We start from the raw sequence: 56013 nt of genomic DNA on the forward strand, positions 1-56013 counted from the left end.
AGCCACGAACTGCGTACCCCGCTGACCACGATTCGTGGTTTCGCGGAGCTGTACCGTCAAGGCGCGGCCCGCGACGTCGAGCTGCTGATGTCGCGTATCGAAAGTGAAGCCCGCCGGATGGGCCTGCTCGTCGAGGACCTGTTGCTGCTGGCCCGGACGGACGCGCAGCGCCCACTGGATCGGCAGTGGGTCGACCTGCTGGTGCTGGCCACCGACGCCGTGCACGACGCCCGCGCGATCGCACCGAATCGCGCCATCGAATTGGAGGTCTTCGACGGCCCCGGCACGCCGGAGGTGCTCGGTGACGAAGCCCGGCTGCGGCAGGTGCTGAGCAACCTGGTGTCCAATGCGATGCAGCACACCCCCGACGGGACCGGGATCACCGTGCGCGTCGGCACCGAGGGGGCCGACGCCATCCTGGAGGTGGTGGACCAGGGGTCCGGGATGAGCGAGCAGGACGTTCAGCGGGCCTTCGAGCGCTTCTTCCGCACCGACTCGTCGCGGGCGCGGGCCAGCGGTGGCACCGGGCTGGGACTGTCGATCGTCGACTCACTGACCCGCGCGCACGAGGGCACCGTCAGCGCCACGTCTCCGCCGGGCCAGGGCTGCACATTCCGGGTCGCAATACCGCGTCTTGCCGACACGTCGGCCCGGTCCGTCGAACTGCCCCGCCGAGATGGGCTGAGCTTCAGCGAAGTTCGGCCAGCGCGGCCTTGATCTTGGCTTGCGCCTCGTCCAACGATGCCGCCGAGGGATTGCGGTCCACGCCGGCGAATCCGAAGTCGGAGAGGCTGCGGGTCGGGAAGACGTGGACGTGTAGGTGCGGGACCTCCAGGCCGGCGATGATCATCCCGGCGCGCTCGGTGTCGAAGGCCCGGCACACCGCCTTGCCGATCCGCTGTGCCACGCCCATCACCTGGGCGAAGACGGCGCCGTCGACGTCCTGCCACTGGTCGATCTCGGCACGGGGCACCACCAGCGTGTGTCCCTGCGTCATCGGCTCGATGGTCAGGAAGCCGACCACGTCGTCGTCCTCGTAGACGAACCGGCCCGGCAGCTCCCGGTTGATGATCTTGGTGAACACGGTGGTCATGAGCTTCAGCATATGCGCCGACTCCCGGATTAAACGGGCGCCGCTGCGTATTATCGAGATCGAGCTGATACCCGCAGCACGGGCTCGCCACGCCAGAGCTAGAGGAGATGGGATGTCATCTGTCGCAACATTTCTCAGCAATCCCAAGGCGGTAGGTAGCTGGAGCCTGGATCCCGGGCAGTCGAGCATCCGGTTCGAGAACGGCACGATGTGGGGCGCGCTGAAAGTACGTGGCGCCTTCACCGATTTCGCCGGCAGCGGCGAGATCAAGGACGCCAAGACGGTGTCCGGCCGGGTCGACATCAAGGCTGCCTCGATCAACACCGGTTTGGGCACCCGCGACCACGACCTGCGGCGATCGAACTTCTTCGACACCGACCACTATCCCGACATCACCGTTGTGGTCACCGGCGGGGAGCCGGCAGGCGCTGATAGCGTCCGGCTGGACGCCGAGTTGACTGTCAAGGGCATCACCGGACCGTTGCCGCTCGATGTCGAAGTGACCCCGCTCGAGGACGGCGGCGTCCGGCTGACGACCGAGACCACCGTCACCCGCAAGCAGTTCGCCGTGGAGGGAAATTTCCTGGGCATGGTCGGCAATAGGACCAAGCTCAAGGCCAGCCTGGTGTTCCGGCAGGACTAGTCCTTCGTTGACTCTGCGCCTACCAGGCAGAAGTGCGAGTAGGTTGCCTGGTCAGCGCAGAGTCAGCGGGTGACTACCTATCGGCGTCGGTGTAGCGGATGATGCCGCGGATGTTCTTGCCGTCCAGCATGTCCTGGTAGCCCTCGTTGATCTGCTCCAGCTTGTACTGGCGGGTGACCATGTCGTCCAGGTTCAGCTTGCCGACGGAGTACATCGACAGCAGCTGCGGAATGTCGTATTGGGGATTTCCGCCACCGAAGATGGTGCCCTGCAGGTTCTTCTGCAGCAGAGTCAGCATCGACAGGTTGAGCGTGACCTGATTGTCCAGCATGGAGCCCATCGCGGTGAGCACGCAGGTGCCGCCCTTGGCGGTCAGGATCATGTAGTTGTCGACGTCGGCGCCGTGCACCTCTCCGACGGTGACGATCACCTTGCGGGCCATCAGGCCGGCGGTGACCTCCATCATGCCGCCCATCGCGGCGAAGATGTCCGGATATACATGGGTGGCACCGAACTTCAGCGCCTGGTCGCGTTTCCAGTCCACCGGGTCGATGACGAAGATGTTGCGGGCACCGGCGGCCACCGCACCCTGCAACGCCGACATGCCCACCCCGCCGACGCCGACGATCGCGACGTCCTCACCCGGGCGGATGTCGGCGCTGCGGACTGCCGACCCGTAGCCGGTGGTGACGCCGCAGCCGACGAGGCAGGCCACCTCGAACGGAACCGACGGGTCGATCTTCACCACCGAGGATTTGTGCACCACCATCCACGGCGAGAACGTGCCCAGCAACGTCATCGGGTAGACACCCTGGCCGCGGGCGGTGACCCGGAAAGTGCCGTCACTGACCGCCACGCCGTTGAGCAGTCCGGCGCCCAGGTCGCACAGGTTGCGCAGTCCGGACTGACAGGTCGGACAGCTGCCACAGGACGGAATGAAGGACAGCACCACGTGGTCGCCGGGCGCGATGTCCTCCACCCCGGGCCCGACCTCGGTGACGATGCCGGCGCCCTCGTGTCCGCCGAGGACTGGGAAGCCGGCCATGGGGATGCTGCCCGTCATCAGATGGTGGTCGGAGTGGCACATACCGGCCGCCTCCATCTGAATCTTGACCTCGTCTTTCTGGGGGTCACCGATCTCGATCTCCTCGACCGACCACGGCTTGTTGAACTCCCAGAGCAACGCACCCTTTGTCTTCACCGCGAACCTGCTTTCATGTTGAATTTCCGGGACGTCCGGCAGTCCACTGACCGAGCCTATAACCCGACACCAGGCGGCGGGAAGGTTCAGCCGTGGTAGGTGACTTGCAGATCCTTGACCCCGTTGATCCAGCCGGAACGCAGCCGTTGCGGCTCGGCCAGCTTGGCGATATCCGGCAGCTGGCTGGCGATTTCGTCGAAGATCAACCGGATCTCCATCCGGGCCAGGTTCGCGCCGATGCAGTAGTGGGTGCCCTGTCCGCCGAAGGCCAGGTGTGGGTTGGGGTCGCGCAGAATGTCGAAGTCGAACGGCCGGTCGAAGACCTCTTCGTCGAAGTTGGCCGAACTGTAGAACAGGCCGACCCGCTGGCCCTCGCCGATGGCCACCCCACCGACCTCGGTGTCAACCTTGGCGGTGCGCTGGAAGCAGTGCACCGGGGTCGCCCAGCGGACGATCTCGTCGACGGCGGTCTCGGGCCGCTGTCGCTTGTAGAGCTCCCACTGGTCCGGGTGCTCGGCGAATGCGTTGATGCCGTGCGTCATGGCATTGCGGGTGGTCTCGTTGCCCGCCACCGCCAGCAGGATCACGAAGAACGCGAACTCGGTCTCGCCGAGTGATTCGCCGTCGATGTCGGCCTGGACCAGGCGGGTGACGATGTCATCGGCCGGACAGCGCCGGCGCTCCTCGGCCATGGTGTAGGCGTAGCCCATCAACTCGGCGTTGGCCATCGCCGGATCGGAATCGAAATCCGGGTCGTCGGTGTTCATGATCGAGTTGGTCCAGTGAAACAACTTCTCCCGATCGGCCTCGGGAACCCCGATCAGATCGGCGATCGCCAGCAGCGGCAGCCGCATCGCGATGTCGTCGACGAAGTTGCCGCTGTTCTTCTCGGCCGCCGCCGCGACGATCTCCCGGGCCGAGTGGGCGAGCTTCTCCTCCAGCGCACCGACGGATCGCGGGGTGAACAGTCGCGACACCAGTTTGCGCAGCCGGGTGTGCTCGGGCGGGTCGTGATTGATCAGCAGCGCCTTGGTCAGTTCCAGCTGGTCGGCGGTGATGCCGTCGGGAAGGCGCATGACTGCCCCCTTGGCATTGGTCGACCAGACGTCGTTGTCACGCGAAATCTCTTTGATGTGTTGGTGTTTGCTGATGACCCAATAGCCGTTGTCGCCGAAGATGTTGCCCTCGGCGGGCTGTTCGTTCCACCAGACCGGCGCGGTCTTGCGGAGTTCGGCGAACTCGGTGATCGGCATGCCGTGCAGCAGGACGTCCGGATCGGTGAAGTCGAAACCCGGGCCGAACGGACAGGCTGATTGCGTTGATGTCAAAACGAACACCTCTGATTGTCAACGGGCCGAACGGGCCGCCCCACGTCCGGGCATACACATCATGGCCAGGTGTATGACCGGGTGTCAACCGGTCTTGTGCGGAACGTCGGTGACCAGACCGCCGTCCATCACGAACTCCGAGCCGGTGGCGTAGGAGGATTCGTCGCTGGCCAGGAACACCACGAAGGTGGAGACCTCCTCGGATTCGCCGGGCCGGCCGAGCGGGATCGTCACCATGTCTTCGGGCAGATGTTCGGTCATCGGGGTGCGGATGAAACCGGGATGCAGTGAATTGACCCGAATGTTGTGGCGCGCCAGCTCCAGGGCGGCGGACTTGGACAGTCCGCGCACGGCCCACTTCGAGGCCACATAGGGGTGCACCATCGGTGCCCCGCGCAGGCCCTCGATCGAGGACACGTTGATGATGGATCCGCCGCCGGCGGCGATCATCGAGTCGATGACCGCGCGCATGCCCAGAAACGTGCCGTTGAGGTTCACGTCGATCACCTTGTGCCACTGGTCCAGATCGAACTTGCGCAGCGATCCCAGCGCGACGGTGCCGGCATTGTTGACCAACACGTTCAGCTTCCCGAACTGATCGACCGCGGCCTTCACCGCGGCGGCCCACTGCTCCGGGTCGGTGACGTCGAGGTGGACGTAGAGCGCGGCGTCACCCAGTTCGGCGGCGAGCGCTGCACCCTCGTCGTCGAGTACGTCGCCGATGATCACCTTGGCGCCCTCGCCGACCAGCATCCGTGCGTGGGACGCGCCCATACCGCGCGCGCCTCCGCTGATCAGAACTACCTTGCCTGCTACGCGTCCCATGGTTGTGGCCTTCCTTATTCGGTGGTTGTTGGCGCCGCGATGACGGCGGGCCCGGCGACCAGCGGCAGGTCGAGGGTGGTCACGATGCCGGCCGGTGCCGCGACGACGGCGGGAATCGCGTTGACGACCCGCCCGACGCCGACGGCGATCGCCGCATAGTTGTGGTCGCCGTGCCGGCTGGTCGGGCAGATATCGACGGCGTAGGACGGCTCGCCGGTGATCTCCACCCGGTAGGACCCGCCCGGCTGTGCCGGCTGTGCCCAGTCCGGCCGCAGGTCGCTGCGCAGCCGGGTGACGTGCTCGATCACGATCAGCGGCTTTCCGTCGACGATGCCGCTGATCTCGAACTTGAGTGCGGCGACACCGCCTTTTGCGATATGCCCGGCCGCGATGTCGAAGGCTTCCGGCGCCGGCTCGCGCTCGCAGGTGTCGGTAATGGCATCCAGGGTCACCCCCAGCCCCTTGGCGAGTTCCCGGATGGTCGCACCCCACGCCACACTGAGGATGCCGGGTTGCAGCAGCATCGGTACCTCGTCGAGCGAATTGCCGAAGCCCATCACGTCGAACATGACCTCGGCGCCGTCGTAGGTCGCGTAGTCGGCGATCTCCAGGCAGCGGATCTGCTCGATGTGCTGGCAGGTGCCGGCGAAGGCCAGCGGCACCAGGTCGGTGATGAAACCGGGATCGACCCCGTTGACGTAGACACTCGAATTGCCTTGCTGGGCGGCATTCTGGACGCGCTCGATGAACTTGTCCGGGATGATGCCCCACGGGTACTGCAATACGCCGGGCGCTGTCCCGATGACGTTGATGCCGGCCGCGAGCAGTCGGCAGACGTCCTTGAGCGCGTCGGGCAGCCGGGTGTCGCCCATGGCGCAGTAGACCGCGGCATCAGGCTTGGCGTCGATGATCGCATCGAAGTCATCGGTGGCGGCGATTCCGGTCTGGGTGTCGAGGCCGGCGAGCTCGCCGGCGTCCCGACCCACTTTGGCGGCTGTCGACACCCAGACCGCGGTGAGCTCGTAGGCGGGATTGGTGATCAGCCCGCGCAGGGCGATGCGCCCGGCGTTGCCGGTGCCGAACAGGGCGACGCGTATGGCCACGAGTTCTCCTGGAGGTGAGTTGTGTTCTACCAGAGTGGAATCGGCGCCTGGCCCAGCGGGTAGTAGCCGGGGAGCTTCTCGCCGGCCAGGCTGCGCTCGATGCGCTTCTGCATGCCCTTCGAGAGTTTGCCGGCGGTCATCAGGTCCAGGTAGAGCTTCTGGACGTGACCGAAGTCGAAGAAGTCACGCTGCCACTCGATGAGCGGCCGCCCGTCTCTTTCGGTGAGCCGAAACCAGCTGCCGCCGATACCGTAGATCTCCGACTGCGTGCCGTCGGAATCGGTCGCGACCTGCTTCCAGAATCCGACGACCTCGCCCTGCTTGTCGTCGATGAGCACCTTTTGGTAGGGGTACTGCCAGTTGTCCAACCCCTCCATCTCCAAACCCAGTGCGATGTCGCGGATCTCGTCGATGCCGACGCACATGACGTCCTCTTTGGGGCCGATATTCCAGCCGTAGGTGGCGTCATCGGCGTAGAAGTCGGCCAGCGGCCGCCAGTCGCCGGCCGCTTCGGCGTCGCGATTGGCCTGCAACCAGCGTTCGACCCATTCGTCCAGTTGTTCGCGGGGAAAAGACGCCATGTTCAATCCTGATTCTCTTCGATGGACAAAGCTCGGGTGGGACAGGCCCGTACGGCCGCCTGGATCTGGCGGCGGTCTTCGTCGGGCGGTTCGGAGTCGAGGATCTCGACCTTGCCGTGCTTGGGCACCTGGAAGTAGTCGGGTGCCTCCAGCTCGCACATGGCGTGGCCCTGGCACAGGTCAAGGTCTACTTTGACTGTGTAGCTGCCCATTTCGGCATTCCTTACTTGCTGCGCCGCCGGTAGCGCACCTTGGCCGGGCGGGCCAGCTGCACCACCATCTTGGAATGGTCGTTGCGGTAGGACTCCGGTGGCTGCGACATCTCGAACTCGTACTCGCGCAGCAGCACCGAGAAGATCGCCTTGATCTGCATGGTCGCGAACGCCGCCCCCACGCAGCGGTGCCGGCCGGCGCCGAACGGAATCCAGGTCCAGCGGTGGATGACGTCTTCTTCCCGCGGCTCGTTGTAGCGTTCCGGCACGAACTCGTTCGGCTCGGGGAAGGACTCGGGTATCCGGTTGGAGACCGCGGGCGAAGCCGCCACCATGTCGCCCTCGTGGATCGGGTAGCCGCAGACCTCGAACTCGCCCTTGGCCACCCGCATCAGGATGATCAGCGGCGGGTGCAGCCGCAGGGTCTCCTTGAGGACGTTCTCCAGATTCGGAATCTGGCGCAGCGCATGGAAACTCACCTCACCACCGTCGGCGTATAGTTGATCGAGCTCGTTGATAACGGAGCTCAGCGCGTCCTTATTGCGCAGCAGCTCGATCAGCGTCCACGCGGAGGTGCCCGAACTGGTGTGATGCCCGGCGAACATCATCGAGATGATGATCCCGGTGATCTCGTCGGCGGAAAAGCGCGGGTTGCCGTTCTCGTCCGGGATCGACACCATGACGTCGATCATGTCCCGGCGCTTCTTGTCGGTCTCCGGGTTGGCGAGTCGGCCGTTCATGATGCCCTGCACCAGTTCGACCAGCTTGACGCGGGCTTCGTCGCGGCGCCGGAAGCTCTCGATCGGCAGGTAGGGGTCGACGTAGCACAGCGGGTCGGTGCCGTTCTCCAGTTCGTAGTAGAGCTGGGCGAACCGGTTGTCGAGTTCTTCGCGGAACTTCCGGCCGATCAGGCAGGCCGTCGAGGTGTAGATGGTGAGCTCGGCGAAGAACTCCAGTAGATCGATTTCACCGCTCTCGCCCCACCCCTCGATCATCTGGCGCACTTCATGCTCGATGGTGCTGGCGTGCCGCTTCATGTGCTCGCCGCGCAGTGCGGTGTTGTGCAGCATCTCCGCGCGCCGTTCCGGCGGCGCATCGAACACCACGCCGTTGCCGAAGATCGGGGTCATGAACGGGTAGGCCGCAGCCTGGTCGAGTTCGTCGTCGGTGGACCGGAAGAAGAATTCGTTGGCTTCGGCGCCGGTCAGCAGCACCACCTTGCGGCCGGCCAGGTCGAACCAGCCGACATCGCCGCATTCGTCGCGCAGCCGTTGCATCAAGGCGATCGGGTCGGTGCGGAACTCTTCGAGGTGGCCGTGCTCGGCCTCGCCACCGGAGACCCGGGGAACCTCAGTACGGACGGTCATTTCGGCATTCCTTCCTCACCCAGTTGCAGGTGCTGACGGTCGGAGTCGGTGTCGCGCAGCGGAGCCTCGGGCTGCACTTCCATGTCGACGATGTGGGCACCGCGCGGGGTCTCCGCGACGAACGCGATGGCGCGGGCCAGGTCTTGCGGGCGAAGGAAGTAGCTGTGCCGGGCCTGACCCCATTTCGCCCAGTCCTCCAGCATCGGGCCGACCTGCTCGGCGGACAGCTTCCAGCCCATCTCGGTCAGCGTCGGACCGGGATGCACGATCGAGGCGCGAACTCCGGTGCCCTCCAACTCCATCCGCAGGTTGTGCACCATCGCGACCAGTGCGGCCTTGGCCGCGCCGTAGGCACCCATGTGGGGGCGCTGCTGCAACGCCACGTCGGAGCCGACGAAGATCACGTCGCCGCGCCGGCGGGCGACCATATCCGGCAGTACAGCGGTGGCGAGTCGGTTGGCGCCGATCAGGTGCACCTGGATCTGGTCGTTGAACGCCTCGGTGCTCAGCTCGTGGATGCGGCCGGGGTTCATGTCACCGGCGCCGGAGACCAGCAACTCGATCTCGCCGAGCGCGTCGATACTCTGCGCCACAAAGGATTTCACCGAGTCGGCGTCGGTGACATCCAGGTTGAACGCGACCGCCTCGCCGCCGTTGCCACGGATCTTGTCGACCAGATCGGTCAACCTGTCGGTGCGCCGGGCGCCGAGTGCCACCGGGAAGCCGCGGCTCGCCAACTCTTCTGCGGTGGCGGCGCCGATGCCCGAGGATGCGCCCGTGACGATGGCGGGCCGGCGGGCCGGGGGTGGGTCGAAACGCGGCATTTATGCCTCCTTGACGGTGATCGGGAGGTCGGCGAAGCCGCGCACGTTGGATGAATGCACCCGCACGGCGTTGGCCTCGTCGACCTGGTAGTCGCTGATCCGGTTGAACAGTTCGTCGAGCGCCACCCGGGCCTCCATCCGGGCCAGGTGTGCGCCGAGGCAGAAGTGGGCGCCACTGCCGAAACTCAGCAGCTTGGAGCCGATGTCGCGACCGATCCGGAAGGCATCCGGGTCGTCGAAGACCCGCTCGTCGCGGTTTCCGGAGCCGGGCAGCAGCAGCACCACCGCGCCCTCGGGGATGGTGGTGCCGTGCAGCGTGTAGTCCTGCGCGGCGGTACGCGCCAGGATCTGACTCGGCGTGTCATAGCGCAGCGTCTCCTCCACCCACAGCGGGATCCGGGAGTGGTCGGCGTAAACCGATGTCAGCTGGTCGCGGTTACGGTGGCCCCAGTAGATGGAGCTGCCAAGCAGTTTGGTGGTGGTCTCGTTGCCGGCGATCACCATCAGGAACAGGAAGGCCAGGATCTCCTGGTCGCCGAGCCGATCCCCGTCGACCTCGGTCTCCAGCAGCGCCGAGGTCAGGTTGTCCGCCGGGTTCTTCTTGAAGTCGGCGATCATCTCGTTGTAGTAGGTCATCAGATCCATCGATGCCTGGATCGCCGACTGCGGGACATCGGTCACCCCGTCTTCGCGGTGCAGCACCCCGTCGGCAAGCTCCCGGATCCGCGCCCGGTCGGCCTCCGGCACGCCCATCAGCTCGGAGATGACATCCATCGGCAGTTTGCCGGCGAAGTCGTTGATGAAATCGAACGAGCAGGTGCCGCGCGCATCGGGCTGAATCGCGCTGTCCAGATGCTGGCGTGCCAGCCGAACCACCTGCGGTTCGAGCTCGCGGATCCGGCGCGGGGTGAAACCCTTGGACACCAGAGTGCGAAGTCGCAGATGCTGCGGGTCGTCCATCGCCAGGAACGACATCACCAGTTGGGCATGCGGACCGCGCGAGACCGGGTCCAGGGAAACGCCGTCGCGGTTGGACAGCGCGTCACTGTTGCGGAACCCGTGCAGGACATCCTGGTGGCGCGAGATCGCCCAGAAGTTCAGCTCTTCGTTGTGATACACCGGGGCCTCGTCGCGCAGCCGCCGGTAGTACGGGAACGGGTCCTCGTGGAAGTCGTAGTCGTACGGGTTGAGGACAGGGGAGTCCGAAGTCTCGGAAATCTTGGAAGTCTCGGAATTCACTGCCTGCGAGGCCATCATCGTGCTCCTGATTCCAGGATCAGGCTGACCACATAGGCCAACCGATCGGTGATCTGGTGGTAGGTGAAGGCGCCGCTGCCGGCGTTGACCAGCGCGCCGAAGAACGTCATCTCCAGGGCCGACACCTTCTGCGGGTCCGCGCCGGGACCGAACGCCGAGGTGATGCGGCGGTGGATCTCCGCACCGATCCGGTCGCGCACCGCGCGGACCGCGGGGTCACTGTTGCCGCTGAGCAGCGCCGCCGTGCAGGCGGCCGCGACTTCGGGTTCGTCGGCGACCACCAGTGCCAGGTGCCGCAGCGCCTGGTTGACCCGGCTCGGCATCGGCTCGTTGACGTCGGTGAAGTACGGGACCTGGCGAACCAGGTCCAGATACACCTCGGCGATCAGATGGTTCTTCGAGGAGAAGTAGGTGTAGGCGGTCGCCGGGGCGACCTTGGCGCGCGCGGCGACCGCGCGCACGGTCAGGTCTGCGTAGGACTTCTCCCGCAACATCTCCACGCCGGCGGCCAGCACCTTGCGGAAGGTCTCTTCCTGGCGCCGGTTGCGTGGGGCCGCATCGGTCGATGTGACCGCCGCCACGGATTCGCTGGACACCTGTCCAGCATAGTTGAAAGTGGCCTCGCGAGGCAAGTCAGCTGGAAATAATGGTTTCAACCCACGCGGGTTGCGGGACTGCCGATTCCGGGGCTAGGGTGCGATCGGACGATAACGGACAAGTGTCCATCTTGTAATTGGGCACCGGGACCAAGCTGTGGGAGTGACTGATGGCGCTACTGGCTGACGGCGTGAGCCGGCTGCTCATCGACGGAAAACTGGCCCCCGGCGGGGCCGGCGGCTTTGCCACCGTCAACCCGGCCACCGAAGAGGTGCTCGGTGAGGCGGCCAATGCCGACGCCGCCGACATGGACCGCGCCATCGGCGCGGCGCGGCGGGCCTTCGACGAGACCGACTGGTCCACCAACACCGAACTGCGGGTGCGTTGTATCCGTCAGCTGCGCGACGCGATGCGCGAACACGTCGAAGAACTTCGGGACCTGACGATGGCCGAAGTCGGTGCACCCCGCATGCTCACCGCCGGTGCCCAGCTGGAAGGGCCGGTCGAAGACCTCGGATTCGCCGCCGACACCGCCGAAAGTTACGAGTGGACAAAGGATCTCGGGCAGGCCGCCCCGCTGGGCATCCCCACCCGACGCTCGGTGGTGCGGGAGGCGGTCGGCGTCGTCGGCGCCATCACCCCGTGGAACTTCCCGCACCAGATCAACCTGGCCAAGCTGGGCCCGGCGCTGGCCGCCGGCAACACGATCGTGCTCAAGCCCGCCCCCGACACCCCGTGGGTTGCTGCGGTGCTCGGTGAGCTGATCGCCGAGCACACCCACATTCCGCCGGGCGTGGTCAACATCATCACCTCCACCGACCACGCGTTGGGCGCCATGCTGGCCAAAGACCCTCGGGTGGACATGATTTCGTTCACCGGCTCGACGGCCACCGGACGCAGCGTGATGGCCGACGCGGCCGCCACCATCAAGAAGGTGTTCCTGGAGCTGGGCGGCAAGTCCGCCTTCCTGGTGCTCGACGACGCCGATCTGGCAGCCGCCTGCTCGGTGGCGGGGTTCTCGGTCTGCCTGCACGCCGGGCAGGGCTGTGCGATCACCACCCGGCTGGTGGTGCCCCGGGCCCGCTACGACGAGGCCGTCGCCATCGCCGCCGGCACCATGGGCTCGATCAAACCGGGCGACCCGACCAAACCCGGCACCATCTGCGGTCCGGTGATCTCGGGGCGCCAGCGCGACCGGGTGCAGAGCTACCTGGACCTGGCGATCACCGAGGGCGGCCGGTTCGCCTGCGGTGGCGGCCGGCCGGCCGACCAGCCCGCCGGCTTCTTCATCGAACCCACGGTGATCGCCGGGCTGACCAACGAGGCGCGGGTGGCCCGGGAGGAGATCTTCGGTCCGGTGCTCACCGTGATCCCGCACGACGGCGACGACGACGCGGTTCGCATCGCCAACGACTCGCCCTACGGGCTGTCCGGCACCGTCTACGGCGCCGATGCCGAGCGGGCGGCCGGGGTGGCGGCCCGACTGCGGGCCGGAACCGTCAACGTCAACGGCGGGGTGTGGTACTCCGCGGACGTGCCGTTCGGCGGATACAAGCAGTCCGGCAACGGCCGGGAGATGGGTGTCGCCGGGTTCGAGGAGTACCTGGAAATCAAAGCCATTGCGACAGCAGCGAACTGAAAACAATCACGGGATTCAAGGGACTTAGAGGGAGAAGAAGCAGATGGGGCAATTTGACGACAAGGTAGCCATCGTCACCGGTTCCGGTGGCGGCATCGGGCAGGCGTACGCCCAGGCCCTGGCCGCCGACGGCGCCGCGGTAGTCGTCGCCGACATCAACGTCGACGGCGCGAAAACGGTGGCCGACCAGATCGTCGCCGACGGCGGCAAGGCGATCGCGGTGGGAGTCGACGTCTCGGACATCGAATCGGCGCAGGCCATGGCGGATGCCGCCGTGGCGGAGTTCGGCGGGATCGACTACCTGGTCAACAACGCCGCGATCTTCGGCGGCATGAAGCTCGACGGCTTGCTGACCGTGCCGTGGGACTACTACGAGAAGTTCATGCGGGTGAACCTGGACGGCGCCCTGATCTGCACCCGTGCGGTCTACGAGCACATGGCCAAGCGTGGCGGCGGTGCCATCGTCAACCAGTCGTCCACGGCGGCATGGGTTTACTCGAACTTCTACGGTCTGGCCAAGGTCGGTGTCAACGGTCTGACCCAGCAGCTCTCCCGCGAGCTGGGCTGGCGCAACATCCGGATCAACGCGATCGCGCCCGGCCCGATCGACACCGAGGCCAACCGGAACACCACTCCGCAGGCCATCGTGAAGCAGATGGTGCAGCAGCTGCCGCTGGCTCGCATGGGCACCCCGGAGGATCTGGTGCCGATGTGTCTGTTCCTGCTGTCGGATCAGGCGTCGTGGATCACCGGACAGATCTTCAACGTCGACGGCGGACAGATCATCCGGTCATGAGCACGACCGAGGAAACTCCCCGCCTCGGCTACATCGGGCTCGGGAACATGGGTGCGCCGATGGCCAAGCGTCTGGTCGACTGGCCGGGCGGCGTCACGGTATTCGATGTGCGGGCCGAGGCGATCACGCCGCTGGCCGAGGCCGGGGCAGGTGTCGCCGACAGTGTCGCCGACGTCGGTGCGAGCGCCGGCATCATCAGTGTCACGGTGCTCGACGACGCCCAGGTCCGCGAGGTGGTCGCCGACCTGGCGACCACCGCGAAGCCCGGCACCGTCATCGCGATCCACTCGACGATCGCCGACACCACGGCCGCCGAGCTGGCCGAGGAGCTGAAGCCGCAGGGCATTCACGTCGTCGACGCACCGGTCAGCGGCGGCGCCGGTGCCGCTGACAAGGGCCAGCTGGCGACCATGGTCGGCGCCGACCGCGCGGTCTACGAACAGATCAAGCCGGCGTTCAAGCAGTGGGCGTCGTTGGTCATCCACGCCGGGGAGCCCGGCGCCGGCACCCGAATGAAGCTGGCGCGCAACATGTTGACGTTCACCGCCTACGCCGCGGCCGGCGAAGCCATGAAACTGGCCGAGGCGGCCGGGCTCGATCTGCAGGCGCTGGGCCGGGTGGTGCGTCACACCGATGCGCTCACCGGCGGGCCCGGGGCGGTCATGTTCCGCGACACCACCGCCCCCCTGCAGCCGGAGGATTTCCTGTATCAACCGCTCAGCCACACCCGCGGGCTCGGCGAGAAAGACCTCAGTCTCGCATTGGGATTGGGGCAGGCCACCGGGGTCGACCTTCCGCTGGCCCAGGTCGCGCTGGCTGAGCTGGCCGCCGGCCTGGGTGTGCCGCATTCCACCACCGACTAGGAGAGATCTGATGGACGAACTGCGCCGTACCGGCCTGGCGAAGATGAACGAGGTCTACGCGTGGGAGATGCCCGATATGCCGGGTGAATACTTCGCGCTCACCGTCGATCACCTGTTCGGCCGGATCTGGACCCGGCCCGGACTTTCCATGCGCGACAAGCGATTGATGACGCTGGCGGTGGTCACCGCGGTAGGCGAGAAGGACCTGGCCGAGATCCAGGTCAACGCCGCGCTGCACAACGGGGAGTTGACCGAGGAGGAGATGCGCGAGCTGCCGATCTTCCTGACGCACTATGTGGGCTTCCCGCGGGGATCGGGGCTGAACGCCGTGGTGGAGAAGGTGATCGCCAAACGCAACAAGGCCGCCGCCGCGGGCAAGTCCGAGGACAAGAAGGCCAACGTCGCAGCTGTGCTGGATAAGCAGAAGGGCGAATGACCGACACTCTGCTCGCCGGGCGGGGAGCCGTCGTGGTCGGGGGCAGCCGGGGAATCGGCCGGGCGGTGGCAGAACTGCTGGCGGTCTGCGGAGCCGGAGTGGTGGTCAACGGCCGGGACCCGCATGCGGTCGACGACTCCGTCGCGGCGATCACCGGTTCCGGCGGGCGGGCCGTCGGGCTGGCCGGGGCCGCCAATGTCGAGGCCACCGCCGTGGCGCTGGTGCAGGCCTGCCGGGAGGAGTACGGCGGCGTCGATGTGTTGATCAACTGCGCGGGCGTCGCCGAACCGCCCGGCTCCTCGATCCTGTCGGTGTCCAGCGCGCAGTTCCGCGAACTGCTCGACGCGCACCTGGGCACGGTTTTCCAGACCTGCCGGGCCGCCGCGCCGACCATGGCCGAGCAGCGCCGCGGCTCGATCGTCAACAGCGGTTCGGTGGCATTCCTCGGTGACTACGGCGGCACCGGGTATCCAGCCGGCAAGGGGGCGATCAACGCTCTGACCGTGGCGATGGCCGCTGAGCTCGCGGAGTACGGAGTGCGGGCCAACGTCGTCTGTCCGGGCGCGAAGACGCGACTGTCCACCGGCAGCGACTATGAGGAGCACATCCGCGACCTGCACGCTCGAGGGCTGCTGGACGAGGTCAGCATGCGGGCTTCGCTGGACCCGGCCCCCGCCGGCTATGTGGCCCCGCTGTACGCCTACCTGGCCAGTGACCTGGCGAGCGGCGTGACCGGATCGGTGTTCCTGGCATCCGGGGGTTTTGTCGGCCGCTTCGAGCGGCCCACCCCCTCGGTACTGGGATACCGCGATCACCAGCGCTTTTCGCCGTGGTCCATTGAGGAATTGCATGCCATGGTGGCGAGCGGCTGACCTCGGCGGAGCGTAGCGTGGTGGCCCGATAGGCTGGGAAACCGTGCGTATTTTGGTGATCGGTTCCGGCGCCCGGGAGCATGCGCTACTCATGGCTCTGCGCAACGACCCCAAGGTCGATCACCTGGTGATCGCCCCCGGCAACGCCGGCACCGCGGCGGTGGCCGAGCAGCGTGACATCGACATCACCTCGGCCTCGGCGGTCACCGACTTGGCTCGCGAGGTCAAGGCCGACCTGGTGGTAATCGGGCCGGAGGTGCCGCTGGTGCTGGGCGTGGCCGACGCGGTGCGCGCCGCCGGCATCGCGTGTTTCGGGCCGTCCCAGGACGCCGCTCGCATCGAAGGCTCCAAAGCATTCGCCAAGGATGTGATGGCCGCTGCCGGTGTGCGCACCGCCCGTTCGGAGATCGTCGACAGCCCTGCTGACCTGGATGCCGCCCTGAGCCGGTTCGGCCCAGAGGCCGGGGAGGCGGCCTGGGTGGTCAAGGACGACGGGTTGGCCGCCGGTAAGGGAGTGGTGGTGACCGCGGACCGCTCGGCGGCGCGGGCCCACGCCGCCGGCCTGCTCGAGGCCGGGCATCCGGTGTTGCTGGAATCTTTCTTGGACGGTCCGGAACTGTCGCTGTTCTGCATTGTCGACGGCACCACCGTGGTGCCGCTGTTGCCGGCGCAGGACTTCAAGCGGGTCGGCGACGACGACACCGGCCCCAACACCGGCGGTATGGGCGCGTATGCCCCGCTGCCCTGGCTGTCCCGGCAGGCGGCGGCGGGCATCGTCGCCAGTGTCGTCGAACCCGTCGCGGTCGAACTTCTCCGACGGGGCAGCCGGTTCACCGGGTTGCTGTACGCAGGTCTGGCGATGACATCGACCGGGCCGGCGGTGGTCGAATTCAATTGCCGCTTCGGCGATCCGGAGACTCAGGCGGTGCTGGCCCTGCTCGAGTCGCCGCTCGGGCAGTTGCTGCATGCCGCTGCCACCGGCCGACTGAGCGAATTCGGCGCCTTGCGTTGGCGGGATGGCGCCGCGGTGACGGTAGTGCTGGCAGCGGAGAATTACCCGGGCCGGCCCCGGGTCGGCGACGTGATCGTCGGCGCCGAAGCCGACGGGGTGTTGCACGCCGGCACCGCGCGCCGCGACGACGGGGCGGTGGTGTCCTCCGGCGGGCGGGTGCTGTCGGTGGTGGGCACCGGCGAGGACTTGAGCGCCGCCCGAGCCGACGCCTATCGGATCCTCAGCTCGATTCGCTTGCCGGGCAGCCACTTTCGCACCGACATCGGCTTGGCTGCCGCCGAGGGGAAGATCGAGATCTAGCCGGAGATACCAACCGCTATCCTTGGGGACATGTCTGATGAAACTCAGCTGGACTCCACGGACCAGCCGTACTCCAAAGCGGCGTCAAACCGCGGCTCCCTGCTGATCGCAGCAGCAGTTGGTCTGGTCGCCGGCCTCATCGGCGGCGCGGTCGTGGCCGGATTCTGGCACCCGTCCTGGGGTGGTGGCTCTGCCAAGTTCAACAGCCAGCAGGTCGAAGATGCCAAGAAGGACGTGTGCGGCGCGGTCATCCTCGCGCGCCAGGCGGTGGCCACCAACATGCACATGAAGAATCCCGACCCGGAAAACCCGATCGCGCAGCTCGCGGTGGCCGCCAACGCGAGGTTGTCGTTGACGGCGGGCGCGGCGTACCTGCGCGGCCGGCTGGAGGCGGACCCTGCGGCTCCGCAGGAGGTCGTCGACGCCGCCCAGGCGATGGCTGGCGGACTGGAGCGCCTGAACCTCAGTTATCTTGTCGGGCAAGCGAATAACGAGCGCGAGCAGCTGGGGCATGACCTCGACGCGCACATCACGACACTGGGCAAGCTCTGCCAGTAGCGCAGGCGTCGTCTAAGCGGTCAACAACGGGGCGATCCAGGTCAGCTGGGCTGGGATCTGTGAACTCCAAAATGACCCGTCGTGCCCGCCGGGGGAGAAGCCGCCCGCCGGAGGATTCGGCAGCTGGTCGATGAAGGCCTGGGTCGCGGTGTAGAACGGGTCGGAGTTTCCGCAGTCCACCCGGATCGGGATCGATCCCAGGGCCGGCATCCCGAACACGGAGTTGGCCGCAAAGTCCGACGCGCCGTCGAATGCCCCGGGCGCCGTCGCGCCGGGCGACAGCCACAGCGCGGGGCTCACGGCGCAGATCGCGGCCGTGCGGCGCGGACCGAGTCGGCCGCCCAACAGCAGCGCGCCGTAACCGCCCATCGACCAGCCGATGAACCCCACCCGGGAGGTGTCCAAACCCTGGTCGGCCAGCAGCGGCAACAACTCGTCGGTCACCATCGCGCCCGAGTCCTCCCCGGAGGCGCGCCGGTGCCAGTAGCTGCCGCCGCCGTCGACGGCGACCACCGCGAACGGGGGCAGCCCCGCGTCGACCGCCTCGGCCAGGCCCTGTTCCACCCCGCCGGCCATCACGGTCGCGGCGTCACTGCCCTTGCCGTGCAGCGCGATCAGCGGACGCAGCGACCCGGTCTGGCCCGGCGGCCGGGCGATCGCCCAGTTGGTGGCCATCCCGCCGCGGGCCGCCGAGGTGAACGATCCTGTAGTCATCGTTGGCGGGGCCTGCGGCGGGGCGGCCTGCGCTGGACACGGGCCGAGCAGCGAGCCGACTCCCCAGGATGAAAACGCGCCCACTCCGCCCATTGCGGCCCCGAGACGCAGCAACGACCGTCGGCTCAACTCCGGCATGGCGGCCATCATGCCAGCGGAGCGCCGTTTGTTCGAAAAGTCGGAAACGCATGATGCGGCGATACCCGGGCTGGCAGCATCTCTAGGCGTGATGACAGCGGTGACGCCCAAGGGCGAACGTCGGCGTTACGCGCTGATCAGCGCTGCCGCCGAGTTGCTGCGCGAGGGCGGGTTCGAAGCGGTGCGGCATCGCGCGGTGGCGCAGCGGGCCGGCCTGCCGCTGGCGTCGACCACCTATTACTTCTCATCACTGGACGAGCTCATCATCAGCGCGGTGGAACACATCGGGATGTTGGAGGTCGCCCAGCTACGCGCCCGCATCACGGGCCTGTCCCGCCGGCGGCGCAGCGCCGAGACCACCGCTGACATGCTGGTGGAGTTGCTGGTGGGGTCGCAAGAGGGCCCAGAGAACGGTCCGCAGCTCACCGAGCAGCTCACCTCTCGCTATGAACGCTATATCGTCTGCGCCCGGCAACCCGCGCTGCGCGAGATTCAGCGCCGCATCCTGCACCAGCGGTCCGACGCCGTCACCGAGGCTGTCGAACGCTCCGGTCGGATCGCACGCGTCGAACTGGCATACGCACTGGTCTGCACGGTCGACGGTGCGGTGATGGCGGCGCTGGCCGACGACCAGCAGGGGCCGCGGGCGGCGGCTCGAGCCGCGGTGATCGACGTCATCGACTTGCTCGCGCCGCTCGACCAGCGCGCGGTGTCGGCCTGAGAAGCCCGCACGGTATGCTGCGGCGATCCCTTGTCGCTCCTTAGCTACTGGCGGGTAACGAAAGGGACGGTAACGCCTGCAAGACGGCGAACAGATGCGAATGTGGAGAGCTAGTTCATGATTATCGGTGTCCTATCCGAGGCGCAGCCCGGTGAGACGCGTGTGTCGGCGACGCCGACGACTGTCGCTGCGTTGATCAAGCTCGGTTACGACTTGGTAGTGGATTCCGGTGCGGGAGAGGCGTCCTCCTTCTCCGACGCGGCGTACACCGAGGCCGGCGCCACCATCGGCGACGCCCTCGCGGCCGACATCGTCTTCGGTGTGAACGCCCCGTCGACCGAGCAGCTGGACGCGATGAAGCCCGGCGCGACACTGATCAGCCTGTTGGCGCCGGCACTCAACCCGGATCGGGTGGAAGATCTGGCCCGCCGGCCCATCACGGCGCTGTCGATGGACGCGGTGCCGCGGATCTCGCGCGCACAGTCGTTGGACGTGTTGAGCTCGATGGCCAACATCGCCGGCTACCGCGCCGTGGTGGAGGCCGCCCACGTCTTCGGCCGGTTCTTCACCGGTCAGGTGACGGCCGCCGGTAAGGTACCGCCGGCCAAGGTGCTGGTGGTGGGCGCCGGCGTGGCAGGCCTGGCCGCGATCGGTGCCGCCGGCAGCCTGGGGGCGATCGTGCGGGCCACCGACCCGCGCCCGGAGGTGGCCGATCAAGTCCGCTCGCTGGGTGGGGAATACCTGTCAATTGAGTCGGCAGAGGCTGAGGTGTCGGCCACCGGCTACGCCAAGGAGATGAGCGACGACTACAAGGCCCGGGAGGCACAGCTCTACGCCGACCAGGCCGCCGACGTCGACATCATCATCACCACCGCGCTCATACCGGGTAAGCCCGCGCCGCGGATCATCACCGCCGACATGGTGGCCTCGATGAAGCCGGGCAGCGTGATCGTGGACATGGCCGCGGCCAACGGGGGCAACGTCGAGGGCACCGTCAAGGACCAGGCCGTCGTCACCGACAACGGGGTGACGATCATCGGTTACACCGACCTGGCCGGCCGGTTGCCCGCGCAGGCGTCCCAGCTCTACGGCACCAACCTGGTCAACCTGATGAAGCTGATGACCCCCGGCAAGGACGGCCAGCTGGTACTGGACTTCGACGACGTGGTGCAGCGGTCGATGACCGTCGTGCGCGACGGCGAGTCGACGTGGCCGCCGCCCCCGGTGCAGGTCTCGGCCGCCCCTACCAAGGTCGCCGAAGCCCCGGTGGTCGCCCCCACGGCCAAGGTGCCGATGTCGGCCGGACGCCGCCTGGGCCTGGTGATGTCTGCGGCGGCGGTGTTGTTCGCGCTGGTGGCGATGGCGCCGGCGGCGTTGCAGGTCCACCTGACCGTGTTCGCCCTGGCGATCGTGATCGGCTACTACGTGATCGGTCATGTGCACCACGCGCTGCATACGCCGCTGATGTCGGTGACGAATGCGATCTCGGGAATCATCGTGGTGGGCGCGCTGCTGCAGGTCGGCCACGACGATCCGGTGATCACGGCGCTGGCCTCCGCGGCGATCCTGCTGGCCAGCATCAACATCTTCGGTGGTTTCGCGGTGACCCGCCGCATGCTGGCCATGTTCTCTCGCAGCTAGAGCCTGCCCAAGACGCCCAACAGTTGGAGTAGACCCCAGTCATGTTTTCTGTTGAGACCGCCGCCTCGGCGGCGTACATTGTCGCGGCCCTGCTGTTCATCCTGGCCCTGGCCGGGCTGAGTAAGCACGAGACGTCCAAGGCCGGCAACAGCTTCGGCATCTTCGGGATGGCGGTGGCCCTGGCGGCGACGATCACGCTGGCCGTCCACCACCAGATCCAGCCCGTGGGATTGGCGTTGCTGATCGGTGCCACCGTGGTGGGCGCGGCGATCGGGCTGTGGCGCGCCAAGGTGGTCGAAATGACCGGCATGCCCGAGCTCATTGCACTCCTGCATTCCTTTGTAGGTCTGGCCGCCGTGCTGGTCGGCTGGAACGGCTACCTGCACGTCGAGAACCGTCCGGACGGTGTCGATGCCCACGAACTGACCGCCTCCGGGCTGTTGGGCATCCACTCCGCCGAGGTGTTCATCGGGGTGTTCATCGGCGCGGTCACCTTCACCGGCTCGATCGTGGCCAACCTCAAGCTCTCGGCGCGGATGAAGTCCAACCCGCTGATGCTGCCCGGCAAGAACTTCCTCAACATCGGCGCCCTGGTCGCGTTCTTCGCGCTGACGGTGTGGTTCGTGCACGAGCCGCAACTGTGGCTGCTGATCGTGGTCACCGTGTTGGCGCTGGCGCTGGGCTGGCACCTGGTGGCCTCCATCGGTGGCGGGGACATGCCGGTGGTGGTCTCGATGCTCAACAGCTACTCCGGCTGGGCCGCTGCGGCGTCGGGCTTCCTGCTCTCCAACGACCTGCTGATCATCACCGGCGCGCTGGTCGGCTCCTCGGGTGCCTACCTGTCCTACATCATGTGCAAGGCGATGAACCGGTCCTTCATCTCGGTGATCGCCGGCGGCTTCGGAATCGAGGCCGGCCCGGCCGACGACAAGGACTACGGCGAGCACCGCGAGATCACCGCGGAAGGCGTGGCCGAACTGCTGGGCGGCGCCGACTCGGTGATCATCACCCCCGGCTACGGGATGGCCGTGGCGCAAGCTCAGTACGGGGTCGCCGAACTCACCCGCAAGCTGCGGGATCGCGGCGTCAACGTGCGCTTCGGCATCCACCCGGTCGCCGGCCGGCTACCCGGCCACATGAACGTGTTGCTGGCCGAGGCCAAGGTGCCCTACGACATCGTGCTGGAGATGGACGAGATCAACGACGACTTCGACGACACGTCAGTCGTCCTGGTGATCGGCGCCAACGACACGGTCAATCCGGCCGCTGCCGAAGACCCGTCCAGCCCCATCGCGGGTATGCCGGTGCTGACCGTGTGGGACGCCGACAACGTGATCGTCTTCAAGCGCTCCATGGCATCCGGTTACGCCGGCGTGCAGAATCCGCTGTTCTTCCGGCAGAACTCCGCCATGCTGTTCGGCGACGCCAAGGACCGGGTCGAGGACATCCTGCACGCGCTGTAAGGCGCCTCACTCGGGTGTTTGTGATCGGGCGAAACCCAATCGCCGGGTTTGGCCCGTTGACGGCGGCGGGTCGCGATGCAGGCCGTTCAACAGGCTGAACAGGACCGGCTCGATCTCGCTGACCGCGTGTGCCGGATCCTCGGCGGCGGCGATGATCGGCCCGGTCTTGCTGAGCAGGGCGTAGAGCAACTCGGCGGTCACGCCCACCGGCACCGGCACCACTTCGCCGGCGTCGATCAGCTCGCTCAGGACGGCGCGGAGCAACGGCAGTGCCATTTCCTCGTCGACGGTCTGCTTGCGGTCCCATCCCAAGGCGCTGGCCGACTCACGCAGCAGCACTCGTGCATCGTGGTTCTCGACATAACAGCGCAGCACCGCGCTGATCGCGAGCAACGCCTGCTCCCACGGGCTGGCGTCGTCGGGCATGGACTCCAGGGCGCTGGGGAGCACCGCTCGCATGATGTCGCTCTGGCTGGATCGGAAGACCTCGGCGAAGATCTCCTGCTTGTCGCGGAAGTGATGGTAGACGGCGCCCTTGCTGGACTGTGACGCCTGAGCGATCTCATCGACCGACGTCGCGTCGAACCCCTTGGCGACGAAAAGGGCCCGGGCCGCGTCGAGCACCGCCGTACGCGTGAGCTCCGCGTGCATGTCCCGCCGCGTCGGCCTGCCGTTACCCATCGGCCAAAGCCTAGTCACCGACCCCAAGTCTGTGGCAGACTACAGGACTGTCCGCTTTTGTAGACAGGTGGAGAATCTGTGTTGACGACTAGGTATGCAAACGGGCGTTTCGCGTTGCTACTGATCGCATTCACTGGCGCCCGCGGTGCGGATCGGAGCCTCCAGTCATAGCCCACGACGAGGTCTCCCTGCACCGGCTACCGGCTCACGACGAGCGGTCGCCGGCCGCGCGCATCGCGGTCGAAGTTTTCATCGAGCTGATGCGCCATAACCGGGTGCGCCCGTACGACATCGCCACCCATTGCCGGATTCGGTCCGTCACTCGACACGTACCGACCGGGCCGCGACAGGAGATCCAGCGCTCCTTCGAAATCGCGCCGCCGTTCTGGCCGATCACCATCGACCCGGGCGATACAGCGCTGACCGGCTACGGAATCGACCGAGCCGGAGCGTGCATTCGCTACACCCGCAACCCCTACCCGCTCATCAATCGAGTCGACCACGTGACGATCCAACGCGTGCAGTTCGCGCCGCGATGTTACGACCTGATGTGCCGCGCAACCCGCGTCAACCCCGCCTTCATCTGCGAAACACTGCCCTATCGACAGACCGTCGAGATCCTCACGGAGTACCTCATCGATGCCGCGGTATCGCTGTGCGAAGGACGTGGCCCCATCGCTGCGCCGGCGCCGGCGCCACCTCACATTCCCCGCTGACGAATCGATCTGTCCGGCGACCGTAAGCTAGCTGCTCGTGAGCATCCCCAATGTGCTGGCCGCCCGCTACGCCAGCACCGCGATGACCGACATCTGGTCGCCGCGGGCCAAGATCATCGCCGAACGCCGATTGTGGCTGGCGGTGCTGCGTGCCCAGTCCGAACTGGGCGTGCCGGTACCCGAACAGGCGATCGCCGACTACGAGGCCGTGATCGAGGACGTCGACCTGGCGTCAATCGCCGACCGGGAACGGGTGACCCGCCACGACGTCAAGGCGCGCATCGAGGAATTCAATGCGCTGGCCGGTCACGAGCACATCCACAAGGGCATGACCAGCCGGGACCTGACCGAGAACGTCGAGCAGATGCAGATCCGCCAGTCCCTGCAGCTGGTTCACGATCACGGCGTCGCGGTGGCGGCCCGGCTGGTCAAGCACGCGCTGGCCTACCGCGAGCTGGTGATGGCCGGGCGCAGCCACAACGTCGCCGCGCAGGCCACCACGCTGGGCAAGCGGTTTGCCTCGGCCGCCGAGGAGACCCTGCTCGCGCTGAGCCGGGTGCGCGAGCTGATCGACCGCTACCCGCTGCGCGGGATCAAGGGGCCGATGGGCACCGCCCAGGACATGCTGGACCTGTTCGACGGGGACACCGCCAAACTGGCGCAGCTGGAGCGCCGCATCGCAGATTTTCTGGGGTTCGACGCCGTGCTGGCCAGCGTCGGGCAGGTCTACCCCCGGTCGCTGGACCACGACGTCGTCTCCGCGCTGGTACAACTCGGGGCCGGACCGTCGTCGCTGGCCCACACCATCAGGCTGATGGCCGGCCACGAACTGGTCACCGAGGGCTTCGCGCCCGGCCAGGTGGGCTCGTCGGCGATGCCGCACAAGATGAACACCCGCAGCTGCGAGCGCGTCAACGGCCTGCAGGTGGTGCTGCGTGGCTATGCGTCGATGGCCGCCGAACTGGCCGGCGCGCAGTGGAACGAGGGCGACGTGTTCTGCTCGGTGGTGCGCCGTGTCGCATTGCCCGACGCCTTCTTCGCCGTCGACGGGCAGACCGAGACCTTCCTGACCGTGCTCGACGAGTTCGGTGCCTACCCGGCGGTGATCACCCGGGAACTGGACCGTTACCTGCCTTTCCTGGCCACCACCAAGGTGCTGATCGCCGCGGTGCGCGCCGGGGTCGGTCGCGAAGCCGCCCACGAAGTGATCAAGGAGCACGCGGTGGCCGTCGCACTGGCGATGCGGGAGCGCGGCGCCGAGCCCGACCTGCTGGACCGGTTGGCCGCCGACGAACGGCTGCCGCTGGACCGGGCCGCACTGGACGCGGCCCTCGCCGACCGGCAGGCGTTCACCGGCGCGGCCGCCGACCAGGTCGACCAGGTCGCGGCGGAGGTGGCCGAACTCGTCGAGCGGTACCCGTCCGCGGCCGCCTACACCCCGGGCGCGATCCTGTAGCCGTCATGGATGTCCAGGAGCTCGCGCGCATCGACTTCACCGATCTGGACAACTTCGCCGACGGCTTCCCGCACGAGCTGTTCGAGCTGCACCGCCGTGTCGCCCCGGTGTTCTGGCACGAGCCCACCGCGCACACCCCGGACGCGCAAGGTTTCTGGTCGGTGGCCACCCACGCCGAAACCCTCGAGGTGCTGCGCGACGCCGAGACCTATTCGTCGGTGACCGGCGGTTCCCGGCCGTTCGGCGGCACGGTGCTGCAGGACCTGCCGATCGCGGGCCAACTGCTGAACATGATGGACGACCCGCGGCACGCGCAGGTCCGCCGGCTGGTCAGCTCCGGGCTGACCCCACGGATGATCCGCCGCGTCGAAGAAGATCTGCGACGCCGGGCGCGGGCGCTGCTGGATGCCGTCGAGCCGGGCGTGCCTTTCGACTTCCTGGTCGACATCGCCGCCGAGGTTCCGATGCAGATGATCTGCATCCTGCTGGGTGTTCCCGAGGCCGACCGGCACTGGTTGTTCGAGGCGATCGAGCCCAGCTTCGACTTCCGCGGTTCACGCGCGGCGGTGGTGACCCGACTGTCCATCGAGGACGCCGGCAACCGGGTCTACACCTTCGGGCGGGAGCTGATCGCGGCCAAGCGCGCCGCCCCCAGCGACGACATGCTGTCGGTGGTGGCCAACTCGACCGACCCGGAACTCAGCGACCTGGAGGTGTACCTGTTCTTCCAGCTGCTGTTCAGCGCCGGGGCGGAGACCACCCGCAACGCCATCGCGGGCGGGTTGTTGGCGCTGGCGCAGCACCCCGACCAATTTCGTTTGCTGCGTGGCGACTTCGGTCTGTTGCCCACCGCGATCGAGGAGATCCTGCGCTGGACCTCACCGGCCCCGTCGAAGCGGCGCACCGCCACCCGGCGCGCGGCGCTGGGCGGGCAGACGATCGAGGCCGGCCAAAAGGTGCTGGTGTGGGAGGGCTCGGCCAACCGCGACCCGGCGGCCTTCGACCGGGCAGAGCAGTTCGACATCACCCGCAAACCCAATCCGCACATCGGCTTCGGTCACGGTGCGCACTTCTGCCTGGGCGCCCATCTGGCCCGCCTGGAACTGCGCGTGCTCTACGAGGAGCTGCTGAGCAGGTTCGCCGAAGTGGCCGTGGTGGCGCCGGTGGAATGGACGCGCAGCAACCGGCACACCGGGATGCGGCACATGATGGTGGCGTTGGAGCCCTAGTTCCGTTCGATTTCGGCGCGATTCTTCCCGCTCAGCGGTCATTATCGCGCCGAAATCGCCCACCGAATCTCGGCGACGACGCGTTCCGGGGTAGTGGTCAGGTCCAGCCAGGTGAACCGGAGCACGGTCCAACCCAGGAGCACGATCTGGTTCTGGCGCACTCGGTCACCTTCGAACTCGTCCGGGCCGCTGTGGAACGCCCAGCCATCGGTCTCGATCGCGACCTTGATATCGGGAAAGGCGACGTCGACTTTGAATCCGCCCAGTCGATAGTTCGCCACCCATCCGGTGATGCCGGCCTCGCGCAACAGCCGTACCAGAATCCGCTCGGCCTGCGAACGCGCACCGCTTTCCGCCGCCTGCAGCATCCGGCGGGCCGCCGGTGATCCGTACCGGCCGGAGTTGCGCAGGTGGGCATGCCATAGGTGTGGCAGTTCGGTATGGCGCTGCAGCGCGGTATCCATCACCTTCGGCCCGCCATCGCGACGGGCCGCGGCTTCAAGAGTCGTCAACGCGAGCCCGGTGACCAGCAGTCCCCTGCGTTCGACCACATCCTTCGGGTATAGGTCCCGGCGCCTGACCCGGGTGCCGCGATGAGGACGGCCATGCGAATCGCGGGGCACGGTGACCTCGATCAGATTCGGGGCGGAGGTGGTCAGCTGGTGCCACCAGGCCGCGGCCAATCCGCTGGCCACGGCGGCAGATCCGTAGCTCCAAACCGCCGCGCGGATGCGCGCGGCCGTGGTGAATGGGCGATCGTCGGCAAAGTAGACGCCGGGACCGCAGCGCCGCCAACGCCCGGATCGAAGCCGCCGTCCTATGGCGGAGCTGGACAGGCCGCACTCCAAGGCCTGCAAACGGGTGATGACACCGTCGTGGCGCCGTAGATAGTTGTCCATACGAGTCGGACGTCACGGGGTCCGCACCCGTTCCCAGCGATCTCGGCGCGGTTCTTCCCGCTCAGCGGGCAGGATCGCGCCGAAATCGGCGAGCCAGCCCCGCGGAATGCAGCTCGAGCGCGGCCAGGCCCCCGATCACGGCGCGGTCGGCATGCCGCCAGGCCCCAACCGGGTCGGGGCTGACCGCGGTCAGCTTGCCCAACGGCCGGTTGGTCAGTGCACGCAGCGCCAGCAACTGCTCACCGGCCGGGGTTGCGGCCAGCGTCAGCACGGCTCTCTTACGCAGGAAGAACCGCAGCCGCAGGGCCAGCCACGGCATCGCCACCGCCAGGATCGGCGGCGCCGCGACCGCCACCGCGAGAACGTAGGCCAGCCAACCGGCGGTGGTATTCAGGTTGTGGCCGGCCCCGGCGATGTCGACCGCCGCCTCGCCGGCCGCGGTGAGCGGCTTGCTCACCGCATCGCCCACCAGCGGGATGTGGCTCGCGCTCTGCCCGGCCGAGGCCAGGCTGTCGGCCACTCCGTTGGCGCCCCGCTCGAACTGCTGCCCGACCCCGGCGATCGTGGTGACCGCCCCGTGCACCGCCAGCGCGACCAGCACCCACAGGGAGGTCCACACCGCGACGACGAGGTCGCTGAACAGTTGGGCCAGTAGTCGGCCGGGGGAGGTGGCATAGGGCAGCAACCGTGAAGTCATGAGTCCGATCCCAACACACCGGGCATCAGTTATTGGGTGTCACCTTCACCGTGACCGTGTTGGCGCCGCCGTCGGAGGCGATCACCAGCACCGGGGCGTTCGCCGCCGAGACGACATTTCCGCCGGTGACCTCGACCTGGTAACCGTCCGGGTAGATGCTGGTCGGCACCGAGATCTCGGTGTGCGCGCCGGCGGCGAACTGACCGGAGCCGTCGGCCATCGCGGTGGAGTAGCTGAACGCGAAGGTGCCGTCGGTGAACGACCAGTTGCCCGGGACGCCGGCCACCGCCTGCGGGTAGGGTGCGGCCAGCGTGAGCACCGCGTCGGTCGCCACGTTGTCACCGGCTGGCGACTGCGCCATGTCACCGATCAGCACGTTGTTGTAATCCCAGAACAGCCAACCGAATCCATGCCGGTCGGCGGCGTCGGTCGCGTTGCTGATGACGCCGGGAACGGTGGTGTTGCCGAACTCGGTGAGCATCCCCGGCAGGCCGTGGGTCTGGGTGTAGGCGGCGGCCTGATCCATGATGAAGCCCTCGTAGGCCGAGCAACCGATGTCGCTGCCCAGAACCTCGAACCACGGGCAGTAGCTGTGGAACGCGAAGATGAGGTTGTCGTCGTCCGGCGGGGTCACGTGGGTGGGCACCGGCAAGTTGCCGAACAGGGTGTTGGGTTCGAAGAGTATCGGGGTGGTCGGGTCGACCGACCGGATCGCCGCGGTCACCTGTTCGTAGAACGGCGACAGCTGTTGAGTGTCGAAGAACGGGTTGCCCAACGCGGTCGACAGATAGCCTGAGCCCGGCCAGGGCTCGTTCATGATCTCGTAGCCGGCGACGTGGGAGTGGCCGTTGAAGTAGCCGGCGACGGCTTGGAACATCGCGGCGTAATGGTTCTGCAGGCCGATGCCGGTGGGGCCTGCGGAGTTGGACCAGAACGCATCCCAGGCGTGGTTCACCGCGGCGTTGAGCGGGTAGTTCCACGGCCAGCCGAAGTTGATGTTGATCGCATCACCGGTCTGCACCGCCCACTCCGGCGCCCCGTCACCGATGCCGGTGATGGTGTCGCTGTAGAGATCCTGGTGCATGTCGAGGATGCTGACGATGCCGTGCTCGGCGAGCAGGTCCACGGTGGCTTTGATCGACGCCAGGTACCCATAGTCGATCTCGCCGGGGTTGGGCTCGACCCCGGCCCAGATGATCCCGACCCGCACCGCGTTGACGCCGTTGGCGGCCAGGTACGCCGCGTGCTCTGCGTTGAAGTGGTTGGCCTCGGGGGTGAAGGGCGCACCCTTGTTGACCTGGTTGACGCCGTGCAGGATCAGCACCCGGCCATCGGCGTCGGTGAGCCAGGTCCCGGCGGTGCTGAAGGCGCCGCTGCCGGTCGGCGGACCGCCGGCCAGGGTGCCGAAGGCGCCGACCGCGCCATGGGTGCCCAGTATCCCGGGATTGCCGCCGGCGCCGCCCAGGGCCGGCAGCGGGTGGCCGGCCACCGATCGAATGCTGTCGCCGTCACCGGCGTCACCGCCGCGGCCGCCGGCCGCGAACAGCCCGATGCCGTTGCCGCCGTCACCGCCGTCACCGCCGCTGCCGCCGCTGCCGCCGGAGCCGCCGTTGCCCAGCAGCCAGCCGCCGACCCCGCCGGCGCCACCGTGTGCATCGGCGCCGCCCGCGCCGCCGGCCCCGCCGTTGCCGAAGAGTCCTGCCGCGCCACCGGCGCCGCCGGCGACCCCGGGCTGGTCGCTGTCCCAGCCGGCGCCGCCATTGCCGAACAGCCAACCGGCCGCGCCGCCGTTCGGGTCCTCCTCGGTGCCCGCGGCGCCGTCACCGATCACATACGAGCCGAACCCGTTGAGGAACTCGGCCACCTGCTGGCCGGCCTGGGTATCCAGCCACTGCTCGAGTCCGTTGTGAACCGGCAGGTAGATCGATTGTTGGAACCAGTCGGTGAGGTCGAAGGTGGTTGTGGGTGCCGCAAACGGGTCGCCCCAATCTGCGGCGATCCCGGCCAGGAGCTGATCGAAAACATCCTCGATGACCTCGGCGCGGGCGGCCGGGGCGCTCATCGGTGACAGTCCGAGTCCGAGCGACATCCCGGCTACCACGGCTGCACCGGCCAGTCGGGTGTGGGCGCGCAGCCGGTGCGGAGTCGCAAGGGTGGTGCGTTCGTGGGTCATCGGCGGGTGCTCCCTCATGCTCTCGGCCCGGTCGCAGATATGCGCTCAATGTGAGAAGCATGATAATTGACTGTATGCGATATGTGGCTCACCGTGCTGAAGTCGGGCCGGTTGTCCGGCCCCATTAGGCTGACGCAATGCCGCGTCCCGCGCTCTCTGATTACCAGCACCTGGCTAGCGGCAAAGTCCGCGAACTGTATCGGATCGACGACCGACACCTGCTGTTCGTTGCGACCGACCGGATCTCGGCCTTCGACTACATCCTGGACAGCGAGATCCCGGACAAGGGCCGCATCCTGACCGCGATGAGCGTCTTCTTCTTCGACCTCGTCGAGGCCCCCAACCACCTGGCCGGCCCGCCCGACGACCCGCGGATCCCCGACGAGGTCCTGGGCCGCGCGCTGGTGGTGCGTCAGCTCAAGATGATGCCGATCGAGTGCGTGGCGCGCGGCTACCTGACCGGTTCTGGCCTGCTGGACTACCAGCGCAGTGGCGCCGTGTGCGGCATCACGCTGCCGCCGGGTCTGGTGGAGGCAAGCAAGTTCGCCAACCCGCTGTTCACCCCGGCCACCAAGGCCGAGATCGGCGAACACGACGAGAACATCTCGTTCGCGCAGGTGATCGATCTGGTCGGGCCGGTGCGGGCCGGTCAGCTGCGTGACCGCACCCTGCAGACTTATGTGCAGGCGGCCGATCACGCGCTGACCAAGGGAATCATCATCGCCGACACCAAGTTCGAGTTCGGTGTCGACGAACACGACAACCTGGTGCTGGCCGACGAGGTGTTCACCCCCGACTCGTCCCGGTACTGGCCGGCCGATCACTACCGGGCCGGGGAGGTGCAGGAGAGCTTCGACAAGCAGTTCGTGCGCAACTGGCTCACCGGTCCGGAATCCGGCTGGGACCGGGCCGGAACCCAGCCGCCCCCGGCGCTGCCGGACGACATCATCGACGCGACTCGCGCCCGCTACGTTGAAGCATACGAACGTATTTCAGGATTGTCCTTCGACGACTGGGTCGGCCCCGGGGCATGACCGACGTGTCACAGGCGCTTCCGAACCCGCCGTCGGCCAAGCGGGTAGACAGCACCCGCACCCACCACGGGGATGTCTTCGTCGACTCCTATGAATGGCTGCGCGACAAATCCGATCCCGAGGTGATCGCCCACCTGGAAGCCGAGAACACCTATACCGAATCCGCCACCGCTCACCTGGAACCATTGCGGCAGAATATTTTTGACGAGATCAAGGCCCGCACCAAGGAGACCGATCTGTCGGTTCCCGCGCGCCGGGGCGACTGGTGGTACTACGCGCGCACTTTCGAGGGCAAGCAGTACGGCGTCCAGTGCCGTTGCCCGGTCAGCAATCCCGACGATTGGACCCCGCCCCAGCTCGATGAGAACATCGAGATTCCCGGCGAGCAGATACTGCTGGACCAGAACGCCGAGGCCGAAGGCCACGACTTCTTCGCGCTCGGCGCCGCCGGCGTCAGCCCGGACGCCAACATCTTGGCCTACTCCGTCGACGTAGTCGGAGATGAGCGGTACACGCTGCGGTTCAAGGACTTATCCACCGGTGAACTGCTTCCCGACGAGATCGCCGGGATCGGCGCCGGGGTTACCTGGGCGACAGACAACCGCACCGTCTACTACGTGACCGTCGACGACGCCTGGCGTCCGGACACCGTGTGGCGTTACCGGATCGGGGCAGATCAGCCCGCGGAGCAGGTCTACCACGAGGGCGACGAGCGGTTCTGGCTGTCGGTGGGGCGCACCCGCAGCGATTCCTATGTGCTGATCGCGGCCGGCTCGTCCATCACCTCCGAAGTGCGCTACGCCGACGCGGCCGACCCGCGGGCCGATTTCACCGTGGTGTTGCCCCGTCGCGAAGGAATCGAGTACTCGGTGGAGCACGCCGTCGTCGGTGGCGAGGATCGATTCCTCATGCTGCACAATGACGGCGCGGTCAACTTCACCCTGGTGCAAGCCCCGGTGAACGACCCGTCCGCGCAGCAGACCCTGATCGCCGGACGAGATGACGTGCGGCTCGATGAGGTGGACGCCTTCGCGCACCACCTGGTTGTCGGGTACCGCGCCGAAGGGCTGCCCCGCATTCAGCTGTGGCCGATCAGCACGTGCGGCGATTACGAACCGCCGCAGGAGATCACGTTCGACACCGAGCTGACGTCGTCGGGCCTGGCGGCCAACCCGAACTGGGATTCCCCGAAACTGCGGGTGGGGGCGACCTCGTTCATCACCCCGGTGCGCATCTACGACATCGACCTAGCGACCGGTGAACGAACCCTGCTGCGGGAACAGCCGGTGCTCGGTGACTACCGCCGCACCGACTACGTCGAATACCGCGACTGGGCCTACGCCGAAGACGGCACCCGCGTCCCGGTGTCGATCGTGCACCGCGCCGGCATCGAACTACCGGCTCCCACACTGCTTTACGGCTACGGTGCCTACGAGATGTGCGAGGACCCGCAGTTCTCGATCGCGCGGCTTTCGCTGCTGGATCGGGGCATGGTGTTCGCCGTGGCGCACGTTCGCGGCGGCGGTGAGCTGGGCCGACTGTGGTACGAGCGTGGCAAGCTGCTGGAGAAGAAGAACAGTTTCACCGACTTCGTCGCGGTGGGACGGCACCTGATCGACGCGGGCGTCTGCAAGCCCGGGCACCTGGTGGCGATGGGCGGCAGCGCGGGCGGGCTGCTGATGGGCGCGGTGACCAACCTGGCGCCGGAGCTGTTCGCCGGGGTGGTGGCGCAGGTCCCGTTCGTCGACCCGTTGACCACCATTTTGGATCCGTCACTGCCGCTGACCGTCACCGAGTGGGACGAGTGGGGAAACCCGTTGGACGACAAGGACGTCTACTTCTATATGAAGTCCTACTCGCCGTATGAGAACGTCACCCGCCGGGAGTACCCGCCGATCCTGGCGATGACCTCACTGCACGACACCCGGGTCTACTACGTCGAACCGGCGAAGTGGGTCGCGGCACTGCGGCACATCAAGACCGACCTCAACCACGTGCTGCTGAAGACCGAGATGAACGCCGGCCACGGCGGTATCTCCGGGCGTTACGAACGCTGGAAGGAGATCGCCTTCTCCTATGCCTGGCTGCTGGAGACGGCTGGGGTAACGTCGCGGCCATGAGCCTCGCCGATATCCCGCTGACCACCCTTGACGGTCGACCCACCTCGCTGGCCGACTACGCCGACCGCGCGGTCCTGGTCGTCAACGTCGCGTCCAAATGCGGACTCACCCCGCAATACGGCGCGCTGGAGAAACTCGCCCAGGACTACGCCGATCGCGGCCTGACCGTGCTCGGTGTGCCCTGCAACCAGTTCATGGGCCAGGAACCCGGCACCGCCGAGGAGATCCAGACCTTCTGCTCCACCACCTACGGCGTGACTTTTCCGCTGCTGGCCAAGACCGACGTCAACGGCGAGGACCGGCACCCGCTGTTTGCGGAGTTGACCAAGACCGCCGACGCCGACGGCGCCGCCGGTGACGTGCAGTGGAATTTCGAGAAGTTCCTGCTGGCCCCGGGCGGCGCCGTGGTCAACCGATTCCGTCCCACCACGGTGCCGGATGCACCCGAGGTGATCGCCGCCATCGAGGCCGTCCTGCCCGGCTGATGCATACCCGGTCGGAACGCTTCCCCGGTGTGCGGGCGGCGGCGCTGGCCTACCGGTTCCGGGAGAGCCTGTTCGCGCTGCCGCTGGTGATCGTGGTCGCCGGCATGGCACTGGCCGTCATCACGCGGGTGGTGGACCACAAGATCGGCCCGTCGCCGCGCTACCTGCTGAAGATGGACAGCGGGGTTGCCACCACGCTGCTGAGCACCATCGCCGGTGCGACGATCACCACCGCGGGGGTCATCTTCTCGCTGACCATCGTGAGCCTGCAGCTGGCGAGCTCGCAGTTGTCCCCGCGGGTGATGCGATGGTTCATCCGGGACCGGCTCAGCCAGGTCGTCATCGGCCTGCTGGTCGCGACGTTCGTGTACTGCGTGCTGAGCCTGCCCGATCTGGAGGGATCCTCGCCGCTGCCCGCGCCGCCGGTGACGGTGACGGCCGCGATCGTGCTGACGATCGCCACCGTCATCACGATCATCGCCCACGTCGACCACCTGGCCCACCGCCTGGAGGTCGGACAGGTGGTGCGGGAGATCGCGGCGGAGGGCTCGACGGTGATCGACGCCGTCGCTTCGGCCGCGGCCCACGAGCGATCGGCCCACGACGTGGATATGGAAGTGCCACCGGGGGCGTTGCGACTGACCTCGCCCGGCAACGGCTGGGTCAGTCAGGTCGACACCGCGCGGCTGCTGGCCGCGATTCCACCCGGCACCACGATCCGGTTGGACACCCGGGTCGGCGCCTACATCCATCTGGGCCAGCCGCTGGTGACCATCTGGCCGGTGCCCGACGACCCGGATCGGGTGCGGCACAAGCTGCCCCGGGCCGTCGTCGTCAGTGACAGCCGCACCATGCAGGAGGACGTCGACTTCGCCTTCCGGCAGCTGGTCGACATCGGGCTGCGTGCCCTCAGCTCGGCGATCAACGACCCGACCACCGCGGTGGAGGCGACGCTGCGGGTCGGCAGCCTGCTGCGGCGGGTGCTGTCGGTGCCACCGCGGGCCAGGGCGGTGGCCGGCCCAGACGGCCGAATACTGTTGCGCCCCTGGGATCTCGATCCCAAAGAGTACATCGCGCACGGCTTCGACCAGCTTCGTCAGGCCGCGCCCGGTCAGCCCCTGGTGGCCGCGACCATCCTGCGGGTGCTCCGCATGCTGATCGCCCACGCCAAGGAGTCGGGCCGGCCCGAACTCCTGCCCGCACTGCGGGAACAGACCGACCTGCTGCTGGAATCGCTGGAGACGACGCCGGGTCTGCACCCGCGTGATCTGGCCCGGCTCAAGGCGATCGCCGCCGACACCGTCGATCCGGCCGACCACAGCCGCCGTCGGGCGACCCCGTAGTGCTATCTGACGTCTTCCTCGATGTCACCGGCCGGACACCTGCGCTGGTCACACTGGGGGTGTGACCGGACAGCTGATCGTCTCCGTCTCGGGAATTGGGGCGCGCACCCGCGCCGATGCCGAGGCGTTCTGCGCCCACCTGGACGCCCGCGGCGTACCGGTGTCGCTGTTGGTGGCACCACGCCTGGGTGCCGACTACCGGCTTGACCGTGACCCGCGCACCGTCGAGTGGCTGACGCACCGGCGCGCCGGCGGCGCGGCGATCGTGTTGCACGGTTTCGACGAGGCCGCCACCAAGAAGCGCCGCGGCGAGTTCGCCACGCTGCCCGCCCACGAGGCCAATCTGCGACTGCTCGGCGCCGACCGGGTATTGGAGCACCTGGGGCTGCGCACCCGGCTGTTCGCCGCGCCCGGCTGGACCGTGTCGCCCGGAACGGTCATGGCGTTGCCACGCAACGGGTTCCGGCTGTTGGCAGGGCTGCACGGGGTGACCGATCTGGTGCTGGACCGTACCGAGCGGGCCCGGGTGGTCGGCATCGGGGCGGGATTTCTTGCCGTGCCCTGGTGGTGGCGGATGGTGGTGGCGACCAGCGAACGCATCGCCCGCCGCGGCGGTATCGTGCGGCTGTCGGTGGGTGCTCGCCAGCTGACCAAGCCGGGCGTGGTCGGGGCCATGCTGGATGCGGTGGACATCGCATTGGGCCACGGTTGCCTGCCGGAGCGTTATCGCTGGCCGCTCGCCGGGGCCGATGTGGTCTCCGGGCTGAGTGCCTGACTCGTTACCCTGGGACGCCATGAACGGTAAGGCGGACGCCATGGACGCTGACGCCATCATCGTCGGTGCGGGCCTGGCCGGCCTGGTGGCGGCCTGCGAGCTGGTGGAGCGCGGCCAGCGGGTCCTCATCGTCGACCAGGAGAACAGCGCGAACCTGGGCGGGCAGGCGTTCTGGTCCTTCGGCGGCCTGTTCTTCGTGGACAGCCCCGAGCAGCGACGGCTGGGCGTGCGCGACAGCCACGAACTGGCGCTGCAGGATTGGCTGGGCACCGCCGGATTCGACCGGCCGGAAGACTACTGGCCACGCCAATGGGCGCACGCCTACGTCGACTTCGCCTCGGGGGAGAAGCGCAGCTGGCTGCGGTCTCGCGGACTGAAGGTCTTCCCGTTGGTGGGCTGGGCCGAGCGCGGCGGCTACGGCGCGATCGGCCCCGGAAACTCGGTGCCCCGGTTCCACATCACCTGGGGGACCGGTCCCGCTCTGGTGGAGATCTTCGCGGGCCGGCTGCGGGGCCGCTCGAGAGTCCGGTTCGCGCACCGGCATCAGGTCGACGAGCTGATCGTCGAAGGCGGCCGGGTGACCGGGGTGCGGGGCAGCGTGCTGGAACCCTCCACCGCGCCGCGCGGTGCGCCCTCGTCACGGAACATTATCGGGCAGTTCGAGTTTCGTGCCTCCGCGGTGCTGGTGACCAGCGGCGGCATCGGGGGCAACCTCGATCTGGTGCGGCAGAACTGGCCGGAGCGGATGGGCCGGGTCCCCGAGCAGTTGCTGGCCGGCGTGCCCGCCCACGTCGACGGCCGGATGATCGGGATCACCGAGGCGGCCGGCGGCCGGGTGATCAACCGGGACCGGATGTGGCACTACACCGAAGGCATCACCAACCACGACCCGATCTGGTCCTGTCACGGTATCCGGATCATTCCCGGCCCGTCGTCGCTGTGGCTGGACGCGGCCGGCGCGCGGCTGCCCGGACCGCTTTACCCGGGGTTCGACACCCTGGGCACCCTGGAGCACATCGCCCGCTCCGGGCAGGACTACACCTGGTTCGTACTGAACCGCCGGATCATCGAGAAGGAATTCGCGCTGTCGGGTCAGGAGCAGAACCCCGATCTGACCGGGCGCAGCCTGCGCCAGCTGGTCGCGTCACGGGCTCGGTCCGGGCCGCCCCCGCCGGTGCAGGCGTTCATCGATCGCGGGGTGGACTTCGTGCAGGCCGACTCGTTGCGCGATCTGGTCGCCGCGATGAACGCCCTGCCCGACGTGGTGCCGTTGGACTACGCCACGGTGGAGGCCGAGGTCACCGCGCGCGACCGCGAAGTGGCGAACCGGTTCACCAAGGACGGCCAGGTCACCGCGATCCGCGGCGCCCGCGCCTATCTGGGCGACCGGCTGGGCCGGGTGGTGGCCCCGCACCGGCTGACCGACCCGGCCGCCGGCCCCCTGATCGCGGTCAAGCTGCACATCCTGACCCGGAAGACGTTGGGCGGCTTGGAAACCGACTTGGACTCGCGGGTGCTCGGCGCCGACGGCAAGCCGATCGACGGGCTGTATGCGGCCGGTGAGGTGGCCGGCTTCGGGGGTGGCGGAGTGCACGGTTACCGGGCCCTGGAGGGCACGTTCCTGGGCGGGTGCATCTTCTCCGGCCGGGCCGCCGGGCGGGGTGCCGCCGGCGACATCGCCTGACCGACGCCCATCAGCTCAAGTACGCCGAGAGGGCTTTGGCCAGTGTCCGGCGGGCGACGTCGAGTTCGGTGCTGAAGCCGAACTCCCGCTCGCTGGACAGGCCTCGCACGGCGGCCGGGAGCAGGCATCGCACGTTGTGCAGCTTGTCCGGGTCCAGGTCGAGGCCGTCCATCAGGTAGGCGAAACCCTGAATCCAGTCGTGTTCCCGGGCGGCCAGCGCCGCCGCGGTCCGCGGATACTCGGCGAGGACGTCCGCGCGTCGCGGCGGCAGCCAGTTGCGCAGTGCGGTCAGTGCCCGGCCCTCGGTGGTCTCCAGGTAGATCCACACCGAGTCGATGGCGGCCTCGAGCCGCTCGGCCAGCGATCCGGTCAGGGCGGGCCACTGACTGCGGTCCGGAGCCCAACTGCGCGTGTGGATCTCGGTGACCACGGCCACCCACAGGCCGTCGAGGTCACCGAACTGATGCTGCACGGTGCCCCACGAGACATCGGCCTGCTTGGCGATGCGGTTCGCCGAGATCGGTTCGGAGCCGCTGTCGGCCAGCACCTGGATGGCGACGTCGAGCAGGCGTGCCCGGGTCTGTCGGCCGCGCTTGTTCAGTCGGGTGCCGGCCGCCGACTGCGTGACCGGGACCGCCGCCTGCCACTGCGCCAAAGCGCGGGCGGCCTGACGGGGCTCGCTCATCGGATTCGGTACTGCCCTCAGGCGAATCGGCCGGGATTGACCGCGACCGCTCGGCGCAACGCCGGCCGAGCGGCGCGATAGGCCGCCACCACCGGTGCGAGTTCCTGAGGGGTGGCGCCGTGCATGATGACCGAGTGCACGCCCAGGTCGAATTGGCGGGCGATGGTCTTCGCGCAGTTCTCCGGTGAGCCGGAGGCCGTCGCGGCCAACCATTCGGCGGGGATCATCGCGTCGAGCTGTTCCAGGGTGTCCACCGACGCACTGGCGTCGATGGGTCCGGCGGCCGCGGCATTGGCGAACAGCTCGGTGGCCCGCATCCGCTCCCATACCGCCGGGTCCCAGCCGTTGGCGCTGATCAGCACGTCGGCGTAGGCCTGCAGATAGGTGGCCAGCCGCCCGGCCCGTCGGCGCAGCCGGTCCTCGGCGGGCAGGTCGTCGCTGATGGTTGCCAGGCACGCCCAGATCCGGACGCTGTCGGGGTCTTTGCCCGCCCGCTCGGCGCCGCGGCGCACCGCCGCCACCGACGCCGCGGTCGCCTCGTCGGAGAAGAACGTGTGCAGCACCACGAAGTCGGCGATCTCACCGGCCAGCTCCATCGTTTTCGGTCCCACCGCGACCAGGCCGATGGGCGGCGCGTCGGCCAACCCGTTCGTGTGGCGCAGCACCGGCCATTTCCCGGCCGGCCCATCGTGGTTGAGGATGGTTTCGCCGTCCCACAGCCGGCGCAGGATGGAGAAGAAGTCGCGGAGCCGGGCCTCGGTCACCACCGGCAGCCCGATCGCCTGCCAATAGGCCGCCATGCCTCGGCCGAACGCCATCGCGAAGCGTCCGTCGGTCAGCGCGTGCATCGTCGATCCGACGGTCGCGGTGACCGTGGGATGCCGGGTGTGGTGGTTGGTGGACGGCGCGATGCCCAGGTCGGTGGTGCAGCCAGCCAGTGCGCCGGACAGCACCGCCGCGTCCTTCACCGTGAAGCGCTCGCCGACATGGCAGGCGCCCAGGCCGAGTTGCTCGGCCGCGCGGGCTTCGGTGAAGACCACCTTGGCGTCGGCCGGGTGTCGGGTGACGGCGTAGTAACCGAGTTCGTTGAGTTGGTCGCCCATGGCGATCATGATTCGGGCCCGGGCGCGCAATTGTCAACGAACCTTCTCAAAGAATGGGATCAGAACGCGATGGCGCTCTCTGCGGGTAGCACCTGGAAGTCGGTGCGGCCCATCTCGGCCAGGCGGCCGTGATAGATGCCGCGGGCGTCGGGCGCGATGATGCCCTGATGGATCGGCACCGCGGCGCGCGGCGCCACCGCACGCAGGTAGTCGACCGCCTCGGAGATCTTCATCCACGGCGCCGCTGCCGGGGTGGCCAGCACATCCACCGGCTCGCCGGGCACGAACAACGCGTCGCCGGGGTGCATGAGCCGGGCCGGATGTCCGGCGTCGCCGAGCAGGTAGGAGATGTTGTCGATCATCGGGATCTCCGGATGGATCACCGCGTGCTGCCCGCCGACTCCGCGCACCCGCAGCGAGCCGACGTCGAACGCATCCCCGACATGTACCGGACGCCACGGCGACCCCAGCTGGGCGGCGGTCTGCGGGTCGGCATAGAGCGCGGCGCCCGGATTGGCGTCGATCAGGGCCGGCAACCTCGCGGTGTCGACATGGTCCGGATGCTGATGGGTGATCAGGATGGCCGCCAGCCCGGTGATGCCCTCGAAGCCGTGCGAGAAATTGCCCGGGTCGAACAGCACCGTGGTGCCGCCGAAATCGGCTAGCAGGCAGGAATGGCCGAAGTGGGTCAGTCGCATACCTAAAGATTGTGCGCTCCGGCGGCGCAAACGGGCATCGGTATTGTTGTTGCGACCGATTCCGTCGACAGTAGGGAGCGCGCGTGGCCCGGGTGGTTGTGCACGTGATGCCCAAAGCCGAGATCCTCGACCCGCAGGGTCAAGCGATCGTCGGAGCGCTTTCCCGGCTCGGGCACACCGGAGTGTCGGATGTGCGGCAGGGCAAGCGCTTCGAGCTCGAGGTCGACGATTCGATCGACGATGACGCACTGGCGCAGATCGCCGAATCGCTGCTGGCCAACACGGTGATCGAGGACTTCACCGTGAGCCGGGAGACCCCGTGAGCGCCCGGGTCGGCGTCATCACCTTCCCCGGCACCCTCGACGACGTCGACGCCGCCCGCGCGGTCCGCTTCGTCGGTGCCGAACCGGTCAGCCTCTGGCACGCCGACGCCGACTTGAAGGGCGTCGACGCCGTGGTGGTGCCCGGTGGCTTCTCCTACGGCGACTACCTGCGCGCCGGCGCCATCGCCCGGTTCGCGCCGGTGATGGGCGAGGTCGTCGCCGCGGCGGGCCGGGGCATGCCCGTGCTGGGCATCTGCAACGGCTTCCAGGTGTTGTGCGAAGCCGGCCTGCTGCCCGGTGCGCTGACCCGCAACGCCGGGCTGCACTTCGTCTGCCGTGACGTCTGGCTGCGGGTGGCCTCCACCGCGACGGCCTGGACCTCCCGGTTCGACTCCGACGCCGACCTGCTGGTGCCGCTGAAGTCCGGCGAGGGACGCTACGTCGCCTCCGAGGCGGTGCTCGACGAGCTGGAGGGCGAAGGCCGGGTGGTGTTCCGCTACCTGGACAACATCAACGGCTCGCTGCGCGACATCGCCGGGGTGAGTTCGGCCAACGGCCGGGTGGTGGGCCTGATGCCGCACCCCGAGCACGCCATCGAGGCCCTGACCGGACCGAGTGACGACGGGCTGGGGCTGTTCTACTCCGCGCTGGACGCGGTGCTGGCGGCCTAGCAGGTCAGCGCGACCGCGGCTTCGGCCGTGTAGCACAGGAACGTGCATGTCTCCTGCAGGTAGAGCTGCACGTTCTCGGCGTCATGGGACAGGTAGCCGATCGACACGTCGGTGCCCAGCCGCAGGTCGAAATCACCGCCCCGGGTGGTCAGCACGAACGCGCCGTCGATCGCCGGCGCCCAGATGATGTCGCCGGTGACCAGCCGGCGCAGGTGCTCGCGGATCGGATAGCCGTGATCGGAGGTCTCGCTGACCTTGGTGTAGGAGTCCGCTGACAGCAGCACCGAGTAGGGGCCGTCCACCCCGGCCAGCCGCAGCGCCGACAGTGCCTGGCTGATTGCGTCCGGGATGTCCCGCGGATCCTCCGGCAACGTCAGCGCAGCGTTGGAACTCGCGGTGCGGATGCCCTCCACCGAGGCGGCCGGGTAGCCCTCGAAAATGAGGCGGTCCTCGACGAACGCCAGCTTCTTGGCCGCGGCCTTGACCGGATCCCAGTCGGCGTCCTGCGATCCCCGCTCGACGTCGTCGATCTCCGCGCGCGACAGGGTGAACGGAACCCGCAGGCGCACCAGCGGTTTGCTGTCGCGCAGGTGGGCCTCCACGCCGTCGGCCGGGGCACCGATACCGGTCAGCCGACCGGTGCCCACCGCGGCGGCGGTCGGACCGGCCGGCTCGCTCACGTCGACGACTCGGCGGCCGGCGATGTGCCGCTTGAACGTGCGGGTCGCCTCCTGCTCGATGTCGGCCCAGGCCGCTTCGGTGACCGGGGCCAGATCGCGATACAGGTTGTTCATTGCGAGGTTCCTTTCAAGCTGCCGATGTTCAGTGAGCCGTCAACGCTCGCGCCGGCCGGCTCGGCGGGGGCGGGTGCCGCCGCTCCCGGGAGCGGCGGCGGGTCGTCGAGGAAGTCGGCGGTGGGGGTGAAGAACAGCCCGCCGGTGAGCGCGGTGGAGAAGTCCAGAATGCGGTCGGTGTTGCCCGGCGGGTCGCCGAGGAACATGTTGCGCAACATCCGCTCGGTGATCTCCGGGTTGCGCGAATACCCGATGTAGTAGGTGCCGTGATCGCCCGAGTTGGCGGACCCGAACGGCATATTGGCCCGCACGATGTCCAGCTCATTACCGTCGTCGTCGGTGATCACGTTCAGCGCGATGTGGGAGTTGGCCGGCTTCACCGCGTCGTCGAACTCGATGTCGTCGGCCTTGGTGCGGCCGATCACCCGTTCCTGTTCACCGACCGGCAGCGCGTCCCAGGCGGACATGTCGTGCAGGTACTTCTGGATGTGTACGTAGGACCCGCCGGCGAAGTCAGGGTCCTCGTCACCGATCTGAACGGCAACCGCGGCGTCCGCACCGGTCGGGTTCTCGGTGCCGTCGACGAAACCGAGCAGGTCGCGGTTGTCGAAGAACCGGAAACCGTGCACCTCGTCGACCACCGTGACCTCGCCGCTCAGGGTCCGCAGGATGCGTCGGGCCAGTTCGAAGCAGACGTCCATGGTCTCGGCGCGGATGTGAAACAGCAGATCGCCGGGCGTACTGGGCGCGCTGTGCCGCGGGCCCGTCAGCTCGACGAACGGATGCAGCTGCGCCGGCCGCGGCCCGGCGAACAACCGGTCCCAGGCGTCCGAGCCGATCGAGGTCACCAGCGACAGCTGTTTGGTCGGATCGCGGAAGCTGATCGCCGACGCCATCCCGGACAGCTCGGGCAGCGCGTCGTGCACCGCCGTCTCACCGCCCTCGTCGATGGTGACGACCAGGAAAATGGCCGCACAGGTCAGGGGAGCGGTCACTGGCTGAACAGACGGCACAGTCTCGACCCTAACGCCCCCGCGGTGTCGCAGCTAGGAAAGACTTGGGTCCATGGCGGCCACCGCGACTGGATTATGCGACTTCATCGACGCCTCACCGTCGCCGTTTCACGTCTGTGTCACCGTCGCCGAACGGCTGCGTGCCGCGGGCTACACCGAGCTGGCCGAGACCGATCGCTGGCCGCAGCAGCCCGGGCGGTACTTCACCGTGCGGGCCGGCTCCCTGGTCGCCTGGGACGGCGGGGACACCGATATCCCGTTCCGGATCGTCGGCGCGCACACCGACAGCCCGAACCTGCGGGTCAAACAACATCCCGCCCGCGAGGTGGCCGGCTGGCAACTGGTGGCGTTGGCGCCGTACGGCGGCGCCTGGCTGAACTCCTGGCTGGACCGCGACCTGGGGGTGAGCGGGCGGCTGTCGGTGCGTGACGGCACCCACCACCTGGTCCGCATCGACGAGCCGATCCTGCGGGTGCCGCAACTGGCCATCCACCTGGCCGACGACCGCACCGCGGTCAAGTTGGACCCGCAACGCCACGTCAACGCGTTGTGGGGGGACGGCCGGGCCCCCGACTTCCTGGGTTATGTGTCCGAACGCGCCGGGCTGGAACTCCGCGACGTGCTGGGTTTCGACCTGATGACCCACGACCTGGCACCGTCGGGGGTGACCGGCGTGGGTCAGGAGTTCGTCAGCGCGCCGCGGCTGGACAACCAGGCCAGCTGCTACGCCGGGCTGGAAGCTCTGATGGCCGCAAGCGCCGGCCGCTACCTGCCGGTGCTGGTGCTGTTCGACCACGAGGAGGTCGGGTCGACGTCGGATCACGGCGCCCAGTCCGATCTGTTGCTGACCGTCCTGGAGCGGATCACGTTGGCCGCCGGCGGCGATCGGGAGGACTTCCTGCGCCGGCTGACCGCCTCGACACTGGCCTCGGCGGACATGGCACATGCCACCCACCCCAATTACCCGGACCGTCACGAGCCGGGCCATCAGATCGCGGTCAACGCCGGCCCGGTGCTCAAGGTGCAACCCAACCTGCGCTACGCCACCGACGGACGCACCGCGGCGACGTTTGCGCTGGCCTGCGCCCAGGCGGGCGTGGCGCTGCAGCGCTACGAGCACCGCGCCGACCTGCCGTGCGGGTCGACCATCGGCCCGATGAGCGCCGCGCGCACCGGTATTCCCACCGTCGATGTGGGTGCCCCGCAGTTGGCCATGCATTCGGCGCGGGAGTTGATGGGCGCGCACGACGTGGCCTCCTACGCGGCGGCTCTGACGGCGTTCCTGGCGCCGGACTGAGCCGAAATCAGTGCCATACACTTGTGCCCGTGACGTCCCCGACCACGCCGGACACCGTCGAACACGCCGCGGCCACGCCCGATCATCCGCAACCGTTCGCCGAGCTGGGCCTCAAAGACGACGAGTACCAGCGCATCCGTGACATCCTGGGCCGCCGCCCCACCGATGCCGAGCTGGCCATGTACTCGGTGATGTGGAGCGAGCACTGCTCCTACAAGTCCTCCAAGGTGCACCTGCGCTACTTCGGCGAGACCACCACCGACGAGATGCGGGCGTCGATGCTGGCCGGCATCGGCGAGAACGCCGGCGTGGTGGACATCGGTGACGGGTGGGCGGTCACCTTCAAAGTCGAGTCGCACAACCACCCGTCGTACGTGGAGCCCTATCAGGGTGCGGCCACCGGGGTGGGCGGGATTGTGCGCGACATCATGGCGATGGGCGCACGCCCGGTCGCGGTGATGGACCAACTGCGCTTCGGCGCCGCCGACGCCCCCGACACCCGCCGGGTGCTCGACGGGGTGGTACGCGGCATCGGCGGCTACGGCAACTCGCTGGGGCTGCCCAACATCGGCGGCGAAACGATTTTCGACGCCTGCTACGCCGGCAACCCGCTGGTCAATGCGCTGTGCGTCGGCGTGCTCAAGAAGGAAGACCTGCACCTGGCGTTCGCGTCCGGTACCGGCAACAAGATCATCCTGTTCGGGGCCCGCACCGGCCTGGACGGCATCGGCGGAGTGTCGGTGCTGGCATCGGACACCTTCGGTGGGGACGAAACCGGCAGCGGCAGAAAGAAACTGCCGTCGGTGCAGGTCGGCGACCCGTTCACCGAGAAGGTGCTCATCGAGTGCTGCCTGGAGCTGTACGCCGCCAAACTGGTGGTCGGCATCCAGGACCTCGGCGGCGCCGGATTATCTTGTGCCACTTCCGAGTTGGCATCCGCCGGTGACGGTGGCATGGCGATCCAACTGGAGAAGGTGCCGCTGCGCGCGGCGAACATGACCCCGGCCGAGGTGCTCTCCAGCGAATCGCAGGAGCGCATGTGCGCCGTGGTCGCCCCGCAGAACGTGGACGCCTTCATGGCGGTGTGCGATAAGTGGGATGTGCTGGCCACGGTGATCGGCGAGGTCACCGACGGGGACCGGCTGCAGATCACCTGGCACGGCCAGACCGTCGTCGACGTGCCGCCGCGCACGGTGGCTCACGAGGGCCCGGTCTATCAGCGTCCGGTCGCCCGCCCGGACACCCAGGACGCACTCAACGCCGACCGTTCCGACACGTTGCCGCGGCCGGGCACCGGGGAGGAACTGCGCGCGACTCTGCTTGCGCTGCTGGGCAGTCCGCATCTGTGCAGCCGGGCGTTCATCACCGAGCAGTACGACCGCTACGTGCGCGGCAACACCGTGCTGGCCGAGCACGCCGACGGCGGGATGCTGCGCATCGACGAGGCGTCCGGCCGCGGGATCACCATCTCCACCGACGCCTCGGGCCGCTACACCAAGCTGGACCCTTATGCCGGGGCGCAGCTGGCGCTGGCCGAGGCGTACCGCAACGTGGCGGTCACCGGTGCCACGCCGGTCGCCGTCACCAACTGCCTGAACTTCGGGTCGCCGGAAGACCCCGGGGTGATGTGGCAGTTCGCCGAGGCGGTGCGCGGTCTGGCGGACGGCTGTGCGGCACTGGGGATTCCGGTCACCGGCGGCAATGTGAGCTTCTACAACCAGACCGGCGCGACGCCGATTCACCCCACCCCGGTGGTCGGGGTGCTCGGTGTCATAGACGATGTGAGTCGACGCATTCCGACCGCGTTCGGCGTCGAGCCGGGCGAGACGCTGATCCTGCTCGGTGAGACCCGAGACGAGTTCGACGGCTCGATTTGGGCGCAGGTGACCGCTGACCATCTGGGCGGACTCCCGCCGCGCGTCGACCTGGAGCGCGAGAGGCTGCTCGCCGAGGTGCTGTGCGCGGCATCCCGCGACGGCCTGGTGTCGGCGGCGCACGACTTGAGCGAGGGTGGGCTGATCCAGGCCGTGGTCGAATCGGCCATCGCCGGTGAAACCGGTTGCCGCATACTGCTTCCCGAAGACGCCGATCCTTTCACCTTCCTGTTCTCCGAATCCGCGGGCCGGGTGCTGGTCGCGGTCCCGCGCACCGAGGAGAGCCGGTTCCGTTCCATGTGCGAGGCGCGCGGGCTGCCCGCCACCCGGGTCGGGGTGGTGGACCAGGCGTCCGGCGAGGTGGAGGTGCAGGGCCAGTTCAGTGTGTCGCTGGCGGAACTGCGCAGCACGTCCGAGGCGGTGCTGCCGGGGTTGTTCGGGTAAGTCACAGCGCCATGGGAATGGTTGAGTCACTGACCGGTCACCCGTTTCTGGCGTGGGCGTGGAGCCTGCTGCAGCTGAAGTTCGTCGGGGTGGCGTTCGGTGCGCTGTTCTTCTGCCTTTCGCTGACTCCATCACTGCTGCCGCGCGACTGGCTCTTCCAAGGGCTGATCGGTGGTATCAACGCCGCCTTCGGCTACGGGCTGGGTGTGCTGATCGGCGCGGCGGTCAACCGGTTCGTGCTGCGCGGCGCTCGCTGGTGGCCGCCGTCGCACCGGGTACTGCTCGCATTGAAGACGGCGGTCGTGGTGGCATCGCCGGCCGCGTGTGTGCTGATGCTGATCCCGGCCGCCGGCTGGCAGCGTCAGGTCTGCGAACTGCTGGGAATCGAAGGCCCGGGGACCCAGGGCTACCTGCGCACCCTCGGCGTCGCGATCGGGGTCGCCGCCGCGCTGATCGCGACCGTACGGGTGCTGATCGACGCCGTCCGACTGCTGGCCGGGGCATTGATCCGGCGTTGGCACCTGCAGCGGGAGGTCGCCACCTTCATCGGCACCGCGATCGTCGTCGTCCTGCTGATCACCTTGATCAACGGTGTGCTGATCCGCGGCTTCTTCGCCGGCGCCAGTGCGATGTCCGAACCGCAGGACAGCTCCACCAAGTATGGGGTGTCCCAACCGCTGCAACCGGAAAGATCAGGCAGCACAGCCTCTTTGGTGCCGTGGGACAGCCTGGGCTTCCAGGGCCGCAACTTTGTCGCCGGCGGTCCTCGCGCCGACGAGCTGGAACGGGTCAACGCACGTCCCGCCAAGGAGCCCGTCCGGGTGTATGCCGGCCTGCGCAGTGCTGCAGACGACCGGGCCCGGATGGACCTGCTGGTCGACGAATTGGATCGCACCAAAGCCTTCGAGCGAAAGGTGCTGGTGATCATCCCGACCACCGGAACCGGCTGGATCAACCCGGTGGCGGCTCGGGCGGTGGAGATGCTTTACAACGGTGACACCGCACTGGTCGGTGTGCAGTACTCCTATCTGCCGAGTTGGATCTCGTTCCTGGCCGACAAGCAGAAGTCGACGGATTCCGGCCGGATGCTGATTGACGCCGTCCAGGCCCGTTGGCAACAGCTGGCACCGGACCATCGGCCCAAACTGGTGCTCTACGGGGAGAGTCTGGGGTCGCTGGCCGGCCAGGCCGCCTTCGATTGGCTGCCCGATATCGCGGCGAAGGGATTCGACTCGGTGCTGTGGGTGGGTCCGCCGAATCCCAGTCGCCTGTGGGGCGCGCTGGTGCAGCGACGTGACCCGGGTAGCACCGCGGCGGCGCCGCGCTACGACAACGGCCGCACCGTGCGGTTCTCCCAGGGCACCGACCCGGACGAGATCGCCCGCAAAGCGGCTCCACCGTGGGAGGGCACCCGGGTGCTCTTCCTCCAGCACGCCTCCGACCCGGTAATCTGGTGGTCGCCCGATCTGCTGTTTCACCGGCCGGACTGGCTGACCGAGCCGCCTGGACCGGACCGCACCGCGTCCATGCGCTGGTATCCGGTGGTGACGTTCTGTCAGGTCATGGCTGACCTGGCGCACGGTGAATCGATGCCCGCCGGACACGGGCACAACTACGCGGACACCGTTCTGGACGGCTGGGTGGCGGTGAGCCCGCCGGAGGGCTGGACACCGGCCGACACCGAACACATCCGGACCGCCATGCGGCAGGCTCACGCCCGCGCCGATGCGGCGTAATCGCGCCGGATGCGCAATGCTTCACCCATGGAGCGCTACAACCGTGACGGCCTGATCTTCGATGTCCGCGACGCCGGGCCGCCCGACGGGCCCGTCGTGGTGTTGCTGCACGGCTTCCCGCAACGAAACGACAGCTGGAACGGCGTCATCGACCGGCTCACCGCCGCGGGCTACCGGTGCCTGGCGCCCAACCAGCGCGGCTATTCGCCGGGTGCCCGGCCGCCCCGGCGGCGCGACTACCGCATGTCCGAACTCGTCGCCGACGTCGGCGCACTGATCGACGCCAGTGGCGCGCGGCGAGTGCATCTGGTGGGACATGACTGGGGCGCCGCGGTTGCGTGGGCAGTTGCGGCCGACATGCCCGAACGAGTTGCGACCGTGTCGCCGGTGTCGGTGCCGCACCTGGCCGCCTTCCTGAAATCGCTGGTCACCAGCAGCCAGGGCCTGGCGTCCTGGTACATGGGTTTCTTCCAGTTGCCGTGGCTGCCGGAATGGCTGATGACTCGCGGTGGCGCCACCAGGGCCGCCAAAGCCCTGCAGCGCGGCGGGCTGACCGCGGCCGCGGCCGAACGGGATGGGCGGGCCATGGTCGAACCTGGCGCGCTGACCGGCGGGCTCAACTGGTATCGGGGCATGCCGCTGTCGGATGTCCAGGCCATCACCCGCCGTGTCGCGGTGCCCACCATGTACGTGTGGAGCGATCGTGACTTCGCCCTGAGGGCCAAGGCGGCTCACAACACCGCCCGCTACATCGACGCGGATTACCGATTCGAGATACTGCCGGGCGTCTCGCACTGGATCCCCGATGCGGAGCCGGACCGGCTCGCCGACCTGCTGCTCGACTGGTTCGCCGCACACCCGGTCGACTGACTCATGGCAGCCGCCTCCTCACGTTCGAAAGCGGACCCGGTGCAAACCCGCTCCGCCGTGCTGGCGCTCGCGGACTGGCTGCGTGATGAAGGCCGGCCCGCCCCGGGTCGGGCGGACCTGGGCGCCGCGGTCCGCCTGACCGCCCGCACGCTGGCCGAGTCGGCTCCGGGTGCCAGCGTCGAGGTGCGGGTGCCGCCGTTCGTCGCGGTCCAGTGCATCGCCGGGCCGCGGCACACCCGCGGCACCCCGCCCAACGTCGTCGAGACCGACCCGCGCAGCTGGCTGCTGCTGGCCGCCGGGCTGCTGGGCACCGGCGACGCGATCGCCGACGGAACGCTGCGATTGTCCGGCTCCAGGGCCGCCGAGATCGCCGAATGGCTGCCGTTGGTGAATCTTGACGCATGTTGACCGTAGACTGAACACCGTCACTTGAGGCCCGTCCCCTGGAGCAGCTATAACGTGCCGGACCCGCAGGTAGTAGACCTTGAGAACGCACCCAGTGAAGAGTGCGGCGTATTCGGTGTATGGGCTCCTGGCGAAGAGGTGGCCAAGCTCACTTATTACGGCCTGTATGCGCTGCAGCACCGCGGCCAGGAGGCCGCCGGGATCGCGGTGGGTGACGGCTCACAGGTGCTGGTCTTCAAGGACCTCGGTTTGGTCAGCCAGGTTTTCGAGGAGCAGACGCTGGGCGCCATGCCCGGCCACGTCGCGATCGGGCACTGCCGCTACTCCACCACCGGCGACACCACCTGGGAGAACGCCCAGCCGGTGTTCCGCAACACCGCGGCCGGCACCGGCGTGGCCCTGGGCCACAACGGCAATCTCGTCAACACCGCTGAACTGGCCGGCCGCGCCCGCGAACTGGGCCTGATCGACACCCGCCGCCCCGGTGTCGCCACCACCGACTCCGACATCCTCGGTGCGCTGTTGGCGCACGGATCCGCCGACACCTCCCTGGAGCAGGCGGCGCTGGAGCTGCTGCCGACGGCGCGCGGCGCCTTCTGCCTGACGTTCATGGACGAGAACACCCTCTATGCGGCCCGCGACCCGTGGGGGGTGCGGCCGTTGTCGCTGGGCCGGCTCGACCGCGGCTGGGTGGTGGCCTCGGAGACCGCGGCGCTCGACATCGTCGGTGCGTCCTTCGTCCGCGACATCGAACCCGGTGAGCTGCTGGCGATCGACGCCGACGGGGTGCGCTCCACCCGCTTCGCGAACCCCACCCCCAAGGGGTGTGTCTTCGAGTACGTCTACCTGGCCCGGCCCGACAGCACCATCGTCGGCCGGTCGGTGCACGCCACCCGGGTGGAGATCGGCCGTCGGCTGGCCCGCGAGCACCCGGTCGACGCGGACCTGGTCATCGGCGTGCCGGAGTCAGGCACCCCCGCCGCGGTGGGTTACGCCCAGGAATCCGGCATCGACTACGGACAGGGACTGACCAAGAACGCCTACGTCGGGCGGACCTTCATCCAGCCGTCGCAGACCATCCGCCAGCTCGGCATCCGGCTCAAGCTCAACCCGCTGCGGGAGATCATCCGCGGTAAGCGGCTCATCGTCGTCGACGACTCGATCGTGCGCGGCAACACCCAGCGCGCTCTGGTGCGGATGCTGCGGGAGGCCGGCGCGGTCGAGGTGCACGTGCGGATCGCCTCCCCGCCGGTGAAGTGGCCCTGCTTCTACGGCATCGACTTCGCCTCACCGGCCGAGCTGATCGCCAATGCCGTCGAGGACCAGACCGAGATGGTCGAAGCGGTCCGCCGCGCCATCGGCGCCGACAGCCTGGGCTATGTCGGGCTGGAGGACATGATCGCCGCCACCGAGCAACCCAAGTCGCGGTTGTGCAGTGCCTGTTTCGACGGCAACTACCCGATCGAGCTGCCCGACGACAGTGCCCTGGGCAAGAACGTCATCGAACAGATGCTGACCAATACTGCGCTGGCTGCCGAAAGCGATGCGCAACAAAGCGATGCCGCGGCGCTTCGGCGTCCCTGATCAGTAGTCCGCGGGTCCTCTGCCGCGACTGATATCAACTACTTGACGCAAGTACGGCGAGTCGATAGCGTCGGTCGCCGGCAGGCGTCGACCCGTGGGGCAGTCGTGGTTGTGACGCGTTCTGCCAAGCGCGTTGACAGGGAAGCAGGACATGGATCTCACCCGCAACATCCTGTGGCTGCTCAAGCAGGCCTTCTACTACTCGCTGACGACGGTGAACGAAGCGATCAGCGACCACGGGGTGAGCACCGCCCAGATCGGCTTGTTGCGCCAGCTCGCGGGCGAGCCCGGCCTGTCCGGCGCCGAACTCGCCCGCCGGCTGCTCATCACCCCGCAGGGCGTGCAACTGGCGTTGAACTCCCTTGAGCGCCGCGGGTTGGTGGAGCGTAAACAGGATCCCCGCCATGGCCGCATCCTGCGCGCTTACCTGACCGACGAGGGGCGCGCGGTGACCGAGGTGGTCATCACCGACGCGATCGCCGCCCACGACCAGGTGTTCGGCGTGCTGACACCCGACGAGCAGGAGACGCTGCGGGGCCTGCTGGCGCGCGTCGTCGAGCAGAATGCCGGCCCGCCCGGCTTTCCGCCCGGATCGACCAAGTCGAGACCTGATGGAAGACAACGCTTTTGATGTCCAGAAGGAGACAATATGAACGACTTGTCAACGGAGAGTGAGCTGTTCGTCGCCACGGCGCGCGCATTCCTGGACAAAACCGCTGCGGTGAGTGCGCAGCGCGACCTGTACGCCCGGGGCCGGTCCCATGATCCGCAGTGGTGGCGGCAGGCAGCCGAACTCGGCTGGGCAGGCCTGCTGGTGCCCGAGGAACTCGGTGGCGGCAGCGTCTCCGGCTGCGGCCTGCGTGACCTGGCCGCCATCGCCACGGAGATCGGACGCACCGTGGCGGCCGGTCCGCTGTACCCGGTGAGCGTGGTCCTGGCCGGTCTCGTCGACGCCGACAACCGGGATGCCCACGCGCAGGCCATCGCGGCGCTGGTGTCGGGGGAGACCGTGGCGACGTGGGCCGCCGACGAACCGGGCCGGGGTTTTCGCCCGCACCAGCCAAGCCTCACCGCGACGAGCACCGGGGACGGCTACCGGCTCAACGGAGTCAAGGACCGGGTGGAGGCCGGTGACCGGGCCGACCTGGTGCTGGTCGGTGCCCGCACCGACGACGGTGCGCTGCGCCAGTTCCTGGTCCGCACCGATGCCGCCGGCGTGGCGGTGGCGCCGCAGCCCGGCATCGACCTGGTGAAGCAGTACGCGCGAATCGAGTTCACCGATGCCGAGATCGACGCGTCGGCGGTGGTCGGTACCGCCGCACAGACCGCTGAACTCATCGACCGGCAGACCCAGGTCGCGATCACGCTGGTCTGCGCCGAAACCGCCGGAATCCTGGACACCGTGTTGACCATGACCGTCGCGTGGGCGCGTGACCGCTACAGCTTCGGCCGGCCGCTGGCGTCCTACCAGGCCATCAAACACCGGCTCGCCGACATGACCATGTGGATGCACGCCTGCCGCGCGATCACCGCCGGCGCCGTGGACAAGGTGGCCGAGCGGGCGCCCGACGCCGCCGTGTGGGCCGGGGCCGCCAAGTCCTATCTGGGTGAGCACGCCGGTCCGCTGATTCAGGAGTGCGTCCAGCTGCACGGCGGCATCGGCGTCACCTGGGAACACGACCTGCACCTGTATCTGCGCCGGGCCACCCTGTACCGCAACCTGTTCGGCACCCCTGCCGAACACCACCAGGCCATCTTCGCGGCCGCGAGCACCACGGAGCCGGCCGCATGAGCGAGCTCACCGTCGAGGCCTTCGCCGCCGCGGCGCGGGACTGGCTGGCCGCCAACATGCCGCGCCTGGACCCGCAGAACCCCCCTCGCAACGGCCGTGACGACGACGGCGCATGGCAGCGCGCCCGCGAACTGCAGCGGCGGCTGTCCGACGGTGGCTTCGCCGGGATCTGCTTCCCGCGTGAGTACGGCGGCCTCGGTCTGGACATCAGCTATCAGAAGGCCTTCGACGCCGAGGCCGTCGGCTATGAGATGCCGCTGATCCTCAACGTCCCGACCTTCACCATCTGCTGCGCGACGCTGCTCGACACCGGCAGCGAGGAACAGAAGCGCCGCCACATCAGCGCCGCGCTGCGCGGCGACGAGGTCCTGGTGCAGTTGCTCTCCGAGCCCAGCGGCGGATCCGACCTGGCGGGACTCATCACCCGCGCCGAGCGCGACGGCGAGGACTGGGTGGTCAGCGGGGCCAAGACCTGGAGCACCAGCGCCTTTGCCGCCGACTTCGGGCTGCTGCTGGCCCGCACCGATCCGACGGTGCCCAAGCACGACGGACTGACCATGTTCCTGGTGCCGATCGACGCCCCCGGCATCACGCTGCGACGCATCGAACAGGTCGACGGCTCCAACGAATTCTGCGAAGAGTTCTTCGACGGGTTGCGGCTCGGTGCGGACGCGGTGGTCGGCGAGGTCAACAAGGGCTGGGACGTCGCGTCCCGGCTGCTCTATCACGAGCGGCGCGCCGTGGGACAGGGCTCGGAGTTCGCCAGCGGACGCGGCCCCGAACGCACCGAGATGGCCGCCGGCGACTTCCTGGCCCTGGCGCGGGAGACCGGGACCGCGGACGACCCGCTCACCCGCGACCAGATCGGCCGGGTGCTGGCCCGGCGGATGGTCCGCGACAAGCTCATCGACTACGCCGGGCGCGCCATGCGCAGCGGCGAGCTTCCGCCCGCCGCGGCCTCGATCATCCGGCTGTTCCATTCCGATGTGACCTATTTGGAGGTCGACACCGCCATGCAGGTCGCGGGACCGTTGGGTGTGGTCGACGATGAGTGGCACCTACTCAAAGTGGGACGGCGGTACCTGTCGCGGCAGACGGTGGGCCTCGGCGGCGGCAGCGACGAGATGGCCCGCAACGTCATCGCCGAACGCGTCCTGGGGCTGCCCCGCGAGTACGCCGCCGACCGCGGTGTTCCGTTCAACCAGGTCCGCCACAACAAGGTCTGAGGCTGCAACGTCGAGCGCGATACCGTCGGCAGTCGGCGACCGGTAGCCTTTACCGCGATGACCTCAGCAGAATCGAGCTCCCAGGGCGTTACCTACGCATCGGCGGGCGTGGATATCGACGCCGGTGACCGGGCCGTGGAGTTGTTCAAACCGTTGGCCGCCAAAGCCACCAGGCCGGAAGTGCGGGGCGGGCTCGGCGGATTCGCCGGACTGTTCGCCCTACGCAACGACTACCGTGAGCCGCTGTTGGCGTCCTCCACCGACGGCGTGGGCACCAAGCTGGCGATCGCCCAGGCACTGGACAAGCACGACACCGTTGGTATCGACCTGGTGGCCATGGTTGTCGACGACCTGGTGGTGTGCGGCGCCGAGCCGCTGTTCCTGCAGGACTACATCGCCGTGGGCCGCACCGTGCCGGAACGGGTCGCCGCGATCGTGGCCGGCATCGCCGAGGGCTGCGTGCAGGCCGGTTGCGCGCTGCTGGGCGGGGAGACCGCCGAGCACCCCGGCCTGATGGAACCCGACCACTACGACATCTCCGCCACCGGTGTCGGCGTGGTGGAGGCCGACGACGTGCTCGGCCCGGACCGCGTCCGCCCCGGCGACGTCCTGATCGCGATGGGTTCCTCGGGCCTGCACTCCAACGGCTACTCGCTGGCCCGTGCGGTGCTGCTGGACATCGACCGGATGAACCTGGCGGGCCACGTCGAGGAGTTCGGCCGCACCCTGGGCGAGGAACTGCTCGAACCGACCCGGATCTACGCCAAGGACTGCCTGGCGCTGGCCGCCGAGACCCAGGTCCGGACCTTCTGCCACGTGACCGGCGGCGGTCTGGCCGGCAATCTGGCCCGCGTCATCCCGGACGGGCTGATCGCCGAGGTGGATCGCGGTACCTGGACTCCGGCGCCGGTGTTCGGACTGATCGCCCAGCGCGGCCGGGTGAGCCGGGCCGAGATGGAGAAGACGTTCAACCTCGGCGTGGGGATGGTTGCCGTCGTCGCGCCGGAGGACACCGACCGGGCGCTGGCGATCCTGACCGCCCGCCACGTGGACTGCTGGCCGCTCGGCACGGTGGCCAAGGCGGGGAAGAACGCCAAGCCGGGCAACGGAGCCAAGCTCGTCGGGCAGCACCCGCGGTTCTAAGCCCGCTACGACCTGGCGTTATGCGTCAGCGCTCAGCGGCGCCAGTCGTCGTCACCGTTCCACGAGTCGTCACCGTCGGAGTCGTTGACCTCAGACCCAGCCAGCTCACGTTGGAGCTGGGTGAAATCGGTCGACGGTGAGCTGTACTTCAGCTCTCGAGCAACCTTGGTCTGCTTCGCCTTAGCCCGGCCGCGGCCCATGGGGGGACCCCCTCGCGCAATAACGGAGCGGCCCCACGAGCAGGCGGCTCCGATCTGAGTGTGTTTATTGTCCTGCCGACAGCTTACCGTGCCGATCGGGGAGCTGCCGACTGGCCTGCGCCGGTGTGACGACCGTCAAATCCGGGATCAAAGCCGGCCCCGCAGTCGGTCGACGGCGACCCGGCCCGCGCCCGGCACATCCGGTGCCGGCAGCGATTCCGGATCGATCACCGCGCTGACCGCGGATTCGGCCCCGGTCAGCAGCGGGGTGTCGGCCGGCAATCCGCGTTTGAGCAGTGCCAGGGCGATCGGGCCCAGCTCGAAGTGGTCCACCACGGTGCCCAGCCGGCCCACCGGGCGTCCACCCGAGGTGACCGGATCGCCGGTCGACGGCCGGTCCACCGATCCATCCAGGTGCAGCAGCACCAGCATCCGGGGCGGCTTGCCCAGGTTGTGCACCCGGGCGACGGTCTCCTGCCCGCTGTAGCACCCCTTGTCCAGGTGCACCGCGCCGACACCGGGCCCACCGATCCAGTTCAGCTCGTGCGGAATGCTGCGCTCGTCGGTGTCCACGCCCAGTCGCGGTCGCCGCGCCGCCACCCGGTTCGCCTCGTAGGCCCACACCCCGGCGGGCCGCACCCCGGCCCCGGTCAGCCGGCGCTGCCAATCGCCCTTGTCC

General features: G+C 68.2%; 56 protein-coding genes (2 of these 56 cut by a window edge). 33 read left to right on the forward strand and 23 right to left on the reverse strand.

Features of this window, described 5'->3' with window-relative positions:
- On the forward strand, nucleotides 1-717 hold the final stretch of the coding sequence (locus AWC16_RS10370) for a sensor histidine kinase (protein ID WP_085264652.1). It extends 774 nt beyond the left edge of the window; 717 of the gene's 1491 nt are visible here — the last part of the coding sequence; its start codon lies beyond the left edge, outside the window; its stop codon occupies nucleotides 715-717.
- Here AWC16_RS10370 and AWC16_RS10375 read toward each other — a convergent pair.
- On the reverse strand, nucleotides 689-1093 hold the full coding sequence (locus AWC16_RS10375) for an HIT family protein (RefSeq protein ID WP_085264749.1): 405 nt from the start codon (nucleotides 1091-1093) through the stop codon (nucleotides 689-691). The genes AWC16_RS10370 and AWC16_RS10375 overlap by 29 nt on opposite strands.
- A 112-nt stretch (nucleotides 1094-1205) precedes the next feature.
- On the opposite strand from AWC16_RS10375, the gene AWC16_RS10380 reads away from it, so the two are divergent.
- Nucleotides 1206-1736 (forward strand): YceI family protein, encoded by a 531-nt coding sequence (locus AWC16_RS10380; RefSeq protein WP_085264653.1) that lies wholly within the window; start codon nucleotides 1206-1208, stop codon nucleotides 1734-1736.
- Between the two features lie 73 nt (nucleotides 1737-1809).
- On the opposite strand, the gene AWC16_RS10385 is transcribed toward AWC16_RS10380, so the two are convergent.
- The 10 genes from AWC16_RS10385 to AWC16_RS10430 all read right to left on the reverse strand — a co-directional run bounded on the left by AWC16_RS10385 (nucleotide 1810) and on the right by AWC16_RS10430 (nucleotide 11030).
- Nucleotides 1810-2937: an NDMA-dependent alcohol dehydrogenase gene (locus AWC16_RS10385; protein WP_085264654.1), complete on the reverse strand. Its 1128-nt coding sequence runs from the start codon at nucleotides 2935-2937 to the stop codon at nucleotides 1810-1812.
- Between the two features lie 86 nt (nucleotides 2938-3023).
- Nucleotides 3024-4265 (reverse strand): cytochrome P450, encoded by a 1242-nt coding sequence (locus AWC16_RS10390; protein WP_085264750.1) that lies wholly within the window; start codon nucleotides 4263-4265, stop codon nucleotides 3024-3026.
- Nucleotides 4266-4349: 84 nt separating this feature from the next.
- A complete protein-coding gene (locus AWC16_RS10395; RefSeq protein WP_085264655.1) occupies nucleotides 4350-5090 on the reverse strand; it encodes a glucose 1-dehydrogenase in 741 nt (246 codons plus the stop codon).
- A gap of 14 nt (nucleotides 5091-5104) precedes the next feature.
- Nucleotides 5105-6193 (reverse strand): NAD(P)H-dependent amine dehydrogenase family protein, encoded by a 1089-nt coding sequence (locus tag AWC16_RS10400; RefSeq protein ID WP_085264656.1) that lies wholly within the window; start codon nucleotides 6191-6193, stop codon nucleotides 5105-5107.
- A 26-nt stretch (nucleotides 6194-6219) separates the two neighbouring features.
- Nucleotides 6220-6774, reverse strand: a complete 555-nt coding sequence (locus tag AWC16_RS10405; RefSeq protein WP_085264657.1) for a nuclear transport factor 2-like protein — start codon at nucleotides 6772-6774, stop codon at nucleotides 6220-6222.
- Nucleotides 6775-6776: 2 nt separating this feature from the next.
- Nucleotides 6777-6986 (reverse strand): ferredoxin, encoded by a 210-nt coding sequence (locus tag AWC16_RS10410; protein WP_085264658.1) that lies wholly within the window; start codon nucleotides 6984-6986, stop codon nucleotides 6777-6779.
- A gap of 11 nt (nucleotides 6987-6997) precedes the next feature.
- Entirely contained in the window at nucleotides 6998-8353 is a 1356-nt protein-coding gene (locus AWC16_RS10415; RefSeq protein WP_085264659.1) for a cytochrome P450, read from the reverse strand.
- Nucleotides 8350-9177, reverse strand: coding sequence for an SDR family oxidoreductase (locus AWC16_RS10420; protein WP_085264660.1), 828 nt, complete (start codon nucleotides 9175-9177; stop codon nucleotides 8350-8352). Before AWC16_RS10420 ends, AWC16_RS10415 begins: the two co-directional genes overlap by 4 nt.
- Nucleotides 9178-10395 (reverse strand): cytochrome P450, encoded by a 1218-nt coding sequence (locus AWC16_RS10425; RefSeq protein WP_234812212.1) that lies wholly within the window; start codon nucleotides 10393-10395, stop codon nucleotides 9178-9180. It lies immediately after the preceding gene.
- A gap of 35 nt (nucleotides 10396-10430) precedes the next feature.
- Nucleotides 10431-11030, reverse strand: coding sequence for a TetR/AcrR family transcriptional regulator (locus AWC16_RS10430; RefSeq protein ID WP_085264661.1), 600 nt, complete (start codon nucleotides 11028-11030; stop codon nucleotides 10431-10433).
- Between the two features lie 170 nt (nucleotides 11031-11200).
- On the opposite strand from AWC16_RS10430, the gene AWC16_RS10435 reads away from it, so the two are divergent.
- From AWC16_RS10435 to AWC16_RS10465, 7 genes are read left to right on the forward strand one after another with little or no spacing between them, the layout of a single operon-like run.
- Nucleotides 11201-12670 (forward strand): aldehyde dehydrogenase, encoded by a 1470-nt coding sequence (locus AWC16_RS10435; protein ID WP_085264662.1) that lies wholly within the window; start codon nucleotides 11201-11203, stop codon nucleotides 12668-12670.
- Between the two features lie 43 nt (nucleotides 12671-12713).
- Complete coding sequence (locus AWC16_RS10440; RefSeq protein WP_085264663.1) at nucleotides 12714-13466, forward strand: SDR family oxidoreductase; 753 nt, start codon at nucleotides 12714-12716, stop codon at nucleotides 13464-13466.
- Nucleotides 13463-14329: an NAD(P)-dependent oxidoreductase gene (locus AWC16_RS10445; RefSeq protein WP_085264664.1), complete on the forward strand. Its 867-nt coding sequence runs from the start codon at nucleotides 13463-13465 to the stop codon at nucleotides 14327-14329. The genes AWC16_RS10440 and AWC16_RS10445 overlap by 4 nt, the downstream gene beginning before the upstream one ends.
- 10 nt (nucleotides 14330-14339) lie before the next feature.
- Complete coding sequence (locus tag AWC16_RS10450) at nucleotides 14340-14765, forward strand: carboxymuconolactone decarboxylase family protein (protein WP_085264665.1); 426 nt, start codon at nucleotides 14340-14342, stop codon at nucleotides 14763-14765.
- The gene (locus tag AWC16_RS10455; protein ID WP_085264666.1) at nucleotides 14762-15637 is read left to right on the forward strand and encodes an SDR family NAD(P)-dependent oxidoreductase; all 876 of its coding nucleotides are present in this window, start codon (nucleotides 14762-14764) and stop codon (nucleotides 15635-15637) included. Before AWC16_RS10450 ends, AWC16_RS10455 begins: the two co-directional genes overlap by 4 nt.
- 43 nt (nucleotides 15638-15680) lie before the next feature.
- A complete protein-coding gene (purD, locus tag AWC16_RS10460) occupies nucleotides 15681-16949 on the forward strand; it encodes a phosphoribosylamine--glycine ligase (protein ID WP_085264667.1) in 1269 nt (422 codons plus the stop codon).
- 30 nt (nucleotides 16950-16979) lie between these two features.
- Entirely contained in the window at nucleotides 16980-17507 is a 528-nt protein-coding gene (locus AWC16_RS10465) for a hypothetical protein (RefSeq protein WP_085264668.1), read from the forward strand.
- A 12-nt stretch (nucleotides 17508-17519) separates the two neighbouring features.
- Here the strand turns inward: AWC16_RS10465 and AWC16_RS10470 are convergent, their stop codons facing one another.
- Complete coding sequence (locus AWC16_RS10470; RefSeq protein ID WP_085264669.1) at nucleotides 17520-18371, reverse strand: alpha/beta hydrolase-fold protein; 852 nt, start codon at nucleotides 18369-18371, stop codon at nucleotides 17520-17522.
- Between the two features lie 79 nt (nucleotides 18372-18450).
- Between AWC16_RS10470 and AWC16_RS10475 the strand changes: the two genes are divergently transcribed.
- The 3 genes from AWC16_RS10475 to pntB all read left to right on the forward strand — a co-directional run bounded on the left by AWC16_RS10475 (nucleotide 18451) and on the right by pntB (nucleotide 22184).
- The gene (locus AWC16_RS10475; RefSeq protein ID WP_085264670.1) at nucleotides 18451-19080 is read left to right on the forward strand and encodes a TetR/AcrR family transcriptional regulator; all 630 of its coding nucleotides are present in this window, start codon (nucleotides 18451-18453) and stop codon (nucleotides 19078-19080) included.
- A gap of 117 nt (nucleotides 19081-19197) precedes the next feature.
- Nucleotides 19198-20721: a Re/Si-specific NAD(P)(+) transhydrogenase subunit alpha gene (locus AWC16_RS10480; protein WP_085264671.1), complete on the forward strand. Its 1524-nt coding sequence runs from the start codon at nucleotides 19198-19200 to the stop codon at nucleotides 20719-20721.
- Between the two features lie 41 nt (nucleotides 20722-20762).
- A complete protein-coding gene (gene pntB, locus AWC16_RS10485; RefSeq protein WP_085264672.1) occupies nucleotides 20763-22184 on the forward strand; it encodes a Re/Si-specific NAD(P)(+) transhydrogenase subunit beta in 1422 nt (473 codons plus the stop codon).
- Between the two features lie 6 nt (nucleotides 22185-22190).
- On the opposite strand, the gene AWC16_RS10490 is transcribed toward pntB, so the two are convergent.
- Nucleotides 22191-22865, reverse strand: a complete 675-nt coding sequence (locus AWC16_RS10490) for a TetR/AcrR family transcriptional regulator (protein ID WP_085264673.1) — start codon at nucleotides 22863-22865, stop codon at nucleotides 22191-22193.
- A gap of 260 nt (nucleotides 22866-23125) precedes the next feature.
- On the opposite strand from AWC16_RS10490, the gene AWC16_RS10495 reads away from it, so the two are divergent.
- From AWC16_RS10495 to AWC16_RS10505, 3 genes are read left to right on the forward strand one after another with little or no spacing between them, the layout of a single operon-like run.
- Nucleotides 23126-23581 (forward strand): hypothetical protein, encoded by a 456-nt coding sequence (locus AWC16_RS10495; protein ID WP_085264674.1) that lies wholly within the window; start codon nucleotides 23126-23128, stop codon nucleotides 23579-23581.
- A 37-nt stretch (nucleotides 23582-23618) separates the two neighbouring features.
- Complete coding sequence (purB, locus tag AWC16_RS10500; RefSeq protein ID WP_085264675.1) at nucleotides 23619-25037, forward strand: adenylosuccinate lyase; 1419 nt, start codon at nucleotides 23619-23621, stop codon at nucleotides 25035-25037.
- 5 nt (nucleotides 25038-25042) lie between these two features.
- Nucleotides 25043-26266 carry a cytochrome P450 gene (locus AWC16_RS10505; RefSeq protein ID WP_085264676.1) on the forward strand — a complete coding sequence of 408 codons (1224 nt, stop codon included), beginning with the start codon at nucleotides 25043-25045 and terminating at the stop codon, nucleotides 26264-26266.
- A 41-nt stretch (nucleotides 26267-26307) separates the two neighbouring features.
- Here the strand turns inward: AWC16_RS10505 and AWC16_RS10510 are convergent, their stop codons facing one another.
- The 3 genes from AWC16_RS10510 to AWC16_RS10520 form a co-directional block, all read right to left on the reverse strand.
- Entirely contained in the window at nucleotides 26308-27165 is an 858-nt protein-coding gene (locus AWC16_RS10510; protein WP_085264677.1) for a type IV toxin-antitoxin system AbiEi family antitoxin domain-containing protein, read from the reverse strand.
- Between the two features lie 61 nt (nucleotides 27166-27226).
- Nucleotides 27227-27862 carry a hypothetical protein gene (locus AWC16_RS10515; RefSeq protein WP_085264678.1) on the reverse strand — a complete coding sequence of 212 codons (636 nt, stop codon included), beginning with the start codon at nucleotides 27860-27862 and terminating at the stop codon, nucleotides 27227-27229.
- A gap of 25 nt (nucleotides 27863-27887) precedes the next feature.
- The gene (locus AWC16_RS10520) at nucleotides 27888-30035 is read right to left on the reverse strand and encodes a cellulase family glycosylhydrolase (protein ID WP_085264752.1); all 2148 of its coding nucleotides are present in this window, start codon (nucleotides 30033-30035) and stop codon (nucleotides 27888-27890) included.
- A gap of 137 nt (nucleotides 30036-30172) precedes the next feature.
- On the opposite strand from AWC16_RS10520, the gene AWC16_RS10525 reads away from it, so the two are divergent.
- The 6 genes from AWC16_RS10525 to AWC16_RS10550 all read left to right on the forward strand — a co-directional run bounded on the left by AWC16_RS10525 (nucleotide 30173) and on the right by AWC16_RS10550 (nucleotide 37476).
- Nucleotides 30173-31069: a phosphoribosylaminoimidazolesuccinocarboxamide synthase gene (locus tag AWC16_RS10525; protein WP_085264679.1), complete on the forward strand. Its 897-nt coding sequence runs from the start codon at nucleotides 30173-30175 to the stop codon at nucleotides 31067-31069.
- Nucleotides 31066-33189 (forward strand): S9 family peptidase, encoded by a 2124-nt coding sequence (locus tag AWC16_RS10530; RefSeq protein ID WP_085264680.1) that lies wholly within the window; start codon nucleotides 31066-31068, stop codon nucleotides 33187-33189. Before AWC16_RS10525 ends, AWC16_RS10530 begins: the two co-directional genes overlap by 4 nt.
- Nucleotides 33186-33674 (forward strand): glutathione peroxidase, encoded by a 489-nt coding sequence (locus tag AWC16_RS10535; RefSeq protein ID WP_085264681.1) that lies wholly within the window; start codon nucleotides 33186-33188, stop codon nucleotides 33672-33674. The genes AWC16_RS10530 and AWC16_RS10535 overlap by 4 nt, the downstream gene beginning before the upstream one ends.
- On the forward strand, nucleotides 33674-35017 hold the full coding sequence (locus AWC16_RS10540) for a DUF2254 domain-containing protein (RefSeq protein WP_085264682.1): 1344 nt from the start codon (nucleotides 33674-33676) through the stop codon (nucleotides 35015-35017). The genes AWC16_RS10535 and AWC16_RS10540 overlap by 1 nt, the downstream gene beginning before the upstream one ends.
- A 61-nt stretch (nucleotides 35018-35078) precedes the next feature.
- Nucleotides 35079-35792, forward strand: coding sequence for a DUF2334 domain-containing protein (locus AWC16_RS10545; protein WP_085264683.1), 714 nt, complete (start codon nucleotides 35079-35081; stop codon nucleotides 35790-35792).
- A 19-nt stretch (nucleotides 35793-35811) separates the two neighbouring features.
- Entirely contained in the window at nucleotides 35812-37476 is a 1665-nt protein-coding gene (locus AWC16_RS10550) for an FAD-binding dehydrogenase (protein WP_085264684.1), read from the forward strand.
- Between the two features lie 10 nt (nucleotides 37477-37486).
- Here AWC16_RS10550 and AWC16_RS10555 read toward each other — a convergent pair whose 3' ends face one another.
- The 3 genes from AWC16_RS10555 to AWC16_RS10565 are packed head-to-tail and all read right to left on the reverse strand — an operon-like array spanning nucleotide 37487 to nucleotide 39962.
- Nucleotides 37487-38161, reverse strand: a complete 675-nt coding sequence (locus tag AWC16_RS10555; RefSeq protein WP_085264685.1) for a TetR/AcrR family transcriptional regulator — start codon at nucleotides 38159-38161, stop codon at nucleotides 37487-37489.
- Nucleotides 38162-38178: 17 nt separating this feature from the next.
- A complete protein-coding gene (locus AWC16_RS10560) occupies nucleotides 38179-39264 on the reverse strand; it encodes a TIGR03857 family LLM class F420-dependent oxidoreductase (protein WP_207572300.1) in 1086 nt (361 codons plus the stop codon).
- Between the two features lie 59 nt (nucleotides 39265-39323).
- Entirely contained in the window at nucleotides 39324-39962 is a 639-nt protein-coding gene (locus tag AWC16_RS10565) for an MBL fold metallo-hydrolase (protein ID WP_085264686.1), read from the reverse strand.
- A gap of 83 nt (nucleotides 39963-40045) precedes the next feature.
- On the opposite strand from AWC16_RS10565, the gene purS reads away from it, so the two are divergent.
- Nucleotides 40046-40285 carry a phosphoribosylformylglycinamidine synthase subunit PurS gene (gene purS / locus AWC16_RS10570; protein WP_085264687.1) on the forward strand — a complete coding sequence of 80 codons (240 nt, stop codon included), beginning with the start codon at nucleotides 40046-40048 and terminating at the stop codon, nucleotides 40283-40285.
- Nucleotides 40282-40956: a phosphoribosylformylglycinamidine synthase subunit PurQ gene (gene purQ, locus AWC16_RS10575; RefSeq protein WP_085264688.1), complete on the forward strand. Its 675-nt coding sequence runs from the start codon at nucleotides 40282-40284 to the stop codon at nucleotides 40954-40956. The genes purS and purQ overlap by 4 nt, the downstream gene beginning before the upstream one ends.
- On the opposite strand, the gene AWC16_RS10580 is transcribed toward purQ, so the two are convergent.
- Together AWC16_RS10580 and AWC16_RS10585 are read right to left on the reverse strand one after the other, a co-directional pair.
- A complete protein-coding gene (locus tag AWC16_RS10580; protein ID WP_085264689.1) occupies nucleotides 40953-41750 on the reverse strand; it encodes a family 1 encapsulin nanocompartment shell protein in 798 nt (265 codons plus the stop codon). The two genes, purQ and AWC16_RS10580, sit on opposite strands and share 4 nt — an antisense overlap.
- Nucleotides 41747-42763, reverse strand: coding sequence for a Dyp-type peroxidase (locus AWC16_RS10585; protein WP_085264690.1), 1017 nt, complete (start codon nucleotides 42761-42763; stop codon nucleotides 41747-41749). The genes AWC16_RS10580 and AWC16_RS10585 overlap by 4 nt, the downstream gene beginning before the upstream one ends.
- Before the next feature lie 52 nt (nucleotides 42764-42815).
- On the opposite strand from AWC16_RS10585, the gene AWC16_RS10590 reads away from it, so the two are divergent.
- The 10 genes from AWC16_RS10590 to purM all read left to right on the forward strand — a co-directional run bounded on the left by AWC16_RS10590 (nucleotide 42816) and on the right by purM (nucleotide 55134).
- Nucleotides 42816-44060, forward strand: a complete 1245-nt coding sequence (locus tag AWC16_RS10590) for a M18 family aminopeptidase (RefSeq protein WP_085264691.1) — start codon at nucleotides 42816-42818, stop codon at nucleotides 44058-44060.
- A gap of 23 nt (nucleotides 44061-44083) precedes the next feature.
- On the forward strand, nucleotides 44084-46378 hold the full coding sequence (gene purL / locus AWC16_RS10595) for a phosphoribosylformylglycinamidine synthase subunit PurL (protein WP_109561355.1): 2295 nt from the start codon (nucleotides 44084-44086) through the stop codon (nucleotides 46376-46378).
- Nucleotides 46379-46395: 17 nt separating this feature from the next.
- Nucleotides 46396-48114 carry an alpha/beta hydrolase gene (locus tag AWC16_RS10600; protein WP_085264754.1) on the forward strand — a complete coding sequence of 573 codons (1719 nt, stop codon included), beginning with the start codon at nucleotides 46396-46398 and terminating at the stop codon, nucleotides 48112-48114.
- A 27-nt stretch (nucleotides 48115-48141) separates the two neighbouring features.
- Complete coding sequence (locus AWC16_RS10605) at nucleotides 48142-48984, forward strand: alpha/beta fold hydrolase (RefSeq protein ID WP_085264693.1); 843 nt, start codon at nucleotides 48142-48144, stop codon at nucleotides 48982-48984.
- 3 nt (nucleotides 48985-48987) lie between these two features.
- Nucleotides 48988-49392, forward strand: coding sequence for a sterol carrier family protein (locus AWC16_RS10610; protein ID WP_085264694.1), 405 nt, complete (start codon nucleotides 48988-48990; stop codon nucleotides 49390-49392).
- 51 nt (nucleotides 49393-49443) lie between these two features.
- Nucleotides 49444-50973: an amidophosphoribosyltransferase gene (purF, locus tag AWC16_RS10615; protein ID WP_085264695.1), complete on the forward strand. Its 1530-nt coding sequence runs from the start codon at nucleotides 49444-49446 to the stop codon at nucleotides 50971-50973.
- A 151-nt stretch (nucleotides 50974-51124) separates the two neighbouring features.
- Complete coding sequence (locus tag AWC16_RS10620; RefSeq protein ID WP_085264696.1) at nucleotides 51125-51604, forward strand: MarR family winged helix-turn-helix transcriptional regulator; 480 nt, start codon at nucleotides 51125-51127, stop codon at nucleotides 51602-51604.
- A gap of 18 nt (nucleotides 51605-51622) precedes the next feature.
- Nucleotides 51623-52765, forward strand: a complete 1143-nt coding sequence (locus tag AWC16_RS10625; RefSeq protein ID WP_085264697.1) for an acyl-CoA dehydrogenase family protein — start codon at nucleotides 51623-51625, stop codon at nucleotides 52763-52765.
- Entirely contained in the window at nucleotides 52762-53991 is a 1230-nt protein-coding gene (locus tag AWC16_RS10630; RefSeq protein WP_085264698.1) for an acyl-CoA dehydrogenase family protein, read from the forward strand. The genes AWC16_RS10625 and AWC16_RS10630 overlap by 4 nt, the downstream gene beginning before the upstream one ends.
- A gap of 57 nt (nucleotides 53992-54048) precedes the next feature.
- The gene (purM, locus tag AWC16_RS10635) at nucleotides 54049-55134 is read left to right on the forward strand and encodes a phosphoribosylformylglycinamidine cyclo-ligase (protein WP_085264699.1); all 1086 of its coding nucleotides are present in this window, start codon (nucleotides 54049-54051) and stop codon (nucleotides 55132-55134) included.
- Nucleotides 55135-55166: 32 nt separating this feature from the next.
- Here the strand turns inward: purM and AWC16_RS10640 are convergent, their stop codons facing one another.
- Both AWC16_RS10640 and ygfZ read right to left on the reverse strand, forming a co-directional pair.
- Nucleotides 55167-55334, reverse strand: coding sequence for a DUF3073 domain-containing protein (locus tag AWC16_RS10640; RefSeq protein WP_085135774.1), 168 nt, complete (start codon nucleotides 55332-55334; stop codon nucleotides 55167-55169).
- 147 nt (nucleotides 55335-55481) lie between these two features.
- On the reverse strand, nucleotides 55482-56013 hold the 3' portion of the coding sequence (gene ygfZ / locus AWC16_RS10645) for a CAF17-like 4Fe-4S cluster assembly/insertion protein YgfZ (protein WP_085264700.1). The gene runs 548 nt beyond the window's last position; 532 of the gene's 1080 nt are visible here — the last part of the coding sequence; its start codon lies off the right edge, out of view; it ends in the stop codon at nucleotides 55482-55484.

This window comes from Mycolicibacter longobardus, assembly GCF_002102265.1.
Lineage (GTDB): Bacteria > Actinomycetota > Actinomycetes > Mycobacteriales > Mycobacteriaceae > Mycobacterium > Mycobacterium longobardum.

Excerpts from the sequence above, each read along its gene's own strand:
- AWC16_RS10510 (WP_085264677.1), bottom strand. The coding sequence starts at position 27,165 with ATGGACAACTATCTACGGCGCCACGACGGTGTCATCACCCGTTTGCAG.
- AWC16_RS10495 (WP_085264674.1), top strand. The coding sequence starts at position 23,126 with ATGCGCCATAACCGGGTGCGCCCGTACGACATCGCCACCCATTGCCGG.
- AWC16_RS10420 (WP_085264660.1), bottom strand. The coding sequence starts at position 9,177 with ATGCCGCGTTTCGACCCACCCCCGGCCCGCCGGCCCGCCATCGTCACG.
- AWC16_RS10520 (WP_085264752.1), bottom strand. The coding sequence starts at position 30,035 with ATGACCCACGAACGCACCACCCTTGCGACTCCGCACCGGCTGCGCGCC.
- pntB (WP_085264672.1), top strand. The coding sequence starts at position 20,763 with ATGTTTTCTGTTGAGACCGCCGCCTCGGCGGCGTACATTGTCGCGGCC.
- AWC16_RS10535 (WP_085264681.1), top strand. The coding sequence starts at position 33,186 with ATGAGCCTCGCCGATATCCCGCTGACCACCCTTGACGGTCGACCCACC.
- AWC16_RS10580 (WP_085264689.1), bottom strand. The coding sequence starts at position 41,750 with ATGAACAACCTGTATCGCGATCTGGCCCCGGTCACCGAAGCGGCCTGG.
- AWC16_RS10550 (WP_085264684.1), top strand. The coding sequence starts at position 35,812 with ATGAACGGTAAGGCGGACGCCATGGACGCTGACGCCATCATCGTCGGT.
- AWC16_RS10440 (WP_085264663.1), top strand. The coding sequence starts at position 12,714 with ATGGGGCAATTTGACGACAAGGTAGCCATCGTCACCGGTTCCGGTGGC.
- AWC16_RS10640 (WP_085135774.1), bottom strand. The coding sequence starts at position 55,334 with ATGGGCCGCGGCCGGGCTAAGGCGAAGCAGACCAAGGTTGCTCGAGAG.
- AWC16_RS10480 (WP_085264671.1), top strand. The coding sequence starts at position 19,198 with ATGATTATCGGTGTCCTATCCGAGGCGCAGCCCGGTGAGACGCGTGTG.
- AWC16_RS10620 (WP_085264696.1), top strand. The coding sequence starts at position 51,125 with ATGGATCTCACCCGCAACATCCTGTGGCTGCTCAAGCAGGCCTTCTAC.
- AWC16_RS10565 (WP_085264686.1), bottom strand. The coding sequence starts at position 39,962 with ATGCGACTGACCCACTTCGGCCATTCCTGCCTGCTAGCCGATTTCGGC.
- AWC16_RS10410 (WP_085264658.1), bottom strand. The coding sequence starts at position 6,986 with ATGGGCAGCTACACAGTCAAAGTAGACCTTGACCTGTGCCAGGGCCAC.
- AWC16_RS10470 (WP_085264669.1), bottom strand. The coding sequence starts at position 18,371 with ATGATGGCCGCCATGCCGGAGTTGAGCCGACGGTCGTTGCTGCGTCTC.
- AWC16_RS10625 (WP_085264697.1), top strand. The coding sequence starts at position 51,623 with ATGAACGACTTGTCAACGGAGAGTGAGCTGTTCGTCGCCACGGCGCGC.
- AWC16_RS10395 (WP_085264655.1), bottom strand. The coding sequence starts at position 5,090 with ATGGGACGCGTAGCAGGCAAGGTAGTTCTGATCAGCGGAGGCGCGCGC.
- AWC16_RS10555 (WP_085264685.1), bottom strand. The coding sequence starts at position 38,161 with ATGAGCGAGCCCCGTCAGGCCGCCCGCGCTTTGGCGCAGTGGCAGGCG.
- AWC16_RS10450 (WP_085264665.1), top strand. The coding sequence starts at position 14,340 with ATGGACGAACTGCGCCGTACCGGCCTGGCGAAGATGAACGAGGTCTAC.
- AWC16_RS10600 (WP_085264754.1), top strand. The coding sequence starts at position 46,396 with ATGGTTGAGTCACTGACCGGTCACCCGTTTCTGGCGTGGGCGTGGAGC.
- AWC16_RS10610 (WP_085264694.1), top strand. The coding sequence starts at position 48,988 with ATGGCAGCCGCCTCCTCACGTTCGAAAGCGGACCCGGTGCAAACCCGC.
- AWC16_RS10380 (WP_085264653.1), top strand. The coding sequence starts at position 1,206 with ATGTCATCTGTCGCAACATTTCTCAGCAATCCCAAGGCGGTAGGTAGC.
- AWC16_RS10455 (WP_085264666.1), top strand. The coding sequence starts at position 14,762 with ATGACCGACACTCTGCTCGCCGGGCGGGGAGCCGTCGTGGTCGGGGGC.
- AWC16_RS10475 (WP_085264670.1), top strand. The coding sequence starts at position 18,451 with ATGACAGCGGTGACGCCCAAGGGCGAACGTCGGCGTTACGCGCTGATC.
- AWC16_RS10405 (WP_085264657.1), bottom strand. The coding sequence starts at position 6,774 with ATGGCGTCTTTTCCCCGCGAACAACTGGACGAATGGGTCGAACGCTGG.
- AWC16_RS10590 (WP_085264691.1), top strand. The coding sequence starts at position 42,816 with ATGGCGGCCACCGCGACTGGATTATGCGACTTCATCGACGCCTCACCG.
- AWC16_RS10445 (WP_085264664.1), top strand. The coding sequence starts at position 13,463 with ATGAGCACGACCGAGGAAACTCCCCGCCTCGGCTACATCGGGCTCGGG.
- AWC16_RS10525 (WP_085264679.1), top strand. The coding sequence starts at position 30,173 with ATGCCGCGTCCCGCGCTCTCTGATTACCAGCACCTGGCTAGCGGCAAA.
- purM (WP_085264699.1), top strand. The coding sequence starts at position 54,049 with ATGACCTCAGCAGAATCGAGCTCCCAGGGCGTTACCTACGCATCGGCG.
- AWC16_RS10490 (WP_085264673.1), bottom strand. The coding sequence starts at position 22,865 with ATGGGTAACGGCAGGCCGACGCGGCGGGACATGCACGCGGAGCTCACG.
- AWC16_RS10415 (WP_085264659.1), bottom strand. The coding sequence starts at position 8,353 with ATGACCGTCCGTACTGAGGTTCCCCGGGTCTCCGGTGGCGAGGCCGAG.
- AWC16_RS10515 (WP_085264678.1), bottom strand. The coding sequence starts at position 27,862 with ATGACTTCACGGTTGCTGCCCTATGCCACCTCCCCCGGCCGACTACTG.
- AWC16_RS10540 (WP_085264682.1), top strand. The coding sequence starts at position 33,674 with ATGCATACCCGGTCGGAACGCTTCCCCGGTGTGCGGGCGGCGGCGCTG.
- AWC16_RS10530 (WP_085264680.1), top strand. The coding sequence starts at position 31,066 with ATGACCGACGTGTCACAGGCGCTTCCGAACCCGCCGTCGGCCAAGCGG.
- AWC16_RS10560 (WP_207572300.1), bottom strand. The coding sequence starts at position 39,264 with ATGGGCGACCAACTCAACGAACTCGGTTACTACGCCGTCACCCGACAC.
- AWC16_RS10605 (WP_085264693.1), top strand. The coding sequence starts at position 48,142 with ATGGAGCGCTACAACCGTGACGGCCTGATCTTCGATGTCCGCGACGCC.
- AWC16_RS10375 (WP_085264749.1), bottom strand. The coding sequence starts at position 1,093 with ATGACCACCGTGTTCACCAAGATCATCAACCGGGAGCTGCCGGGCCGG.
- AWC16_RS10630 (WP_085264698.1), top strand. The coding sequence starts at position 52,762 with ATGAGCGAGCTCACCGTCGAGGCCTTCGCCGCCGCGGCGCGGGACTGG.
- AWC16_RS10465 (WP_085264668.1), top strand. The coding sequence starts at position 16,980 with ATGTCTGATGAAACTCAGCTGGACTCCACGGACCAGCCGTACTCCAAA.
- AWC16_RS10505 (WP_085264676.1), top strand. The coding sequence starts at position 25,043 with ATGGATGTCCAGGAGCTCGCGCGCATCGACTTCACCGATCTGGACAAC.
- AWC16_RS10435 (WP_085264662.1), top strand. The coding sequence starts at position 11,201 with ATGGCGCTACTGGCTGACGGCGTGAGCCGGCTGCTCATCGACGGAAAA.